General features: G+C 63.3%; 52 protein-coding genes and 3 tRNA genes (1 of these 55 only partly in view). 37 read left to right on the top strand and 18 right to left on the bottom strand.

Annotation, left to right across the window (positions count from 1 at the left end):
- A protein-coding gene (locus AWB75_RS10290; protein ID WP_235012054.1) for an ABC transporter ATP-binding protein crosses the window boundary here: on the bottom strand, positions 1-1,088 show its 5' portion. Its footprint begins 793 nt before the window's first position; the window shows 1,088 of its 1,881 coding nt (coding positions 1-1,088); its start codon is at positions 1,086-1,088; its stop codon lies off the left edge, out of view.
- A gap of 545 nt (positions 1,089-1,633) precedes the next feature.
- On the opposite strand from AWB75_RS10290, the gene AWB75_RS36975 reads away from it, so the two are divergent.
- The 4 genes from AWB75_RS36975 (at position 1,634) to AWB75_RS10275 (ending at position 4,564) form a co-directional block, all read left to right on the top strand.
- Positions 1,634-1,882 (top strand): hypothetical protein, encoded by a 249-nt coding sequence (locus AWB75_RS36975; protein WP_143746419.1) that lies wholly within the window; start codon positions 1,634-1,636, stop codon positions 1,880-1,882.
- 12 nt (positions 1,883-1,894) lie between these two features.
- Positions 1,895-2,959 (top strand): glycosyltransferase family 4 protein, encoded by a 1,065-nt coding sequence (locus AWB75_RS10285; RefSeq protein WP_061123978.1) that lies wholly within the window; start codon positions 1,895-1,897, stop codon positions 2,957-2,959.
- A 220-nt stretch (positions 2,960-3,179) separates the two neighbouring features.
- The gene (locus AWB75_RS10280; protein WP_061124064.1) at positions 3,180-4,010 is read left to right on the top strand and encodes a hypothetical protein; all 831 of its coding nucleotides are present in this window, start codon (positions 3,180-3,182) and stop codon (positions 4,008-4,010) included.
- An 80-nt stretch (positions 4,011-4,090) separates the two neighbouring features.
- The gene (locus tag AWB75_RS10275) at positions 4,091-4,564 is read left to right on the top strand and encodes a DUF2214 family protein (protein ID WP_061123977.1); all 474 of its coding nucleotides are present in this window, start codon (positions 4,091-4,093) and stop codon (positions 4,562-4,564) included.
- Positions 4,565-4,658: 94 nt separating this feature from the next.
- On the opposite strand, the gene AWB75_RS10270 is transcribed toward AWB75_RS10275, so the two are convergent.
- The 4 genes from AWB75_RS10270 to AWB75_RS10255 form a co-directional block, all read right to left on the bottom strand.
- Positions 4,659-4,733 (bottom strand) — tRNA-Val (locus tag AWB75_RS10270).
- A gap of 69 nt (positions 4,734-4,802) precedes the next feature.
- Entirely contained in the window at positions 4,803-5,558 is a 756-nt protein-coding gene (dnaQ, locus tag AWB75_RS10265) for a DNA polymerase III subunit epsilon (protein WP_061123976.1), read from the bottom strand.
- A gap of 18 nt (positions 5,559-5,576) precedes the next feature.
- The gene (gene rnhA, locus AWB75_RS10260; RefSeq protein ID WP_061123975.1) at positions 5,577-6,038 is read right to left on the bottom strand and encodes a ribonuclease HI; all 462 of its coding nucleotides are present in this window, start codon (positions 6,036-6,038) and stop codon (positions 5,577-5,579) included.
- Positions 6,038-6,871, bottom strand: coding sequence for a class I SAM-dependent methyltransferase (locus tag AWB75_RS10255; protein ID WP_061123974.1), 834 nt, complete (start codon positions 6,869-6,871; stop codon positions 6,038-6,040). The genes rnhA and AWB75_RS10255 overlap by 1 nt, the downstream gene beginning before the upstream one ends.
- Positions 6,872-6,910: 39 nt before the next feature.
- On the opposite strand from AWB75_RS10255, the gene gloB reads away from it, so the two are divergent.
- The 7 genes from gloB to AWB75_RS10215 all read left to right on the top strand — a co-directional run bounded on the left by gloB (position 6,911) and on the right by AWB75_RS10215 (position 16,777).
- Positions 6,911-7,747 carry a hydroxyacylglutathione hydrolase gene (gloB, locus tag AWB75_RS10250; protein WP_061123973.1) on the top strand — a complete coding sequence of 279 codons (837 nt, stop codon included), beginning with the start codon at positions 6,911-6,913 and terminating at the stop codon, positions 7,745-7,747.
- A gap of 159 nt (positions 7,748-7,906) precedes the next feature.
- Positions 7,907-9,541 (top strand): transglycosylase SLT domain-containing protein, encoded by a 1,635-nt coding sequence (locus AWB75_RS10245; protein WP_061123972.1) that lies wholly within the window; start codon positions 7,907-7,909, stop codon positions 9,539-9,541.
- Positions 9,542-9,655: 114 nt separating this feature from the next.
- Entirely contained in the window at positions 9,656-10,906 is a 1,251-nt protein-coding gene (locus AWB75_RS10240) for an MFS transporter (protein WP_061123971.1), read from the top strand.
- Positions 10,907-11,254: 348 nt separating this feature from the next.
- Positions 11,255-12,397: a glutamine-hydrolyzing carbamoyl-phosphate synthase small subunit gene (gene carA, locus AWB75_RS10230; RefSeq protein WP_061123969.1), complete on the top strand. Its 1,143-nt coding sequence runs from the start codon at positions 11,255-11,257 to the stop codon at positions 12,395-12,397.
- A gap of 21 nt (positions 12,398-12,418) precedes the next feature.
- Positions 12,419-15,673, top strand: coding sequence for a carbamoyl-phosphate synthase large subunit (gene carB, locus AWB75_RS10225; RefSeq protein WP_061123968.1), 3,255 nt, complete (start codon positions 12,419-12,421; stop codon positions 15,671-15,673).
- Positions 15,674-15,785: 112 nt separating this feature from the next.
- Positions 15,786-16,262, top strand: a complete 477-nt coding sequence (gene greA / locus AWB75_RS10220) for a transcription elongation factor GreA (protein ID WP_061123967.1) — start codon at positions 15,786-15,788, stop codon at positions 16,260-16,262.
- Positions 16,262-16,777: a DUF4149 domain-containing protein gene (locus AWB75_RS10215; protein WP_061123966.1), complete on the top strand. Its 516-nt coding sequence runs from the start codon at positions 16,262-16,264 to the stop codon at positions 16,775-16,777. The genes greA and AWB75_RS10215 overlap by 1 nt, the downstream gene beginning before the upstream one ends.
- Positions 16,778-16,835: 58 nt before the next feature.
- Here AWB75_RS10215 and AWB75_RS10210 read toward each other — a convergent pair whose 3' ends face one another.
- Positions 16,836-17,375 (bottom strand): YhbY family RNA-binding protein, encoded by a 540-nt coding sequence (locus tag AWB75_RS10210; RefSeq protein WP_061123965.1) that lies wholly within the window; start codon positions 17,373-17,375, stop codon positions 16,836-16,838.
- Between the two features lie 66 nt (positions 17,376-17,441).
- Between AWB75_RS10210 and AWB75_RS38435 the strand changes: the two genes are divergently transcribed.
- The 12 genes from AWB75_RS38435 (at position 17,442) to phoR (ending at position 29,991) form a co-directional block, all read left to right on the top strand.
- Positions 17,442-17,732 (top strand): hypothetical protein, encoded by a 291-nt coding sequence (locus AWB75_RS38435; protein WP_235012053.1) that lies wholly within the window; start codon positions 17,442-17,444, stop codon positions 17,730-17,732.
- The gene (locus tag AWB75_RS10200; RefSeq protein WP_061123963.1) at positions 17,672-18,334 is read left to right on the top strand and encodes an RlmE family RNA methyltransferase; all 663 of its coding nucleotides are present in this window, start codon (positions 17,672-17,674) and stop codon (positions 18,332-18,334) included. Before AWB75_RS38435 ends, AWB75_RS10200 begins: the two co-directional genes overlap by 61 nt.
- Positions 18,335-18,518: 184 nt before the next feature.
- On the top strand, positions 18,519-20,405 hold the full coding sequence (ftsH, locus tag AWB75_RS10195; RefSeq protein WP_061123962.1) for an ATP-dependent zinc metalloprotease FtsH: 1,887 nt from the start codon (positions 18,519-18,521) through the stop codon (positions 20,403-20,405).
- Between the two features lie 262 nt (positions 20,406-20,667).
- Positions 20,668-21,468: a dihydropteroate synthase gene (gene folP, locus AWB75_RS10190; protein ID WP_061123961.1), complete on the top strand. Its 801-nt coding sequence runs from the start codon at positions 20,668-20,670 to the stop codon at positions 21,466-21,468.
- A gap of 116 nt (positions 21,469-21,584) precedes the next feature.
- Positions 21,585-22,946 carry a phosphoglucosamine mutase gene (gene glmM / locus AWB75_RS10185; protein WP_061123960.1) on the top strand — a complete coding sequence of 454 codons (1,362 nt, stop codon included), beginning with the start codon at positions 21,585-21,587 and terminating at the stop codon, positions 22,944-22,946.
- Positions 22,947-23,170: 224 nt separating this feature from the next.
- Entirely contained in the window at positions 23,171-24,202 is a 1,032-nt protein-coding gene (gene pstS, locus AWB75_RS10175; RefSeq protein WP_061123959.1) for a phosphate ABC transporter substrate-binding protein PstS, read from the top strand.
- Between the two features lie 128 nt (positions 24,203-24,330).
- Positions 24,331-25,314: a phosphate ABC transporter permease PstC gene (gene pstC, locus AWB75_RS10170; RefSeq protein WP_061123958.1), complete on the top strand. Its 984-nt coding sequence runs from the start codon at positions 24,331-24,333 to the stop codon at positions 25,312-25,314.
- A complete protein-coding gene (gene pstA, locus AWB75_RS10165; protein ID WP_061123957.1) occupies positions 25,314-26,201 on the top strand; it encodes a phosphate ABC transporter permease PstA in 888 nt (295 codons plus the stop codon). The genes pstC and pstA overlap by 1 nt, the downstream gene beginning before the upstream one ends.
- A 15-nt stretch (positions 26,202-26,216) precedes the next feature.
- On the top strand, positions 26,217-27,095 hold the full coding sequence (pstB, locus tag AWB75_RS10160; protein ID WP_061123956.1) for a phosphate ABC transporter ATP-binding protein PstB: 879 nt from the start codon (positions 26,217-26,219) through the stop codon (positions 27,093-27,095).
- A gap of 49 nt (positions 27,096-27,144) precedes the next feature.
- Positions 27,145-27,849, top strand: coding sequence for a phosphate signaling complex protein PhoU (gene phoU, locus AWB75_RS10155; protein ID WP_061123955.1), 705 nt, complete (start codon positions 27,145-27,147; stop codon positions 27,847-27,849).
- A 62-nt stretch (positions 27,850-27,911) separates the two neighbouring features.
- Positions 27,912-28,613 (top strand): phosphate regulon transcriptional regulator PhoB, encoded by a 702-nt coding sequence (gene phoB, locus AWB75_RS10150; RefSeq protein WP_008342029.1) that lies wholly within the window; start codon positions 27,912-27,914, stop codon positions 28,611-28,613.
- A gap of 64 nt (positions 28,614-28,677) precedes the next feature.
- On the top strand, positions 28,678-29,991 hold the full coding sequence (gene phoR, locus AWB75_RS10145; RefSeq protein ID WP_061123954.1) for a phosphate regulon sensor histidine kinase PhoR: 1,314 nt from the start codon (positions 28,678-28,680) through the stop codon (positions 29,989-29,991).
- 85 nt (positions 29,992-30,076) lie between these two features.
- On the opposite strand, the gene ppk1 is transcribed toward phoR, so the two are convergent.
- Positions 30,077-32,140: a polyphosphate kinase 1 gene (gene ppk1, locus AWB75_RS10140; RefSeq protein ID WP_061123953.1), complete on the bottom strand. Its 2,064-nt coding sequence runs from the start codon at positions 32,138-32,140 to the stop codon at positions 30,077-30,079.
- Positions 32,141-32,410: 270 nt separating this feature from the next.
- On the opposite strand from ppk1, the gene ppx reads away from it, so the two are divergent.
- On the top strand, positions 32,411-33,922 hold the full coding sequence (gene ppx, locus AWB75_RS10135) for an exopolyphosphatase (RefSeq protein WP_061123952.1): 1,512 nt from the start codon (positions 32,411-32,413) through the stop codon (positions 33,920-33,922).
- A 48-nt stretch (positions 33,923-33,970) separates the two neighbouring features.
- On the opposite strand, the gene AWB75_RS10130 is transcribed toward ppx, so the two are convergent.
- A complete protein-coding gene (locus AWB75_RS10130) occupies positions 33,971-34,795 on the bottom strand; it encodes a GNAT family N-acetyltransferase (RefSeq protein WP_061123951.1) in 825 nt (274 codons plus the stop codon).
- Between the two features lie 140 nt (positions 34,796-34,935).
- A complete protein-coding gene (locus AWB75_RS10125; RefSeq protein WP_061123950.1) occupies positions 34,936-35,394 on the bottom strand; it encodes a SixA phosphatase family protein in 459 nt (152 codons plus the stop codon).
- Positions 35,395-35,501: 107 nt separating this feature from the next.
- Here AWB75_RS10125 and AWB75_RS10120 point away from each other — a divergent pair.
- The 3 genes from AWB75_RS10120 to AWB75_RS38075 all read left to right on the top strand — a co-directional run bounded on the left by AWB75_RS10120 (position 35,502) and on the right by AWB75_RS38075 (position 36,211).
- A tRNA-Pro gene (locus AWB75_RS10120) sits at positions 35,502-35,578 on the top strand.
- A 70-nt stretch (positions 35,579-35,648) separates the two neighbouring features.
- Positions 35,649-35,822 carry a hypothetical protein gene (locus AWB75_RS37675; protein WP_159462777.1) on the top strand — a complete coding sequence of 58 codons (174 nt, stop codon included), beginning with the start codon at positions 35,649-35,651 and terminating at the stop codon, positions 35,820-35,822.
- Positions 35,823-36,067: 245 nt separating this feature from the next.
- The gene (locus AWB75_RS38075) at positions 36,068-36,211 is read left to right on the top strand and encodes a hypothetical protein (RefSeq protein ID WP_200822958.1); all 144 of its coding nucleotides are present in this window, start codon (positions 36,068-36,070) and stop codon (positions 36,209-36,211) included.
- A gap of 29 nt (positions 36,212-36,240) precedes the next feature.
- Here the strand turns inward: AWB75_RS38075 and AWB75_RS10115 are convergent, their stop codons facing one another.
- The 3 genes from AWB75_RS10115 to AWB75_RS10105 all read right to left on the bottom strand — a co-directional run bounded on the left by AWB75_RS10115 (position 36,241) and on the right by AWB75_RS10105 (position 38,308).
- Complete coding sequence (locus AWB75_RS10115) at positions 36,241-36,561, bottom strand: hypothetical protein (RefSeq protein ID WP_061123949.1); 321 nt, start codon at positions 36,559-36,561, stop codon at positions 36,241-36,243.
- Positions 36,562-36,590: 29 nt separating this feature from the next.
- Positions 36,591-37,280, bottom strand: coding sequence for a peptidoglycan DD-metalloendopeptidase family protein (locus AWB75_RS10110; RefSeq protein ID WP_087086565.1), 690 nt, complete (start codon positions 37,278-37,280; stop codon positions 36,591-36,593).
- Positions 37,281-37,405: 125 nt separating this feature from the next.
- Positions 37,406-38,308 carry an aldose epimerase family protein gene (locus AWB75_RS10105; protein ID WP_061123947.1) on the bottom strand — a complete coding sequence of 301 codons (903 nt, stop codon included), beginning with the start codon at positions 38,306-38,308 and terminating at the stop codon, positions 37,406-37,408.
- A 568-nt stretch (positions 38,309-38,876) separates the two neighbouring features.
- Here AWB75_RS10105 and AWB75_RS10100 point away from each other — a divergent pair.
- From AWB75_RS10100 to AWB75_RS10090, 3 genes are all read left to right on the top strand, one after another.
- Complete coding sequence (locus AWB75_RS10100) at positions 38,877-39,707, top strand: undecaprenyl-diphosphate phosphatase (protein ID WP_061123946.1); 831 nt, start codon at positions 38,877-38,879, stop codon at positions 39,705-39,707.
- A 101-nt stretch (positions 39,708-39,808) separates the two neighbouring features.
- Positions 39,809-39,885, top strand: a tRNA-Arg gene (locus tag AWB75_RS10095).
- A 996-nt stretch (positions 39,886-40,881) separates the two neighbouring features.
- A complete protein-coding gene (locus AWB75_RS10090) occupies positions 40,882-41,337 on the top strand; it encodes a response regulator (RefSeq protein ID WP_143746418.1) in 456 nt (151 codons plus the stop codon).
- Here AWB75_RS10090 and AWB75_RS10085 read toward each other — a convergent pair.
- Positions 41,237-42,538 carry a cyanate transporter gene (locus AWB75_RS10085; RefSeq protein ID WP_061123944.1) on the bottom strand — a complete coding sequence of 434 codons (1,302 nt, stop codon included), beginning with the start codon at positions 42,536-42,538 and terminating at the stop codon, positions 41,237-41,239. The genes AWB75_RS10090 and AWB75_RS10085 overlap by 101 nt on opposite strands.
- The gene (locus tag AWB75_RS10080; protein WP_061124063.1) at positions 42,535-43,725 is read right to left on the bottom strand and encodes an amidohydrolase family protein; all 1,191 of its coding nucleotides are present in this window, start codon (positions 43,723-43,725) and stop codon (positions 42,535-42,537) included. The genes AWB75_RS10085 and AWB75_RS10080 overlap by 4 nt, the downstream gene beginning before the upstream one ends.
- 150 nt (positions 43,726-43,875) lie before the next feature.
- On the opposite strand from AWB75_RS10080, the gene AWB75_RS10075 reads away from it, so the two are divergent.
- Entirely contained in the window at positions 43,876-44,577 is a 702-nt protein-coding gene (locus AWB75_RS10075; protein WP_061124062.1) for a GntR family transcriptional regulator, read from the top strand.
- A 67-nt stretch (positions 44,578-44,644) separates the two neighbouring features.
- Here the strand turns inward: AWB75_RS10075 and AWB75_RS10070 are convergent, their stop codons facing one another.
- Positions 44,645-46,210, bottom strand: coding sequence for an acid phosphatase (locus AWB75_RS10070; protein WP_061123943.1), 1,566 nt, complete (start codon positions 46,208-46,210; stop codon positions 44,645-44,647).
- Between the two features lie 248 nt (positions 46,211-46,458).
- On the opposite strand from AWB75_RS10070, the gene AWB75_RS10065 reads away from it, so the two are divergent.
- The 3 genes from AWB75_RS10065 to AWB75_RS10055 all read left to right on the top strand — a co-directional run bounded on the left by AWB75_RS10065 (position 46,459) and on the right by AWB75_RS10055 (position 48,775).
- Positions 46,459-47,814 (top strand): cytochrome-c peroxidase, encoded by a 1,356-nt coding sequence (locus AWB75_RS10065; protein ID WP_061123942.1) that lies wholly within the window; start codon positions 46,459-46,461, stop codon positions 47,812-47,814.
- Between the two features lie 93 nt (positions 47,815-47,907).
- Positions 47,908-48,306 carry an RT0821/Lpp0805 family surface protein gene (locus AWB75_RS10060; protein ID WP_061123941.1) on the top strand — a complete coding sequence of 133 codons (399 nt, stop codon included), beginning with the start codon at positions 47,908-47,910 and terminating at the stop codon, positions 48,304-48,306.
- 19 nt (positions 48,307-48,325) lie between these two features.
- Entirely contained in the window at positions 48,326-48,775 is a 450-nt protein-coding gene (locus AWB75_RS10055) for an NUDIX hydrolase (RefSeq protein WP_061123940.1), read from the top strand.
- On the opposite strand, the gene AWB75_RS10050 is transcribed toward AWB75_RS10055, so the two are convergent.
- Together AWB75_RS10050 and AWB75_RS10045 are read right to left on the bottom strand one after the other, a co-directional pair.
- The gene (locus AWB75_RS10050) at positions 48,776-49,750 is read right to left on the bottom strand and encodes a transporter substrate-binding domain-containing protein (protein ID WP_087086564.1); all 975 of its coding nucleotides are present in this window, start codon (positions 49,748-49,750) and stop codon (positions 48,776-48,778) included.
- A 112-nt stretch (positions 49,751-49,862) separates the two neighbouring features.
- Positions 49,863-51,572: a glutamine--tRNA ligase/YqeY domain fusion protein gene (locus AWB75_RS10045; RefSeq protein ID WP_061123939.1), complete on the bottom strand. Its 1,710-nt coding sequence runs from the start codon at positions 51,570-51,572 to the stop codon at positions 49,863-49,865.
- Positions 51,573-51,950: 378 nt separating this feature from the next.
- On the opposite strand from AWB75_RS10045, the gene AWB75_RS10040 reads away from it, so the two are divergent.
- Complete coding sequence (locus AWB75_RS10040; protein WP_041730537.1) at positions 51,951-52,163, top strand: hypothetical protein; 213 nt, start codon at positions 51,951-51,953, stop codon at positions 52,161-52,163.
- Between the two features lie 4 nt (positions 52,164-52,167).
- Here AWB75_RS10040 and AWB75_RS10035 read toward each other — a convergent pair whose 3' ends face one another.
- A complete protein-coding gene (locus AWB75_RS10035) occupies positions 52,168-53,388 on the bottom strand; it encodes a CaiB/BaiF CoA transferase family protein (protein WP_061124060.1) in 1,221 nt (406 codons plus the stop codon).
- Between the two features lie 214 nt (positions 53,389-53,602).
- Here AWB75_RS10035 and alaS point away from each other — a divergent pair, with 214 nt between their 5' ends.
- A complete protein-coding gene (gene alaS, locus AWB75_RS10030) occupies positions 53,603-56,227 on the top strand; it encodes an alanine--tRNA ligase (RefSeq protein WP_061123938.1) in 2,625 nt (874 codons plus the stop codon).
- Positions 56,228-56,354: 127 nt separating this feature from the next.
- Positions 56,355-56,600, top strand: a complete 246-nt coding sequence (locus tag AWB75_RS10025) for a hypothetical protein (RefSeq protein ID WP_061123937.1) — start codon at positions 56,355-56,357, stop codon at positions 56,598-56,600.
- The last annotated feature ends 58 nt before the right edge of the window (positions 56,601-56,658 follow it).

Genomic DNA, 56,658 nt, shown 5'->3' with positions numbered 1-56,658 from the left:
GAGCGGTCCGGCATGCCGTGCGGCTCGAGCAGCGTCTGCACGGCTTCGGCGAGACGCGCGACGTGCTGCGTCACATCCACGAGCGCGACGGCGAGATCGCGCGTGCCATGCAGAATCGTGAAGCCGAGCGAACTGACGAGCACGATGTCGCCGGACGTCGCGCGGCCTTGCGACCACAGCCACAGCGCCCAGCCGAGCAGGCCGGCGGAAAGAATCGCCGTCACGACCGCGTGAAAGAGACGCAGCTTTTCGAGATACAGCAGGCTTTGCTGGCGCGCGACCATTTCGGCCTTCACGGTCGAGCCGAAGCGCTTTTGCTCGCGGAAGGTCATGCCGAACGCGCGCACGAGTGACATATTGCCGATCACGTCGACGAGTTCGCCATCCACCGACGCCGCCTTCGACGCGAAACTGTGATGCCGCGCCGAACCGCGTTTCGCGAGCCGGTAGAGGATCAGCGAGAGAACCAGCGACGAGAGCATCAAGCCGGCCGCCATCAACGGGTTCACGGTGACGATCATCACGATCGCGCCCAGCACCGCGATGCACGGCGGCAGGACGTTCCACGCCATCACGTTTTCGGAGGTGTAGATCGCGTTCGATGTCGCCGTGATGCGGCTCGCGAGCATGCCCGGCTGCTTTTCGGAGAAATACGTCGGCGAGTGGCCGGACAGGTAGGAGAACAGGTCTTTGCGCAAGTCGCCTGTGACGATCACGAACACGTGCGCGCCGACCCATCCGCCGACCCGCCACAGCAGGTTGTCGGCGGCGATCAGGCCGACCAGGATCATGAACGCGCCCCAGAGCGGGCCGGGATGCCCGCGGCCTTGTCCGAGCACGTCGATCAGATGTTTGATCGCGTATTGGGAGGCGAGGGCGCAGCCGACTGCCGCGAACACGCTGAAGAGCACGATGGCATGCGCCACCGGGTGCCGGCGGATGTAACGCAACAGGAACGCGAGCGGTCGGTGTGCGTAGCTCGAAAGCTTCGCGTTGTGCGCGTTACGCTGAGAGACGGTGAGTTGGTCCAATGGTCTTTTTTGGTCGTAGAGCGGTTGAGCGTATGTTGCGCCTTCGGGCACTGCCATGCGCGGTGCGGTCTGCGGCAACCGGCATGCGATGCGTCGCCCGATCCGGCGCGACTGACGTCAAGCGAGGCGACGCTGCGCCGTCTCCATCCCGAATTGTAGCCAGTATCGGGCGGGGGCAACGCGTCTTCGGGCATATGACGCTCGGTGCGTGTGGCCATCCGAACATCGTCCGCGCCAAACATGGGGCTGTCGCCCAGAGCCAACGGGCGCGCATTGTAAGCACACTGCGCGACTTTTGCGATGCAGCGCTCGCCGGGCCGACCGTTCAGCCAGACGCAAGGGTCGGAAAAGCATGTCCCGCGCCAGGCATCGGCGGCAGATGCTGCAGCGCCGCAAATGCGCCAGTCCGCCTCCGCACGTACGTGTCGCGACCCGCGCGTCGTCGAAGCCCGTGCTCAAATGTAGAACATCCCTAATAAACAGGGGTTTGCAAAGTGTTTCCCCCTTGTAACAAGGTAAATAAGTTGAAATGACTGCCTGCTGCGCTCTGTAAAAAGCTCCATAATTCGCTACGGGTTTGCCCTTAGGTCATCGACAGGTTTTTGCAAGTTCCAGTCAACCGCCAAAGCGAATGCGCGTTAATTGCTGGCGCGCGGCGGTTTTTGAGACGTGGAACCTTATTTGCTTCGTTGGAACGCCTGCGCGACAAACCGGTGATCAGCGACCCCGCTTTTTCACTCGAGCATCAGCTCCAGCGCCGCGGCAATCGCGCCGCGGAAAGCTTCGCCCGAGCCGAGCGATTCGCTTCCAACGTCAACACGACAGCAGCACTTAGCCTGACCTTTCATTAGGAGTTTCACGACATGCGAATCGCTCAAATCGCGCCCCTCCACGAGGCTGTTCCGCCGAAGCTGTACGGCGGCACGGAACGCGTGGTGTCTTATCTGACCGAGGCACTTGTGGATGCCGGACACGACGTCACGCTCTTCGCGAGCGGTGATTCGCAGACGTCCGCGAAGCTCGAAGCATTCTGGCCGCAGGCGCTGCGCCTCGACCCGACCATCCGCGACACGATGGCGCCGCACATGCTGCTGCTCGAAGAAGTCCGCCGCCGCGCCGATGAGTTCGACGTGCTGCATTTCCACATCGACTATTACCCGTTCTCGCTGTTCGCGCGCCAGCCGGTGCCGTTCCTGACGACCATGCACGGCCGTCTCGATCTGCCCGAACTGCAGCCGATCTTCAGCACGTTCAACGATGTGCCCGTCATTTCGATTTCGGACAACCAGCGTCAGCCGCTGTCGCAGGCTAACTGGCTGTCGACCGTCTATCACGGCCTGCCGGAAAACCTGCTCAAGCCGATCCCGAACGTGAAGCCCGGCTATCTCGCGTTCCTCGGCCGCATCTCGCCGGAAAAGCGCGTCGATCGCGCGATCCGCATCGCGCAGGCCGCGGGCATGAAGATCAAGATCGCCGCGAAGCTCGACAAGGCTGATCGCGCGTATTACGAAGAAGAGATCAAGCCACTCTTCGCGCTGCCGCACGTCGAGTACATCGGTGAAATCAGTGAAGCCGAGAAGACCGAGTTCCTCGGCAACGCGCACGCGCTGCTGTTCCCGATCGACTGGCCGGAGCCCTTCGGCCTTGTGATGATCGAAGCGATGGCCTGCGGTACGCCGGTGATCGCGTTCAACCGCGGCTCGGTGCCGGAAGTCATCGAGAACGGCGTGTCGGGCTTCGTCGTCGAAGACGAGCTGAGCGCGATCGCCGCGGTGAAGCGTCTCGACACGCTGTCGCGCGAAAAAGTGCGCGGCGCGTTCGAAAAGCGCTTCTCGTCGAAGGTGATGGCGGCCAACTACGTCAACGTGTACGAAGAGCTGCTGCGCCAGAAGCGCCGCACCGTGCTGCGCGAAGTCAACGCCAGCTAATCGAGTCTTGCCGCCGCCGGCGGCACCGGCTGCAAAACAACGCCCCGCGCGCCTCAAGGCCCGCGGGGCGTTGTCGTAACAGCACACACGGGCATGCCTTCGGAGCGCGGGACCGCGCTACGCTCGGGAAACCTCTGAAGACATCCGTAATCTCCCTATAATGACCGGGCTTCGCCTTGCGCGAGGCGGCATGCATCGTACGTGGACAGGAGTGTTTCTTTTGGCGAGACCCAAGCAATTCAGCGCGAGCCCGGCACCGGGCGCCGGCACCGTGTTCGCCCTGCGGGCCATCGGACTGGTGCTCGCGGCGCGTTGGGCGTTTTCGATGTCGCAGATGGGCTACCTGTCTTCGCTGCGCGCGATGACATCGTCGCCGTGGGCGTGCCTGAATCTCGTCCTGATCTTTCTTCTCATCGTGCTGCCGGGCGCAAGGGCGCGTGTGGAGCGTCCGCTGCATCCGTTGCCGCAATGGCTGCGGCAGGCGCTGCGCTTTCTCGCGCTCCTGGCCTTCGGCTTCGCGATGTTTTCCGTCGCCGCGTTCATCTGGAGTTCGGGCTGGCGCCGCTTTACGCAAGCGCTTGCCGAGACCAACGGCTGGCTCGTCGTCGGGCCGGCGCTCTATGCGGTCGTCGTGTGGATCTGCCGGCCGCGCGCGCTCTGGCGCACGAACATCGCGGCGCGCCGTTTCGCAATCGGCCGCTATGCAATTTCGCTCGATCCCGTCCTGCGCACGGCTGTCGTCTGGGCCGAAAGCCGCAAGCTCGGACAGTACGATGCACGTGAATTATCGGTGAAATGGCCCGCGCCGTCGCCGGATGCGTCCCCATCCACGAGGATGCTCACGCCCGTCACGGAGCCCGCGGCGCCATCGGTTCGCTCGGGCGGCGAGGCCTGGCGCGGCTTGCTCGCGCGGCGGCCCAAGGTCGAATTGCTGTGGGACTCGCCCGCCGCTGCCGGACACAATCGCACCACCGTATTCCGCGCGCCGCTCGCCAGCGAAGGCGATCGCAACGCGGCGCGCGCGCTCGACGCGACGCTGCGTCAGGTCTGACTTCACATACGTAAGCCGACTTCACATACGTAAGCCGATATTGCCGTACACGTCGTTCCTGTCTCATTCGGGAGGAAAGGATGCTGATACGTTGGTTGCTGGCCGCGCTTCATCTTCTTGCTTTTGGATTTGCGCTGGGATCCGTGCTGGCTCGGGCGCGCGCGTTGCGTCGCCTCGATCCCACGCAGTCCATTCAGGCGAACGAACTGCGCCTGCGCGACGTGTTCCGATCCGATTCGGTGTGGGGCATCACCGCGATCGTGCTGATCGTGACGGGCGTGATGCGCGCGTTCGGCGGATTCGAAAAAGGCGGCGGGTACTATCTGCACGAGCCGCTGTTTCATTTGAAGATGACGGCGCTCGTCGTGATCCTGCTGATCGAAGTCTCGCCGATGCTCGCGCTGATACGCTGGCGCATCGCGCTTGCGCAGGGCGGGGCGATCGACCTCACGCGCGCGCGGCGCTTCGCGTGGATGAGCGATCTCGAAGCGGCACTCGTGATGGTGATGGTGATTGCGGCGAGCGGGATGGCGCGGGGCGTGTGGGCTTCGTAGTCTTCGCCGACGACGCAAATGAAAAAGGGCTCAGGTCGTTAAACCTGAGCCCTTTTGATCTTCGGTGTCTTGGCTTTACCAGCACCAGGAATTCTGGTGGGTAGTACTGGGATCGAACCAGTGACCCCTGCCGTGTGAAGGCAGTGCTCTACCGCTGAGCTAACCACCCGAAGAGAGACGAGATTATGTCAGGCGTTTTGCGTTCCGTCTAGTGCTTCGTTAAGCAAATTCGAAAAAATCAAACGGTCAGAGCTTCTCGAGCGGGCACGGCTTCGCCTTCAGCCGGCGCGGGTTCGGTGCGCCACACGCTCGCGCCCTTGAGCGCCTTGTCGAGATCGGTCAGCACTGCTTCGTGCGCGGCGAGTTCGTCCGCGCTCGCGACGATCACCGGCAAGTCGAGATCGTCCAGCGCGATGCGCGACGTCGAAACCGAGCCCGACAACGACTCGTCGCCCAGCATGTCGATGACGAGGCTTTCCTGGCCGCGCGTCATCGCGAGATAGACCTCGGCGAGCAGCTCCGAGTCGAGCAGCGCGCCGTGCAGCGTGCGGTGCGCGTTGCTGATGCCGAACCGGTCGCACAGGGCGTCGAGCGAATTGCGCTTGCCGGGGAACATCTGCTTGGCCTGCGCGAGCGAATCGATCACGCCGGCGCACGTCTGCGCCACCTTCGGCAATCCGAGCTGCGCGAATTCCATGTCGAGAAAGCCGACGTCGAACGGCGCGTTATGGATGATCAGTTCGGCATCCGCGATGAAGTCGCGCAGTTGAGCGGCGATCTCCGCAAACTTTGGCTTGTCGGAGAGGAATTCGGTCGTGAGGCCGTGCACCGCGAGCGCGCCGGGATCGCTGTCGCGTTCCGGATTCACGTAGAGATGCAGATTGTTGCCGGTCAGCCGGCGATTCACCAGCTCGACGCAGCCGATTTCGATGATCCGGTCGCCCGTCCTCGCATTCAGGCCGGTGGTTTCGGTGTCCAGTATCAGTTGGCGCATAAATGGCGTGTTCGTTGATTAGTTGTCGGCGAGCGAGGTCACGCCGCGATTGGCGAGCGCATCGGCGCGTTCGTTTTCGGGATGCCCGGCGTGGCCCTTGACCCAGCGCCATTCGATCTCATGTTGCGCGACGAGACCGTCGAGCCGCTTCCATAGGTCGGCGTTCTTGACGGGCGTTTTCGCGGCCGTCATCCAGTTCTTTTTCTTCCACCCGTGGATCCATTCGCTGATGCCTTTCTGCACGTATTGCGAATCGGTGTGGATGACCGCGTGGCACGGCCGTTTCAACGCTTCGAGCGCGGAAATGACCGCCATCAGTTCCATGCGGTTGTTGGTGGTCGCGGCTTCGCCGCCGAACAGCTCCTTCTCCAGCGAGCCGAAACGGAGCAGGGCGCCCCAGCCGCCGGGACCGGGATTGCCTTTGCAGGCGCCGTCCGTGTAGATGTCGATTACCTTGTTCGATGCGGATTCTTGAGTCATCAATGCTCGTTGCGAGTCTCGTTGCGCGTGTGCGGAGCGGCGACCGGCGCGAGGCCAGGCGCGAGCGCGGGTTTTTTCAGCTTGCGCGGACCGATGAGGCGCATGCCGCGCACGCGCTTCACCGCCGTGATCATGTACGCCGCGCCGAAGATGGGCCACCAGCGGTCGCCGGCGGCCTCCATGAACTGGTAGCGTTGCAGCCACTTGTCCGCGACGAGCGGCGGACGATAGCAGCCGAAGCGCCCGCGTTCAAGATCGAATCCGAGCAGCTTGATCCAGTCCTTGATACGCGTGAAGGCGATCATTTCGTGCGCTGACGGCACGAACGGCCGTCCCGCCACTTTGCCAAGCGATTGTCGCGCGCCCCAAAGGCTCAACGAGTTGAATCCGAGAATGATCAATTGCCCTTCGGGGACCAGCACGCGCTCGGCTTCGCGCAGCAGCCGGTGCGGATCGGGCGAGAATTCGAGCGTGTGCGGCAGCACAAGCAGGTCGACGCTCTGCGCCTCGAACGGCAGGTCGAGCAGATCGCACCACACGGTGCTGCGGCCATCCGGCGCGCTCGCGGCGGGCAGCGCGCTCACGCCGGGCGTGGTCGCGCGCGGCGGCGCATAGGGCGCGCTCGATGCGCTTTCGCCGTCGAGCACGAGCGCACGTCCGGTCATGCGATTTTCGCGCAGCGCGTCGAGCTGCGGCATGCCGAGCTGCAGCGCGTGATAGCCGAAGATGTCGGACACCACGTGATCGAGCTGCGCCTGCTCCCAGTCGAGCACGTAGCGTCCGGGCGCCGAGCTCGTCCAGGTGGGCCAGTCTATAATCGATCGGTCAGACATGGTCGGGTTGCCGCATAGAAGGTCGCTATGGATTCGCTAATGAAGAATTCGCCTGCTCAGGATGCACTGGTTCGAAATGCGCTCGAATACGTGCCGGTTCCGGCGTTCGAGGATAACTACATCTGGCTCGTGTCGGACTCGCGCGATGCGGTCGTGGTCGACCCCGGCGATGCCGCGCCCGTCGAGGCGTATCTCGCCAGACGCGGTTGGCGGCTGACCGCTATTTTACTCACGCACCATCATCAGGACCACGTCGGTGGCGTAAAAGCGCTCCTCGCTAGCCGAACGGCAGAGGGTGGAATCCCCGTGTACGGCCCGGCCGGCGAGCGGATCGAGCATCTGACCGCGCGCGTCACGGGCGGCGACACCGTGCGTATCGAACATCCGGCGCTCGAGCTGTCCGTGATCGACGTGCCCGGCCACACGGCGGGCCATATCGCCTATTTCCAGGCGGGCGATCCGAAAGGCACGCCACATCTCTTTTGCGGCGACACGCTCTTCGCAAGCGGATGCGGCCGCCTGTTCGAAGGCACGGCGCAGCAGATGCTGAGCTCGCTCGACGCGCTCGCCGCGCTGCCCGAGAGCACGCAGGTTCACTGCGCGCATGAGTACACGCTCTCGAACATTCGTTTCGCGCGCGCATGCGAGCCGGACAACGCTGCGCTGCTGCGCTGGAGCGACGACGCACAGGCGCTGCGCGCCGCGGGCAAGCCCACTTTGCCGACGACCATCGGACACGAAAAGGCGGTGAATCCATTTCTGCGCGCGGACGTTCCTTCAATTCAAGCGACACTTTCGTCACAGTTCGGCGCGCCAGTTTCCGACCGGCTTGAAGCGTTTCGAATGATGCGAGGCTGGAAGGATAAGTTCCGTTAACGGAAAACTTTGGGTGTAACCTCATCCGAAACGTTGGAATCGGCGTTAGATGCAGGATTTTGCAGGGGTTTTGCGCGCATTCTTATTGACGTCTTAAGTGCTGTTCCGTACTATCGGCTGCAAATTTCCAAGCATATTTTTTGGAAGCCGAGACGTTCCATGCGACTAGCACTTAGTGCGCTGTCCGTCCTGATGCTTGCCGCGTGCGCGAGCCAGGGACCGACAGTGTCCGATCCAATTTCAGCCTCAGCCACTTCCAACGCCTCGCAGCAACAAGTCGCCGACACCATTCGCCGCACCGCAGCAGCCAAGGAAACCATCAACGTCGACAAGACCCCCGTGACTTCGCTTGTGGGTTCGTCCGACTTGTGGAATCGCATTCGCAGTGGCTTCCAGATTCCCGATCTGCAAAGCGACCTCGTCGATATGCAGGTCAACTGGTACGCGCAGCGCCCGGACTACGTCGAGCGCATGACCACGCGTTCGCAGAAGTACCTCTATCACATCGTCGAGGAGCTGGAGCAGCGCCACATGCCGACGGAGCTGGCGCTTCTGCCGTTCATCGAGTCGGCGTACAGCCCGCAGGCGCTGTCGGTCGCAAAGGCGGCTGGCATGTGGCAATTCATGCCAGGCACCGGGCGCGACTACAACCTCAAGCAGAACATGTGGCAGGACGAGCGCCGCGACGTGCTCGCGTCGACGAGCGCCGCGCTCGACTACCTCTCGCGCCTGCACGACATGTTCGGCGACTGGCATCTCGCGCTCGCCGCATATAACTGGGGCGAGGGCAACGTGCAGCGCGCGATCGCGCGCAACGAAGCGGCGGGACTGCCGACCGACTACGAAAGCCTGCGCATGCCCAACGAGACGCGCAATTACGTGCCGAAGCTGCAAGCGGTCAAGAACATCGTGGGCAACCCGCAAATGTACGGGCTCACGCTGCCGGACATTCCGAACCATCCGTATTTCGTGACGGTCACGACCGCGCGCGACATCGACGTGACGATGGCCGCGAAGCTCGCCGGCATGAGCGTGGAGGAATTCCGCTCGCTCAATCCGTCGTTCTCGAAGCCGGTGATTCTCGGCGCGACCAATCCGCAGATCCTGCTGCCCTTCGACAACGCCACATCGTTCCAGCGCAATCTCTCGTCATACTCGGGCGCGCTGTCGTCGTGGACCACGTACACCGTGACCGAGCGCTCGCGCCCGGCGGCAATCGCCGAAAAGATCGGTGTGGACGCGGACACGCTCATGTCCGTCAATCGCATTCCGGCGGGCATGCGCCTGAAGCCTGGCTCGACCATCGTCGTGCCGCGCACGGATGACGACGACGAAGACATCAGCGCCGACGTCGCCCAGAACGCGATGCTCGCGATCGAGCGCGACGTGCCCGACACGCGCAGACTCGTGATTCGCGTGCGCCGCAAGCAGGCTGTCACGACGCTGGCAGACCGTTACAACGTGTCGCCGGCGCAGGTGCGCGCCTGGAACCGCACGCGTGGCGACATGATCATGCCGGGTCAGGTGGTGGTCCTTCACGTGCCGTATGGCCGTGCGGTGCCGGCCGAGCCGGGTCCGGCGCGCGTCGAGACGGTCGCGGCGTCGAGCCGTTCTCCGGGCGGCGTGTCGAAGATCGGCACGCGCGTGCCGGACACGAAACCGTCGCACGGGAAGGCGTCCGGACATTCCTCGGGGAAAGTGACGAAAGTATCGGCATCGACGGCGTCGCATGCGGCCAAGCCTGCCGCTACGGCCAAGACCGAGAAGACCGCGAAGACCAGCAAGAAGAAATAGGCGTACGCGTTTCGCCTGGGTACTAATCCACGCCGTCACCAAGGTGACGGCGTTTTCTTTGCAGCGTCCCGCTAAACTGGCGTTCCAGAAGAATCGAAGAAGCGTCCGTTTCGCATGCCGTCCACCGTCCGTCTCCGCGTCTTTTTCCTTTTCGCCGCCGGCTACTTCGTCTCGTACGTGTTCCGCGGCGTCAATCTCGGCTTCGCGCCGCTCATCACGCACGACCTCGGCTTGTCCGCCGCGGATCTCGGTCTGCTGACTTCGCTGTACTTCATCGGCTTTGCGCTAGCGCAGATTCCTGTCGGCGTGCTGCTCGATCATTTCGGTCCGCGACGCGTCACCGCGGGTATGCTGCTCTTCGCGGCGGCGGGCATCTGGGTCTTCGGTGCGTCTCGCGGCCTCGCGGGACTCATGATCGGGCGGCTGCTGATCGGCGTCGGCGTGTCGGTGTGCCTGAGCGCGGCGTTCAAAGCATCGGCGCAGCACTTCGCGCTCGCGCGCCTGCCGCTCGTCAACGGTTTCACGATGGCAGTCGGCGGTCTGGGCGGCGTCGCCGTCGGATCGCCGCTCGCGTCGCTTCTGCACGTCGCAAGCTGGCGGCAGGTGTGCGCCGGACTCGGCGTGTTCACGCTCGCCGTCGCTGCCGCAATCGTCGTGCTCGCGCCGCGCAAGGCGGAGGCCGATCCGCATCAGCGCGCTGACATCGCGACGCAGTTCAAAGGCACCTGGCTCATCCTGCGCAGCGGCGTGTTCTGGAAGATCGCGTCGTTCTCCGTGGTCACGCAAGGCGTTTTCTTCGCGATGCAATCGCTATGGATTCGCCCCTATTTGCTCGATGTGATGAACCTCACACCGGCGCACGCCGCGGCGCTCGTGTCGGTACTCGGCTTCGCGATGATGTTCGGCTGCATCGCCTTCGGCGCGGCTGCGCGCGGGATGGAGCGGCGCGGCGTGTCGGTCTACGCCTTCTGCGGCACCGGCATGGCGCTGTTCGTTGCCACGCAATTGCTGATGGTGCTGCGCGTTCCGTTGCCGCCTTCGGCGCTGATCGCGGCGTATGGCGTCTTCGGCGGCACAGGAATTTTGAGCTACGCGGTTGCCGCGGAGTATTTCCCGTCGCACATGATCGGCCGCGCGCACACCACGCTCACGCTCGTGATCTTTTTGTTGATCTTCGGCTTCCAGGTCGGCGTCGGCGCGATGCTGTCGCTCTGGCCGGCAGAGGCCGGGCGCTATCCGGCGTCGGCGCATCTGACGGTCTGGATCACGCTCGTTGCGCTGCAAGCCGCGAGCGCGGTCTGGTACGTGTTCCCGAGCCGGATTTTGCAAAAAGTCAACCGCGAAGCGGAGCGCGCCGCGCCCTGACTGGAAGGACGCGGCGCGATGGCGCTCTGCAAGCGGACGTTTCTCAAATCTGGCGAATGCGACGTTTTCACGCTATAATTCAAAGGTTTGAGCACATCAACCCGCACCCTAGCGCCTACCTCCCATTCACCGTCGTTCGCTGCGCATCAACTGCGCGCCGCACGCCGCCCATCGCCTGCTTGAAGACTCCGTTGCCGCCCAGAGCGTGCCGGTTCGAGCCGCGATGCGCGCTTCGCGACGCCGCCGTCAGCCATGCGCCAAGGAAACCCGCGTTCTTCGAGCGGCGGGAGGCCAAGCCGAAATTTCGGACAGACAGGTCGGTAACAGGGTGTTCCCAAGGAGCTTCCCGTGTTGCCGTCATTTTCCCCCGCACTGCTCGCACTTGCCGACGGCACGGTCTTTCGTGGTCAGTCGATCGGCGCGCCCGGCTCGACGATCGGCGAAGTGGTATTCAACACCGCCATCACCGGCTATCAGGAAATCCTGACCGATCCGAGCTACGCCCGCCAGATCGTCACGCTGACCTATCCGCATATCGGCAACTACGGCGTGAACGCCGAAGATGTCGAAGCCACCCAAGTCCATGCCGCCGGTCTCATCATTCGCGACCTGCCGGTGCTTGCCTCCAACTTCCGTTCCGAGCAGACGCTTGCCGACTATCTGAAGGCGCAAGGCATTGCCGCGATCGCGGGCATCGACACGCGCAAGCTCACGCGCATTCTTCGTGAGAAGGGCGCGCAGAACGGCTGCATTCTCGCCGGTTCCGACGACGAAGCGAAGGCCCTCGAACTCGCGCGCTCGTTCCCCGGCCTCGCGGGCATGGACCTCGCGAAAGTCATATCGACGGAAAAGCCCTACGAGTGGACGCAGACCGAATGGCGTCTGGGCAGCGGCTATGGCAAGCAGGAAGCGCCGAAGTACCGCGTCGTCGCGTTCGATTACGGCGTCAAGTTCAACATTCTGCGCATGCTGGCCGAGCGCGGCTGTCACGTCACGGTGCTGCCGGCGGAAGCTTCGGCCGCCGACGCGCTCGCGCTCAATCCGGACGGTATCTTCCTGTCGAACGGTCCCGGCGATCCGGAACCGTGCGACTACGCAATTCGCGCGACGCGTGAGTTCATCGAGCGCGGCATTCCGACCTTCGGCATCTGTCTCGGCCATCAGATCATGGGCCTCGCCGTCGGCGCCAAGACGATGAAGATGAAGACCGGCCATCACGGCGCGAACCATCCGGTGAAGGACATGGAAGACGGGCGTGCCGTCATCACGTCGCAGAACCACGGTTTCGCCGTCGATGCATCGACGCTGCCCGCCAACGCGAAAGTCACGCACGTCTCGCTTTTCGACGGCACGCTGCAAGGCTTCGCGCTCACGGATAAACCCGCGTTCTGCTTCCAGGGTCACCCGGAAGCGTCGCCTGGCCCGCACGACATCGCGTATCTGTTCGACCGCTTCATCAAGCTGATGGAGTCGGCGAAAGTCGCCGCTTAAAGAACACCACAGAGCACAGTTATGCCGAAGCGCACAGACATCAAGAGCATCCTCATCATCGGCGCGGGCCCGATCATCATCGGCCAGGCGTGCGAGTTCGACTATTCGGGCGCGCAAGCCTGTAAAGCGCTGCGCGAGGAAGGCTACAAGGTCATCCTCGTCAACAGCAATCCGGCGACGATCATGACCGACCCGAACACGGCCGACGTCACGTATATCGAGCCGATCTCGTGGGAAGTGGTCGAACGCATCATCGCGAAGGAGCGCCCGGACGCGATCCTGCCGACGATGGGCGGACAGACCGCGCTCAATTGCGCGCTCGATCTCTTCCATCACGGTGTGCTGGAGAAGTACAAGGTCGAGCTGATCGGCGCATCGCCGGAAGCGATCGACAAGGCGGAAGACCGCCAGAAGTTCAAGGACGCGATGACGAAGATCGGCCTCGGTTCGGCCAAGTCGGGCATCGCGCATTCGATGGAAGAAGCGCTCGCCGTTCAGGCGCAGATCGCGGAAGCAACGGGCAGCGGCGGTTATCCGACCGTCATTCGCCCGTCGTTCACGCTGGGCGGCTCGGGCGGTGGCATCGCGTACAACAAGGAAGAGTTCGAAGAGATTTGCCGTCGCGGTCTCGATCTTTCGCCGACACGCGAACTGCTGATCGAGGAATCGCTGCTCGGCTGGAAAGAGTACGAGATGGAAGTCGTCCGCGACAAGAAGGACAACTGCATCATCGTCTGCTCGATCGAAAACCTCGACCCGATGGGCGTGCACACCGGCGATTCGATCACCGTCGCGCCGGCGCAGACGCTCACCGACAAAGAGTATCAAGTGCTGCGTAACGCGTCGCTCGCGGTGCTGCGCGAGATCGGCGTCGATACCGGCGGCTCGAACGTGCAGTTCGCGATCAACCCGAACGACGGCCGCATGGTCGTCATCGAGATGAATCCGCGTGTGTCGCGCTCGTCGGCATTGGCATCGAAGGCGACGGGTTTCCCGATCGCGAAGGTCGCCGCGAAGCTCGCATGCGGCTATACGCTCGACGAACTGAAGAACGAAATTACCGGCGGTCAGACGCCGGCGTCGTTCGAACCGACGATCGACTACGTCGTGACGAAGGTGCCGCGCTTCGCGTTCGAAAAATTCCGCGAGGCCGATTCGCGCCTAACGACGCAGATGAAGTCCGTCGGCGAAGTGATGGCGATGGGCCGCACGTTCCAGGAATCGTTCCAGAAGGCGCTGCGCGGTCTGGAAGTGGGCGTCGACGGTCTCGATGAAAAGACCACGAGCCGCGACGAAGTCATCCGCGAAATTGGCGAGCCGGGTCCGGATCGCATCTGGTATCTCGGCGATGCGTTCCGTCTCGGTTTGACGATGGACGAGATCTTCGAAGAGACATCGATCGATCCGTGGTTTCTCGCGCAGATCGAGCAGATCATCCTGAAGGAAAAGGCGCTCGAAGGCCGCACGCTCGCGAGCCTGACGCGCGACGAACTGCTGTATCTGAAGAAGAGCGGTTTTTCGGATCGCCGTCTCGCGAAGCTGACCGGCTCGAATCAAGCCGATGTGCGCAAGAAGCGCCACGAGCTGAAGGTGCGCCCGGTGTACAAGCGCGTCGACACGTGCGCGGCCGAGTTCGCGACGAAGACCGCGTACATGTACTCGACGTACGAAGAAGAGTGCGAAGCGAATCCTACGACCAAAAAGAAAATCATGGTGCTCGGCGGCGGGCCGAACCGGATCGGACAGGGCATCGAGTTCGACTATTGCTGCGTGCACGCCGCGCTCGCGATGCGCGAGGACGGCTATGAAACCATCATGGTCAACTGCAACCCGGAAACCGTGTCGACCGACTACGACACGTCGGACCGGCTGTACTTCGAATCGCTGACGCTGGAAGACGTGCTCGAAATCGTCGATCTGGAAAAGCCGGTCGGCGTGATCGTGCAGTACGGCGGCCAGACGCCGCTCAAGCTCGCGCTCGACCTGGAGGCGAACGGCGTGCCGATCATCGGCACGTCGCCGGACATGATCGACGCCGCCGAAGACCGCGAGCGTTTTCAGAAGCTGCTGAAGGATCTGGATCTGCGTCAGCCGCCGAACCGCACCGCGCGCGCCGAAGACGAAGCGCTGAAGCTCGCGGAAGAAATCGGCTATCCGCTGGTCGTGCGTCCGTCGTACGTGCTGGGCGGCCGCGCGATGGAAATCGTCCACGAACCGCGCGACCTCGAACGCTACATGCGCGAGGCCGTGAAGGTGTCGAACGATTCGCCGGTGCTGCTCGACCGTTTCCTGAACGACGCGATCGAATGCGATGTGGACTGCATCTCCGATGGCGACGATGTCTTCATCGGCGGCGTGATGGAGCACATCGAGCAGGCGGGCGTGCACTCGGGCGACTCGGCGTGCTCGCTGCCGCCGTACTCGCTGTCGCAGGCAACCGTCGACGAGCTGAAGCGACAAACTGCCGCAATGGCGAAGGCGCTGAACGTCGTCGGTCTGATGAACGTGCAGTTCGCGATCCAGCAAGTCCCGCAGAATGACGGCTCGAAGAACGACATCATCTACGTGCTGGAAGTGAATCCGCGCGCATCGCGCACGGTGCCGTATGTGTCGAAGGCGACGAGCCTGCCGCTCGCGAAGATCGCGGCGCGTGCGATGGTCGGTCAAAAGCTGAAGCAACAAGGCATCACGAAGGAAGTGATTCCGCCGTACTTCAGCGTGAAGGAAGCGGTGTTCCCGTTCGTCAAATTCCCGGCGGTCGATCCGGTGCTCGGGCCGGAAATGCGCTCGACCGGCGAAGTGATGGGCGTGGGCCGCACGTTCGGCGAAGCGCTCTTCAAGTCGCAACTGGCGGCGGGCTCGCGCTTGCCGGAATCGGGCACGGTGCTCCTGACCGTAATGGACGCCGACAAGCCGAAGGCCGTCGAAGTCGCGCAGATGCTGCACGAGCTCGGCTATCCGATCGTCGCGACGAAGGGCACGGCAGCGGCGATCGCGGCGGCGGGTGTGCCTGTGAAGGTCGTCAACAAGGTGAAAGACGGCCGGCCGCACATCGTCGACATGATCAAGAACGGCGAAATCGCGCTGGTCTTCACGACCGTCGACGAAACGCGCGCGGCAATCGCCGATTCGCGCTCGATCCGCATGAGCGCGCAGGCCAACAAGGTCACGTACTATACGACGATGTCCGGCGCGCGCGCGGCGGTCGAAGGGCTGCGGTATCTCCGGGATTTGGAAGTCTATGATTTACAAGGCTTGCATGCTCGCCTAAACTAAGGCTTCGATTACTGGTTCAAGCAACACGAGCCGCGGTTAAGCGGCGTCTCCTTTACCGGGAGATGCGCTTAACCGCGGTAATTTTTTTGACGAAATTGTTTGTGAGTGGTTTATGAGCACGATTCCTTTGACGAAGCGCGGCGCGGAGTTGCTGCGCGACGAATTGCAACGCCTGAAGGCCGTGGAGCGTCCGGCGGTCATCACTGCGATCGCGGAGGCGCGCGCCCAAGGCGATTTGTCCGAAAACGCGGAATACGATGCCGCGAAAGAAAAGCAGGGTTTCATCGAGGGCCGCATCGCGGAAATCGAGTCGAAGCTGGCCGCTGCCCAAGTGATCGACCCGACGCAGGTTGAGGCCGAAGGCCGCGTCGTGTTCGGCGCAACGGTGGAACTCGAAGATCTGGAGTCGGGCAATACGGTGACGTATCAGATCGTCGGCGATGACGAAGCGAACATCGACCACGGTCTTATTTCGGTGAGTTCGCCGATCGCGCGTGCGCTCATCGCGAAGTCGGAAGGCGACGTGGCGTCGGTGCAGGCACCGAGCGGCGCACGCGAATACGAAATTATCGCGGTTCGCTACGTCTGATGGAGCACCGGCTCTTTCGCACTGTCAGCATGGTCTGGGTCGGCAGCTTGCTGACCCTCGGCCTCATTGGCGCGCCGGTTCTCTTTTCGATGCTCGACCGCACCACGGCGGGCTCGGTGGCGGCACAGTTCTTCCGGATCGAGGCGATCATCGGCGTGATCAGCGCGCTCGTGCTGATCCTCATCGGCAATCGCTTCGTGAAAAGCGGCATCGTCGATTACAAACGCGTGCGCTGGATCGTCGCGGCGATGCTCGTCTGCGTGCTGATCGGATATTTTGCGCTTCAGCCGTTCATGAACTCGCTGCGCATGGCGGCGCAGGAGGCGGGCACCGATCTCGCGAGCTCGCCGTATGCGAGGGAGTTCGGCATTCTGCACGGCATATCGACCGCGATCTATCTGATCGAATGTCTGTTCGGCATTGCGCTGGTGTGGCGCCTGCCGGGCGCGGCGCCAACCAAGATCGTGCCGAAGAGCAAATCGGCCAAGGTGGCGGCGAAACGGGCGCGAAGCTGATTTCTTGCTTGTAGTTGGACGGCGCGCGAGTTCCATTGAGAACGCACGCGCCGTTGGCTTATTTCACGGCCTGGTGCTGGCGCTTTGCGCTCGACTGACGCTTCTTTGCGCGCTTCACGTTCCCGCCAGCCGTCACACGCTCGTTGCCGAGCACTTTCAGCGTCTGCTTCTTGGGCTTCTTGAAGGCGGGCGCATCGCGCGTGATCTTTACCGCCTTGACGGTGCGCGGCGCGCGGCCCTTGGCCGGACGGTCATCGGCGGCTTCGCCCGCGCTCGGCGGCATGGTGCTGCGGGTGCGCGTGGTGCGGCTCTTCGGCGCGGCGCCCTCGGGTCTCCAGATCACCAGCAGCTTGCCGATATGCTGGATGGGCGCCGCGTTCAGGCGATCGCAGATTTCGTCATAGATTTCGACGCGCGCCTCGCGTTCGTCGCCGAACACGCGGACTTTGATGAGTTGATGCGCTTCCAGGTGGACGTTGATCTCTTTCAGCACGGCATCGGTCAGACCCTCCGCGCCGACGAGCACGACGGGCTTGAGCGCATGGGCCTGGGAGCGCAAATCGGAACGCTCGGCGGGGGAGAGATTAATAGCTGGCATGAGAAATTCGGGACTCGACTAAAATGTGGGCGGCATGAAATGAGCGCGGCGTGCTCGCGAGGCGGTTTGAACACGCTCGAACGCGAAACGCACGGTTCGCGCCAGATTCATGGCGCATGGGTCGACCGCGCCGCCGCCCATCAGAAACAGAACTGGCCGGATGCCGGGTTTCGACGCGCGCAAGCGCCCGATGACCGGTCCGGCCGACAAGACGCGTATTATCCGCTAAAAGCATCACGCGATGCAGCAAAATACGCACCGGGCGCGCCAGGAGCGCGTCAATTGAGCTTAGTTGAATGGCAAAGAACCGTTTCAATCAATCGTGGTTGCACGACCACATCAACGATCCCTACGTGAAGATGGCGCAGCGCGAAGGCTACCGCGCGCGCGCCGCTTACAAGCTGAAGGAGATCGACGAGCAGGACAAGCTTATCAAGCCGGGGCAGGTGATCGTCGATCTCGGCTCGACGCCCGGCAGCTGGAGCCAGTACGTGCGCAACAAACTTGCGCGGGGCGCGAAGCGCAACACGGAGCGGGAGGGCGGCATCGACGGCACGATCATCGCGCTGGACATTCTGCCGATGGAACCAATCGCGGACGTCGACTTCATCCTGGGCGACTTCCGCGAGGACGACGTGCTCGCGCAGCTCGACGAAATTGTCGGCGAGCGGCAGGTGGACCTTGTAATTTCGGACATGGCCCCCAACCTCTCAGGCGTAGCGAGTGCGGATGCCGCGCGTATCGAGCATCTTTGCGATCTGGCGCTGGAGTTCGCGCAGAACCATCTGAAACCGGAGGGAGCGCTGCTGGTCAAATGTTTTCACGGAAGCGGTTATAGCCAGATCGTGGAGAAGTTCAAGCACCAGTTCAAAGTGGTAGCGCCGCGCAAGCCCAAGGCGTCTCGCGACAAATCGTCGGAGACTTTCATCCTCGGGCGGGGACTCAAGCGGCCGAACTGAATGCCCGCTTAAGCGATTCGGCGAGAATCGGCGATATTTTCGCGGATTATGCCGAAAAAGACCCGTCCGCTGCTATTTGTGCGGTAGGTAAACCTTATGGCAGGGGTTAGCGGTCTGGATTAGAATGCTTTGGTGGCGTCGCAAGGTTTATGTAGGCGCCCGTCTATGAGTGAGGAGTGGTGCTTTGAACAACAATATGTTCTCTAAAGCGGCAGTGTGGCTCGTGATCGCACTGGTGCTGTTTACGGTGTTCAAGCAGTTCGACAAGCCCCGCGTCCAGGAAGGTGTGTCGTATTCGCAGTTCATGGACGACGCGAAGAACGGCAAGGTTAAGAATGTCACCGTTCAGGGCCGCAATCTCACGGTCACTCCGAACGACGGCCAGAAATACCAGATCGTGTCGCCCGGCGACATCTGGATGGTCGGCGATCTGATGAAATACGGCGTTCAGGTCAGCGGCAAAGCTGACGATGAACCGAATGCGCTCGTCTCCGCGCTGTACTACCTCGGACCGACGATCCTGATCATCGGCTTCTGGTTCTACATGATGAGGCAGATGCAGGGGGGCGGCAAAGGCGGGGCGTTCTCGTTCGGGAAGTCGCGCGCGCGGCTGATCGACGAAAACAACAACGCAATCAATTTCACCGACGTCGCGGGCTGCGACGAAGCCAAGGAAGAAGTGTCGGAACTGGTCGACTTCCTGCGTGATCCGCAGAAGTTCCAGAAGCTGGGCGGACGCATTCCGCGCGGCGTGCTGCTGGTCGGCCCTCCGGGTACCGGCAAGACGCTGCTGGCGCGCGCCATCGCCGGTGAGGCGAAAGTGCCGTTCTTCAGCATTTCGGGTTCGGATTTCGTGGAAATGTTCGTCGGCGTGGGCGCGGCGCGTGTCCGCGACATGTTCGAGCAGGCGAAGAAGCACGCTCCGTGTATCGTGTTCATCGACGAAATCGACGCGGTCGGCCGTCATCGCGGCGCCGGCATGGGCGGCGGCAACGACGAGCGCGAGCAGACGCTGAACCAGATGCTCGTCGAGATGGACGGCTTCGAGGCGAATTCCGGCGTCATCGTGATTGCGGCAACGAACCGTTCGGACGTGCTCGACAAGGCGCTGCTGCGTCCGGGCCGTTTCGACCGTCAGGTGTATGTCGGTCTGCCAGACATCCGCGGCCGCGAGCACATCATGAAGGTGCACCTGCGCAAGGTGCCGATCGCGAACGACGTGGACGCATCGGTCATCGCGCGCGGCACGCCGGGCTTCTCCGGCGCGGATCTCGCGAACCTCGTCAACGAGGCAGCGCTGTTCGCGGCACGTCGCGGCAAGCGCATCGTCGAGATGCAGGATTTCGAGGACGCGAAGGACAAGATTTTCATGGGTCCGGAGCGCAAGTCGGCGGTGATGCGCGAGGAAGAGCGTCGCAACACGGCGTACCACGAATCAGGCCACGCGGTGGTGGCGAAGCTGCTCCCGCATGCCGATCCGGTGCACAAGGTCACGATCATGCCGCGCGGCTGGGCGCTGGGCGTCACGTGGCAGTTGCCGGAGCATGACCGCGTGAACCTCTATCGCGACAAAATGCTCGAGGAAATTGCGATCCTGTTCGGCGGCCGCGCAGCCGAGGAAGTGTTCCTGAACTCCATGTCGACCGGTGCTTCGAACGACTTCGAGCGCGCGACCAAGATGGCGCGCGACATGGTGACCCGCTACGGCATGTCCGATGTGCTCGGCACGATGGTCTACGTCGATACCGAAGAAAACGGCATGTTCGGCAAGATGGGCGCGAAGTCGGTGTCGGAAGCGACGCAGCAGAAGGTCGACGCCGAAATCCGCCGCATACTCGACGAGCAGTACGCGCTCGCCCGCAAGCTGCTGGAAGACAGCCGCGACAAGGTCGAGGCGATGACCAAGGCGCTGCTCGAATGGGAAACCATCGATGCGGACCAGATCAGCGACATCATGGCGGATCGTCCGCCGCGTCCGCCGAAGAACATGCCGCCTCCGTCGGGCGATACGCCTCCGGGCGGCAGCAGCGGCACCGAGGTCAAGCCGGGCAACGCGCCCGCTACGGCCTGAGTTGCCTGCGTCCGTTCATGGGCCGGTGTGCAAAGCACGCCGGCCCATTTTCCATTTACGGCCCGCGTTTTAATGAGATGCTGAAGGTCGCGCTCGCCAGCGCCGGATTTGCTTCGAACCCGACCCGCATCAGACATTTCTCCGCCGCTCCGCGAATTCCTTCCTGCGTACGACTCGTTTGATCACTCCGACCTCACCCCCGTCTTCAGCAGCGCCGCTCCATTGCGGGCGCTTCACGCTGACCTTCGAACGCCCGCTCGTCATGGGCATTCTCAACGTCACGCCTGATTCGTTCTCGGACGGCGGGCGCTTCATTTCGCGCGACGCCGCTCTTGTACGTGCCGAGCAGATGATCGCCGACGGCGCCGACATGGTCGATATCGGCGGCGAATCCACGCGTCCCGGCGCACCGCCCGTCCCGCTCGAAGAAGAACTCGCGCGCGTCGTGCCGATCGTCGAGGCTTTGCGTAACGTCCAGGTGCCGCTTTCCGTCGATACGTACAAGCCGGCGGTGATGCACGCTGTCCTCGATGCCGGCGCGGACATGATCAACGACATCTGGGGCTTTCGTCGGGAAGGCGCGCTCGATGCCGTGAAGGACCGCAACTGCGGCCTGTGTGTGATGCACATGCTCGGCGAGCCGCGCACGATGCAACTGCATGAGCCGATGTACGCGAATGTCGTCGCCGACATACGCGCGTTCTTCGCGGAGCGCGTCGCCGCGGTCACGCAGGCCGGTATCTCCGCCGCGCGCGTCAGTCTCGACCCGGGCTATGGTTTTGGAAAGACGGTCGAGCATAATTACCAATTGCTCGCGCATCTCGCCGCGACCCAGCCCGCGGGGGCGAATTTCCCGTTGCTCGCGGGGATGTCGCGCAAATCCATGCTCGGCGCCATCACCGGACGCAATGCTGGGGAGCGGCTCGCGGCGAGCGTCGCCGCCGCCGTCTGCGCGGCGGAACGTGGCGCGGCGATCCTCCGCGTGCATGATGTCGCCGAAACGGTCGATGCGCTGAAGGTCTGGCAAGCCACAAAACAAGCAGACGTTAATAGGCATCATTGAGCCTTGGCGCCATTAGGGATGCTCCCGGTGCAGGCGCGCGCGCCAATATAAATGATCAACACTATGCCGCGGGTCGATACCCGCAGCCGTATGTCCCGCGAGGAGGGCAAGCGATAATGGCACGTCAATATTTTGGAACGGATGGCATCCGTGGGCGCGTGGGCGTCGCGCCGATCACGCCAGACTTCGTACTCAGGCTCGGATACGCCGCGGGCAAGGTGCTCGCGGGCGCGGATCGCGCGCTGCAGAAAAAGGGCAACCGCCCGACGGTGCTCATCGGCAAGGACACGCGGGTGTCGGGCTACATGCTGGAAGCGGCGCTGGAGTCGGGTTTCTCGGCGGCGGGCGTCGACGTGATGCTGGCCGGCCCGATGCCGACGCCGGGCGTCGCCTACTTGACGCGCGCGCTGCGCCTGTCGGCGGGCGTGGTGATCAGCGCGTCGCACAATCCGTACAACGACAACGGCATCAAATTCTTCTCGGCCGACGGCAACAAGCTGCCCGACGAAGTCGAGCTCGAAATCGAGCGCCAGCTCGAGCAGCCGATGGAATGCGCCCCGTCCGAACGCCTTGGCAAGGCGCGGCGCCTGGACGATGCGGGCGGCCGCTACATCGAGTTCTGCAAGAGCACGTTTCCCGCGAACTTCGACCTGCGCGGGCTGAAGCTCGTGATCGACTGCGCGCACGGCGCCGCGTACGACGTCGCGCCGCATGTGTTTCATGAGCTAGGCGCGGAAGTCGTGTCGATCGGCGTGTCGCCGAACGGCTTCAACATCAACGACGGCGTCGGCGCGACCGCGCCCGATGCGCTCGTGCGCGCCGTGCTCGAACACGAGGCAGACATCGGCATTGCGCTGGACGGCGACGCGGACCGCCTGCAGATCGTCGATTCGACGGGCCGCCTCTATAACGGCGACGAGCTGCTCTACGTGCTGGTGAAGGATCGTATTGCGACCGACGGCAAGGTGGATGGCGCGGTCGGCACGCTGATGACCAACATGGCCGTCGAAGTGGCGTTGAAAGAGGTGGGCGTGCGGTTCGTGCGCGCGGCAGTCGGCGATCGCTACGTGCTCGAAAAGCTGCGCGAAAATGGCTGGCAACTGGGCGCGGAGGGCTCCGGCCACATCCTGTCGCTCGACCGTCATTCGACCGGCGACGGCATCGTCTCGGCGCTTCTGGTGCTTGCGGCGATCCAGCGCAGCGGCAAGTCGCTCGCCGAACTGCTCGAAGGCGTGAGCCTTTTCCCGCAGAAGCTGATCAATGTGCGCATGAACGCGGGCGCCGACTGGAAAGCCAGCGACGCGATTCGCCGCGCCGTAGAGCAAGCCGAGCGTTCCCTCCAATCGCACGGCCGGGTCTTGATTCGCGCGTCGGGAACTGAACCGGTCCTGCGCGTGATGGTGGAAGCGTCGGCGCAACAGGATGCGGTTCGGTACGCAGAAACGATTGCGCAGGTCGTAAAGGATGCGACTTCGTAGGCGTTTACCGAATTTCATCAGTACTGCGCGAAAAGCGGGCTTCGGCCCGCTTTTTTTATTGGCATCGAGCGATTGACAGATCGGGCGGCTTCAAACTTTCAGCACGCAAGAAAACTGACATGTTTGCTTCACGATTAGTCATATTACTGTCACGGACACCTCCTATATTTCGCGGTGTCGTCTCACACTCACGCGACGCACGCTCACAACCCTGGAGGTTAAGAATGAAATTGATGCAAACCGCGCTGGCCGGCCTGATTGGTGCAGTGTTCGCCATCTCCGCGCAAGCAGCCGATATCACCGGCGCGGGGAGTACCTTCGCAGCCCCGATCTACACCAAGTGGGCTGATGCCTACCAGAAAAGCGGCGGCGGCAAGGTCAACTACCAAGGCATCGGCTCGTCGGGCGGTATCAAGCAGATCATCGCGAAGACCGTGGATTTCGCGGGCTCCGACGCTCCGCTGAAAGACGACGAACTCTCGAAGGACGGCCTGTTCCAGTTCCCGACGGTGGTCGGCGGCGTGGTGCCGGTCATCAACGTGCCGGGTGTGAAGGCGGGTGAAGTGACGCTGTCGGGCCAGGTGCTCGGCGACATTTACCTCGGCAAGATCAAGAAGTGGAACGACCCGGCGATCGCCGCGCTGAATCCGAAGGTCAAGCTGCCGGACACGGACATCGCCGTGGTGCGCCGCGCTGACGGCTCGGGCACGAGCTTCATCTGGACGAACTACCTGTCGAAGGTGAACACGGAGTGGAAGTCGAAGGTCGGCGAAGGCTCGACCGTGAACTGGCCGACGGGCACGGGCGGCAAGGGCAACGACGGCGTCGCGGCATTCGTGCAGCGTCTGCCGGGCGCGATCGGCTACGTGGAGTGGGCGTACGCGAAGCAGAACAAGATGACCTACGTCGGCATGAAGAACTCGGCTGGCACGGTCGTCGAGCCGAAGACCGACACATTCAAGGCCGCCGCAGCGGGCGCGGACTGGTCGAAGTCGTTCTATCAGATCCTGACGAACGAGCCGGGCCAGAACGCATGGCCGATCGTCGGCGCGACCTTCGTCCTGCTGCACGCGACGCAAGAAAAGCCGCAGCAAGGCACGGAAACGCTGAAGTTCTTCGACTGGGCGTTCAAGAACGGCAACCAGGCTGCGAACGATCTCGACTACATCTCGCTGCCGGATTCGGTCGTTGCCGAAATCAAGACGCAATGGAAGGCGAAGGTGAAGGACGCAGCGGGCAAGTCGGTTGCTGAATAAGCGCAAAGAGCAGTCGTTTGAAACTGTCCTAAGCTTTTGATTCGAAAGACAGCAACGCAGCAAAAGAAAGCCGCGCGGCGAGCCAGGGGCCGCCGCGCGGTCTGACACGTAGCGAACCCAAGGCTCCCATGTCGGACATCAATCTCTCGTCGGCGGTGCCGGCAGCGCATACCCAGCGCGCGCCAAGCCGTATCGGCGACATCATTTTCGGCGGCGTGACGCGGCTGGCGGCCGTCATCACGCTGCTTCTGCTTGGCGGCATCATCGTTTCGCTGCTCGTCGCGTCGATGCCCACCATCCAGAAATTCGGGCTCTCGTTCCTGTGGCGCGCGGAGTGGGATCCACCCAGCGAAAGCTTCGGCGCGCTCGTGCCGATCTACGGCACCATCGCGACCTCGATCATCGCGCTCATCATCGCGGTGCCGGTGAGCTTCGGCATCGCGCTCTTTCTGACGGAGCTGTCGCCCGCCTGGCTGCGCCGTCCGCTCGGCGTTGCGATCGAGCTGCTCGCGGCGATTCCGTCGATCGTGTACGGCATGTGGGGCCTGCTCGTGTTCGCGCCGATCTTCGCCGAATACTTCGAGAAGCCGCTCGGCAAGCTGCTCGGCAACGTGCCCGTCATCGGCATGTTTTTCCAGGGCCCGCCGATCGGCATCGGCATCCTGTGCGCCGGCGTGATTCTCGCGATCATGATCATTCCGTACATCGCGTCCGTGATGCGCGACGTGTTCGAAGTCACGCCCGTGCTGCTGAAGGAATCGGCGTACGGCATCGGCTGCACGACGTGGGAAGTGATATGGAAGATCGTGCTGCCCTATACGCGCGCCGGTGTGATCGGCGGCGTCATGCTCGGCCTCGGTCGCGCGCTCGGCGAAACGATGGCGGTCACCTTCGTCATCGGCAACACGAACCTGCTGGACAACGTCTCGCTGTTCTCGCCCGGCAACAGCATCACGTCGGCGCTCGCGAACGAATTTGCGGAAGCGAGTCCGGGCCTGCATACGTCGGCGCTGATGGAACTCGGTCTCATTCTCTTCGTGATCACGTTCTTCGTGCTCGCGATTTCGAAGATCATGCTGATTCGCATGGAACGCGGGGAGGGCAGTAAATAATGAGCCGTCCCGCTGCCTTCAATCAGGATCCGGATCGCGTGCAGGCCACGCGCCGGAAGCTGCAAAGCCGCCGCCGCGGCACCAATGCAATCGCGCTCACGCTTTCGCTCGCCGCGATGGCCTTCGGCCTTCTCTGGCTCGTATGGATTCTCTACACGACGCTGAAGCTCGGCATCGGCGGTCTGTCGGTCGATCTGTTCACGCAGTCGACGCCGCCGCCGAACACAGATGGCGGCGGTCTCGCCAACGCGATCGTCGGCTCTTTGATGCTCGTCGTGCTCGCGACGTTCGTCGGCACGCCGCTCGGCATTCTCGCGGGCGTGTATCTCGCCGAATACGGCCAGAAGCGCTGGCTCGCCAATATCACGCGCTTCATCAACGACATTCTGCTGTCGGCGCCTTCGATCGTCGTCGGTCTGTTCGTGTATGCGCTGGTCGTCTCGAAGATGGGCCGCTTTTCGGGCTGGGCCGGCGTGATCGCGCTGGCGCTGCTGCAGATTCCGATCGTGATCCGTACGACCGAAAACATGCTGAAGCTCGTGCCGAATGCGCTGCGTGAAGCCGCGTTCGCGCTCGGCACGCCGAAGTGGAAGATGGTGATGTCGATCACGCTGAAGGCGTCGATCGGGGGCATCGTGACGGGTGTGTTGCTGGCGGTCGCACGGATCGCCGGCGAAACCGCGCCGCTTCTGTTCACGGCGCTGTCGAATCAATTTTTCTCGTGGAACCTCGATCAGCCGGTGGCAAATCTTCCGGTGACGATCTACAAGTTCGCGATGAGTCCGTTCCCGCAGTGGCAATCGCTCGCGTGGGCCGGTGTGTTCCTGATTACGCTCGGCGTGCTGGGTCTGAATATCCTGGCGCGCGCGATCTTCTCGAAGAAATAAGGGCTGAGTGATTCCATGAATACGGTCGATAGTGGTGTCAAGCACCTGAATTCGAAGACTGCCGATGACAAGCCGGTCGAACGCGGCCCGGTTCCGGGAAGCGTGCGCCCGACGCACAGCTCGCAGCCGGCGGATTCCATCAAGCCGAAGATCGAGGTGAAGAACCTCAACTTCTTCTACAACAAGTATCACGCGCTGAAGAACATCAACCTGCGCATTCCGGAGAAGAAGGTCACGGCCTTCATCGGTCCTTCGGGTTGTGGCAAGTCGACGCTTCTGCGCACCTTCAACAAGATGTACGCGCTTTATCCGGAGCAGCGCGGGGAAGGCGAAATCCTGATGGATGGCGTCAACCTGCTCGACACCACGAAGGACATTTCGCTGCTGCGCGCGCGCGTCGGCATGGTGTTCCAGAAGCCGACGCCGTTCCCGATGTCGATCTACGACAACATCGCGTTCGGCGTGAAGATGTTCGAGCAGCTGTCGCGCTCGGAAATGGACGACCGCGTCGAATGGGCGCTCACGAAAGCCGCGCTCTGGACGGAAGTGAAGGACAAGCTGCAGCAGAGCGGCTACGGTCTGTCGGGCGGCCAGCAGCAGCGTCTGTGCATTGCGCGCGGCATCGCGATCCGTCCGGAAGTGCTGTTGCTCGACGAGCCGTGCTCGGCGCTCGACCCCATTTCGACGGGCCGCATCGAAGAGTTGATCGCCGAATTGAAGAGCGATTACACCGTCGTGATCGTCACGCATAACATGCAGCAGGCGGCGCGCTGTTCGGACTACACTGCCTATATGTACCTCGGTGAATTGATTGAGTTCGGCGATACCGAAAAGATCTTCATCAAGCCGGCCCGCAAGGAAACGGAAGACTACATTACGGGCCGCTTCGGCTGATTCGGCTGATTTGTCAGCCAGGTGAAACAGAAAGGCTTAAGGAGCAAATATGTCCGATAAACATCTTTCGAGCCAGTTCGACGCCGACCTCAACGCGGTGTCGTCGAAAGTGCTGGAAATGGGCGGTCTGGTCGAGTCGCAGATCATCTCCGCGATGCAGGCGTTGAACGAGTTCGACATCGACACCGCAGATCAGGTGATCGCGGCCGAAGTGCGGTTGAACACGATGGAAGTCGAGATCGACGAGGAGTGCAGCAACATCATCGCGCGCCGTCAGCCGGCCGCCCGTGATCTGCGTCTGCTCATGGCGATCTCGAAGACGATCACGAACCTCGAACGCGCCGGCGACGAAGCGGAGAAGATCGCGAAGCGCGTGAAGCGCATCAACGAAGACGGCGCGGGCCGCACGGTAAACATCGCCGAGATCAAGCTTTCGGGCGAGATGGCGGTGTCGATCCTGCGCCGCGCGCTCGATGCGTTCGCGCGTCTCGACACGGTCGCCGCAGCGCAGATCGTGCGCGACGACAAGGCCATCGACGATGAATTCCGCGCCTTCGTGCGCAAGCTCGTGACGTACATGATGGAAGATCCGCGCACCATTTCGGCGGGCCTCGACTATCTGTTCATCGCGAAGGCGGTGGAGCGCATCGGCGATCACGCGAAGAATATCGCCGAATTCATCATCTACATCGTGAAGGGCACGGACGTGCGTCACATCTCGCGCGACCAGCTCGAGCGCGAGGCGCTGAGTTGATTTCAACTGATTTCGGCCGAGCGCAATCGTTTTAACTTCAAGCAAAAGGTCAAGAGGTGCCGATGCCCAGCAGTATCCTCGTCGTCGAAGACGAACCCGCGATCTCCGAACTGATTTCGGTGAATCTTCAGCATGCGGGACATTGCCCCATTCGCGCGTATAACGCCGAGCAGGCGCAAAACCTGATCAGCGACGTGTTGCCCGATCTCGTGCTGCTCGACTGGATGTTGCCGGGCAAGTCGGGCATCGCGTTCGCGCGCGAGCTGCGCAACAACGAGCGCACGAAGCATATCCCGATCATCATGCTGACGGCGCGCGGCGACGAGCAGGACAAGGTGCTCGGCCTCGAGATCGGCGCGGACGATTACGTCACGAAGCCTTTTTCGCCGAAGGAACTGATGGCGCGCATCAAGGCGGTTCTGCGCCGCCGCGCGCCGCAACTGACGGAAGACGTGGTCGCGATCAACGGCCTGCGCCTCGACCCGGCGACGCATCGCGTGGCGGCGAGTCATTCGGGCAATGACATCAAGCTCGATCTCGGTCCGACCGAATTCCGTCTGCTGCATTTTTTCATGACGCATCCGGAGCGCGTGCATAGCCGCACGCAATTGCTGGATCAGGTGTGGGGCGATCACGTGTTCGTCGAGGAGCGCACGGTCGATGTGCATATCAAGCGCCTGCGCGCCGCGCTCAAGCCGGCGGGTTGCGATGCTATGATCGAAACGGTGCGCGGCAGTGGATATCGGCTTGCAAAGAGCGCCTGAGTTCTGTTTTCAACGTTATCCGCTTTAATTTGCCGCATCAACGTCACTCAGACTCACCGACAACATGAACATCATCTGGACGCGCGCCATCGTGTCCCTTGCGCTGCTCGCCGCGCTGTGCGCGGCGATCGGCGCATTCGCGGGCGTGCGCGTGGCGCTCGCTTTCGCGGTGCTCATGCTCGTCGTGCAGGGCTTCTTCGTCACGTATCACATGCAGCGCCTGTGGCGTCTGCTCGAAGCGCCGGTCTACGGCGAGGTGCCGAGCGCGCTCGGCATCTGGGGCGAAATCTATTACCGTCTGCACAAGCTCGCGAAGCGCTGGCACGCGCAGGTGCGTCAGGTCGAGCAGCAGCATGCGCGCTTCATTCAGGCGATCCAGGCCTCGCCAAACGGCGTCGCGATGCTCGACGATCACGATCAGATCGAGTGGTGCAACGACATCGCGGAGAAGCATTTCGGGCTGGACGCGAAGCGCGACTTGCGTCAGCACATCACGCATCTCGTCCGCAACCCGGATTTCGTCCGTTACCTGAACGCGCACCACTATGAAGAGATGCTCGTGATGCGCGGCATGGGCGTGCATCGCAAGTACACGGTGTCGGTGCAGGTGTTTCCGTACGGCGAGAATCGCAAGCTCGTTCTTACGCAGGACATCACCGAGCTGGAGCGCACGGATTCGATGCGTCGCGATTTCGTCGCCAATGTCTCGCATGAGTTGAAGACGCCGCTCACGGTGCTTTCCGGCTTTCTCGAAACGATGCGTGAGTTGCCGCTCGATGAAATCGACCGCATGCGATATCTCGACATGATGGAGCAGCAGGCGTCGCGCATGCAGAACATCGTGCGCGATCTGCTCGTGCTTGCGAATCTCGAGGGCGATATGCGTCCTCCGGGCGATGAGCTGCTCGACATGCGCGCGGTGATGCGTCATCTCGAAGACGATGCCAATAGTCTTTCTAGCGGGCGGCATCGGATTTCATTTCATAGCGACGATGCGTTGACCGTCGCGGGCGCGGAGACGGAGGTGATGAGCGCGCTTGGCAATCTCGTCACGAATGCGGTGCGTTATACGCCGGACGGCGGGGCGATCGAAGTTTCATGGCAGCGCATGAAGGATCGTGCGGTGTTCACGGTGCGGGATAGTGGGCTGGGGATTCCTGCGGAGCATATTCCGCGGTTGACGGAGCGGTTTTATCGCGTCGATCGGAGTCGGTCGAGGGATACCGGTGGAACGGGGTTGGGTTTGGCCATCGTCAAGCATGTGTTGCAGCGGCATAGTGCCGAGCTTGATGTCAAGAGTGAAGTTGGGAGGGGGAGCACGTTCATCGTGAGATTTCCCGCTTCGCGGACGGCTTTGAGGAAATCGTTGGCTGCTTGAATCGGTTTTTGCTTTTTGTTCTTTCGCTTTCGGTTTCGGTTGATCCCAACGAAAGAAAAAACAAAAGCTCAGCTAGAGAAAAAAATCAAGAACAAAACTTCGCCAACAACCCCAACTGCGCATTGCGAATAGCCTTCCCCGGCCGCCGCTTCCGATAATGCCCATCGCTCTGCATGACCCAGGCCGACTGATTATCCCCAAGACAAACCGACAACCCTTCGGCAATAACGCGCCGCTTTAAGCGCCGATCGCGAATCGGAAACGCCACCTCCACACGGCGGAAGAAGTTCCGATCCATCCAGTCGGCGCTAGAAAGAAACACATCCTCCTTGCCATTCGCATAGAAATAGAAAATCCGATGATGCTCGAGGAACCGCCCGACGATCGACCGAACTGTGATGTTCTCCGAAAGATCTTCGACACCAGGCTTCAGCGAGCACACCCCCCGCACGATCAAATCGATCTTCACGCCCGCATGCGAAGCCTCATAAAGCGCCGCGATGACAGTAGGCTCCAGCAAGGCATTCATCTTCGCGACGATCCGCGCCCGCCGTCCCGCACGTGCATGCTCGGCTTCGGCACGTATGGCATCGATCAGCTTCGCGTGCAGCGTGAACGGCGATTGCCATAGCTGATTCAAAGGAATCTCGCCCCCGATTCCAGTGAGCTGCTGAAAGACGTGATGCACGTCCTCGCACATTTCCTGATCCGCGGTCAGCAAGCCGAAGTCGGTATAAAGGCGCGCCGTACGTGGATGATAGTTGCCCGTGCCCAGATGCGCATAACGCTTCAGCACGAGCTTGCCGCCCTGCGATACGCGCCGAACGATCAGCATCATCTTCGCGTGACACTTATGGCCGACGACGCCATACACCACATGCGCGCCCACCGCTTCTAGCTGCGACGCCCAGTTGATGTTCGTTTCCTCATCGAAGCGCGCGAGCAGCTCCACCACGACCGTCACTTCCTTGCCGTTGCGCGCGGCCTGCATGAGCGCGTCCATCAGCGGCGAATCGGTGCCCGTGCGATAGATCGTCTGCTTGATCGCGACGACCTGCGGGTCCTTTGCCGCCTGAAGCAGCAGTTCCAGCACCGGCTGAAAACTCTCGTACGGATGATGCAACAGGATATCGCCCTGATCGATCGCATCGAAAAGGTTCGACGTATTCGCGATCGCCTTCGGCACCGACGGAATATGTGGCACGAACTTGAGGTCCGGCCGATCAACCATCTCGGGCAACTGCATCAGGCGCACGAGATTCACTGGCCCGTCCACGCGATACACATCGCGCTCGCTCAGCTGGCCCTCATCGAGGAGACGGCGCACGAGATGCGGCGGCGTTTCCGCCGACACTTCGAGACGCACCGCATTGCCCAGATGACGCGCAGGCAATTCGCCCTGCAGCGCGACGCGCAGATTGGTGATCTCGTCTTCATCGACGAAAAGCTCACTGTTGCGTGTGATGCGGAACTGGTTGCAACTGCGCATGATGAGATTCGGGAACAGTTCGTTCACGAAGTGCTGCATGAAGGAACTCAGCAGCACGAAGCCATGCGGATAACCCGACAGCGCTTCGGGCATGCGCACAAGGCGCGGCAGCGCGCGCGGCGCCTGCACGATGCCCATCATCGCCTGGCGGCCGAAGGCGTCGGTGCCTTCGAGCTCGACGACGAAGTTCAGACTCTTGTTCAGCACGCGCGGAAAGGGATGCGCGGGATCGAGCCCGATCGGCGTGAGCACCGGCAAAAGCTCGTTATAGAAATAGTCGCGCGCCCACGCGGTCTGCTGCCCGGTCCAGTCTTCCGCGCCGTGAAAGTAGATGCCTTCCATTTCGAGCGCGGGCAGCACGATGTCGTGCAGCATCGAATATTGCTGGCGCACGAGGCGCTGCGCCCGCTCGGAGACGAGGTCGTAGACGTGTTGCAGCGACATGCCGTCCGGCGACAACGAACCGGGATTGTCGCGCATCTGCTCCTGCAGACCCGCCATACGGACTTCGAAGAATTCGTCGAGGTTGCTGCTCGTGATGCAGATGAATCGCAGGCGTTCCAACAAAGGAACCGTCGTATCGGCGGCTTGCGCGAGAACGCGCTCGTTGAAACCCAGTATGCCCAGTTCGCGATTGAATAACGGATAGCGTATGGACATCGGCGGGCGGGAAGGCGTCTCGAGCAGATGGGCAAGAAAACTCTCGGATGATCTCACAGTATGATGTGCTTTTTATGACAAAACGATTTTCACAAATTCTACTCACTATGAGGATAGCGTCGCTAGCGCGAACGCGCGATTCCTCCTGTGAGCGGCCTGCTCACGAGTTCGAACGGGCGCGCGCCGCATCGGCATAGAATAGAATTCGTGCGCTGCAACAGCGCCGCTGTGACAGTGCCATTCCCACTTCACGATTTCCGGATCTCTCCGATGGTCACACATCCCCATCTTCTTGCCGCGGTCGACCTCGGATCGAACAGCTTCCGACTGATCGTCGGCCGGGTCGAGGAAACGCCCGCCGGCAGCCAGATCTATCAGGTCGACGCGCTGCGCGAGCCCGTGCGGCTCGGCGGCGGACTGTCGAAGGACAAGATGCTCGACCGCGCATCGCAGGTGCGCGGCTGGGATGCGCTCAAGCGCTTCGGCGAACGTCTGCGCGATTTTCATCCCGATCAGGTGCGCGCCGTCGCCACGAATACGCTGCGGGTCGCGAAGAACGCGCACGACTTTCTCGTCGAGGCGGAAGCCGCGCTCGGCTTTCCGATCGAAGTCATCGCGGGGCGCGAGGAAGCGCGCCTCATCTACGCGGGCGCCGCGCATTCGGTGCCGGCGAGCGCGGGCAAGCGGCTCGTCGTGGATATCGGCGGCGGCTCGACGGAGTTCATCATCGGCTCCCATTACACGCCCATTCACATGGAGAGCCTCTATATCGGCTGCGTGAGCCACAGCCTCCAGTTTTTCCCGGCGGGCAATGTCGACGAATACACGATGCGTCAGGCCGAGCTCGCCGCCAAGCGTGAAATCCAGATCATCTCGCGCGAATACAAGCAGACGGGCTGGGATCAGGCGATCGGCTCATCGGGCACGGCGCGCGCGCTCGCGGAACTGATCGAGGCGAACGGCTTCAACGATCCCGATGTCACGCATGGCATTTCGCGCGTCGGTCTCGAGCGGCTCAAGCGCGCGCTCATCAAGGCCGAGAACGTGAACCGCCTGAAGCTCGTCGCGCTCAAGCCCGATCGCGTGCCGGTGCTCGCGGGCGGCTTGTCGATCATGCTCGGCGTGTTCGAGGAACTGGGCGTCGAATACGCCGATACCACCGACGCCGCCTTGCGTCTCGGCGTGCTGTACGACCTGCTCGGGCGCTCGCAGCATCAGGACATGCGCACGGTGACGGTCGAAGGCTTCAAGCGCCGCTATGGCGTGGACTCCGCGCAAGCCGAGCGCATCGGCGAACTGGCGATCAGCTTCTACGATCAGCTCGGCGAGCCCGATGAAGACCTGCGCGAAGAAAACCGCATGTTTCTCGCCTGGGCGGCGTCATTGCACGAGATCGGCTTGTCGATCGCGCATAGCGCCTATCACAAACACTCCGCATATATCGCGAGCAACGCCGACATGCCCGGCTTCTCGCGCACCGATCAGGCACGGCTCGCGGCGCTCGTGCTCGGGCACGCGGGCAAGCTCGGCAAGATCGCGCAGGCACGCGACATCGACTGGACGCTGCTTTTTTGCCTGCGGCTCGCGGCGCTCCTGTCGCGCCGGCGCACGGATGTCGGGCTGCCGGGCATCGAGGTCAAAAGGGCGGGCAGCGGCTTCGACGTGCATCTGCCGAGCGAGTGGGTGACGAACAATCCGCTCACCGATTACAGCCTCGTTCAGGAAGCGATGGAATGGGAGAAGATCGGGCGGCCGTATCGCGTGGTTTATACGGACGATTGACGCCGCAAGAGAAAAGGCCCCTTGGGGCCTTTTTCGCATCCGAGAGAATCATCGGCCCTGCATATCGCCGATGAAGTGACGCGCGTAGCGCGCGTTGATCTCCGAGAGACGGAAGAGCGTGAGGAAGTCGGCGGTGTTGAAGTCCGGGTCCCACGCGGGCGCGCCGCAAATCTTCGCACCCAGGCGCAGATAGCCCTTCACGAGCGGCGGCGGGCTCACGTTCGCGCCGGTGCCCAGTTCCTCGACCGGCAGCGGCGTGTGCGCAAAGGCGCGGTATTCGGGCGCCGTCAGCGCATCGGCGGGAAGCGACGTGTAGAGATTCGCGGCATAGTGCCCGCCGTCGATCATGCCGACGCTTGCGCAGCCGAGCATCGTTTCGTAGCCGTTTTGCATCATGTACGCGGCGAGGCCGCCCCACAGCGACATGATCACTGCGCCGTTGCGATAGTCCGGATGCACGCACGAACGGCCCACTTCGACGAGCTTTGGCCGCAGATGCGTGAGGCGCGACACGTCGAACTCGCTCTCCGCGTAGAGGCGGCCGATGCGCGCGGCCTGATGCGGCGGCAGCACGCGATACGTGCCGACCACCTGCAGCGTATCGAGATCGCGCACGAGCAGGTGATCGCAGTAGGCGTCGAAGGCATCGACATCGAGGCCGGCGGGACCGGAAAGGCGCGCGCCCATTTCTTCGGAGAAAACGCGAAAGCGCAGGCGCTGGGCGTCGCGCAGGGCGTCGTCGTCGCGAGCCCACGCGACTTGCAGGCGCTCGCGGCCCGTATGCGTTTCGGACGTGCGCGGAAGGTGGCGGCGCGAATCGAGCGAGAGCGATGACGCTCCGGGTTGCAGGAAAGGCGTCGGCAAATCTTGCATTGGCGTTCCTCGACAGGACAAGTCTGTGGCTTCAAGTCCTCGCCAATGTAGTAATGCGCGATGACGCTCGCATGGCATCGCAATGACGTTTCGATGAAACGACACGCGCCTGACGGCGAGCTTGCGACACCCGGCCGGCGCTAGAGCAGGTCCGGATTGACCACGGCGCGCAGCACGACCTGGCCGTCGCCGCCGCGCGTGCGCCCCTGAAACCACCAGATGCCCGATTTTTTGATCGGCCATTCCGCTTCGTGGCCGGTCATCAGCAGCGCGGCGACGTGGCCGAGCGTCGGCTGATGCCCGATCACGACGACCGTTTCCGCGATGCCATCGGGCCAGCCCGCCGCCTCGAGCACGGACTGGGCACCGTTGCCCGGCGCGAGCTCGTCGGCGACGCGATAGCGGTCACCGAAGGCCTCGGCGGTCTGGATCGTGCGCGTCGCGGGGCTGGCGAGCAACACGGCGTCGTCGCCGATGCGCGCTTTCAGCCATTTGGCGATGCCTTGGGCCTGCTTGCGGCCACGCGGCGTGAGCTGCCGCGCGAGATCGCTCGACGCCTGGTCTTCGGCTTCGGCGTGGCGCCACAGAATGAGGTTCATCGAGGTCGTCTCCTGGTGATGAGGTTCACTTGGCTTCACGCAGAAAGATATATGCCTGAGGCCGGCATTGCGGACGCGCAGCAGGCACGTTACAATCCGTGGCTCGACGGAGCGTAGCGCAGCCTGGTAGCGCATCTGATTTGGGATCAGAGGGTCGAAGGTTCGAATCCTTTCGCTCCGACCACGATACACGAAGGGGTTACAAGTTACGGCTTGTAACCCCTTTGTCTTTTCGACGCCCGTCCGGGAGTTTCATGCCGCGTATCGTTTCCGCCTTCCTCTGCACCGTATTCATCGCGCTCGGCGTGACGGCCTGCGCCGAGCCTGCTCATCCAAAGCATGCACCGCAAGATCCGCCGGACTACAAAGGCGTGCCGACTGACATGACGCCGCCCTCGATGCTCGCGCCATCTGCCAAGCCGCAATAGCCTTCCAGGAAAAGCGAAGCCCCGATGCGGGCACATCGGGGCTTCTGACCCGCACCACCGTTCGCGCGGAGATCAGGCACGGGCTGATGCCAGTCTGAGGGAATCCGCCGCGTGTGGTTGTATGCGGTTGTTTCGAGGCGTAACGCGCAAAGCGCGACCCGCCGCACGTTTCCGAAGAGTTCGTTTGGGCGGAACATTGTCAGGGCAGGTATTATCAGGCGGACTTGTTTCAATTTGTGTCTGCCATGAACCTGCTCTGGGTATTTGCCGCCTTCGCGCCGCTCGCCTTGGCATCGCTCGTTGCGTTCGCCGCACATATCGATCCGCTGTCGGGACACTGGCGCACGCCGCGCCCGAAAGACCGCAAGGACGAAACCGCCGACGCCTGACGGCGCTCATCGAATGGGTCCGGCAGGCGTCACTGCTTGCAGCGGATCACCATCGAACGAGTCTTGATGTTCGCCCCGAAAATTCCGCCGACGGAGCCGCCCGCCGTCGCGCCGTTGTCGGCATCTTTCGAAACCACGTCATAGCCATACGCGCCGCACGTTTCGCCTGCCTGCTTGTAGCAGGCGGCCCAACTGGTGCTTGCATCCGCGCCGCTGCAGTTGATCGCAAAGCCCGTCTCGCCCGAAGGCAGATAGGTCATCGTCGGGCCGCTCGCGCAACCGGCGAGCGCGCCGGTCAGCGCCAGAGTCGCGCCGAGCGCGGCGGTGTTCATCCTCTTCGTCAATCTCATCGATCTTCCTCGTAACGTCCGCCCGCTGCTTAGCGGGGCGGCAGGTAGCGCGCCGGGTCCGTCGAGCGGCCCATGTAGCGCACCTCGAAATGCAGCATCGTGCGATTGCTGTCGGTATCGCCCATTTCGGCGATTTGCTGTCCTTGCTGCACGGTCTGGCCTTCCTTCACCAGGAGCGCGCGATTGTGGGCGTAGGCGGTCAGATAGTCGTCGTCGTGCTTGACGATCAGCATATTGCCGTAGCCGCGCAAGCCATTGCCCGCGTAGACGACATTGCCGGTCGCCGCGGCGACGACGGGCGTGCCCGCCGCGTTGGCGATATCGATGCCCTTCGAGTTCTTGCCGTCGAAGGCGCGAATGACGCTGCCCTGCGCCGGCCACACGAGCGTGACGCCCGGTCCGGCCTTGTTCTGCGACAGCGCCTGCGCGCTGGAATCGCTCTTCGCGCTCGCGGCGCCCGAAGCCGATGAATCGGCCGCGGTCGCGCTGCCCGCCGGCGGCGCGATGCGCAGCACCTGGCCGACCTCGATGGCATCGGGATTCGTGAGCCCGTTCCAGCGTTTGAGGTTGGCCACCGTCGTGCGGTTCTCACGCGCGATCTTCGACACCGTATCGCCGCGCTCCACGCGATAAAACCCCGGCGCGACCGGCCCCGTTCCGCAAGCGGCCAACACTGCGATGAGCGATGCGCAGACGAGCCGTCTCATTCGTTTTTGCAAACCTGACCTCGCAAAGCAACGCCGCGAGCCGTGTGCATAACGGCCGCGCGGCGAATCGAAAGGCAGGATTTTACCGTCTCGGGTTTCCCCGGACAGAATGGCGCCGTGCGCGGGCGCCGCGCGCCTTATGCGTCGGTGGTGACGACGAGCCTGAGCGACGCCGTCTCGGTCCTGCCCGGCGCGAGCCAGCGCAGCCCGCGGCCGTTGTGGATGGCGTCCGGCAGGCCGATCCACGGCTCGACGCAATAGAAGTCCGACGTGTCCGATTCGGTCCAGGTCGTGACGGCGTACCACGGCACCGAATCCGGCTGATGCAGCTCGAAGCTGACCGTGCGCTTCAGACCCGGCATCTTGAGCCGCATCGGCTCGTCGGACGGATGCGTGAGGCAGTGAAAGGTATCGACGATGCCCGGATCGGTCAGCGAATAACGCGGCTGGCCGGGTTCCGCCTCGGTGATCGAGCCGTCCGGCAATTGCCGGCGCCGCTCGGTGCGCGGCAATTCGACGCTGCTCTCGCCGCGTTGAGCGTGCGGCAGATGAAAGTAAAAATGATGCCCGGCGTAGTAGGGCAGCGCGACCTCGCCGGGATTCGATGTCGTGAGTTCGACTTCGAGCGTGTTGCCGTCGATGATGCGGTAAGCCGCTTCGAAGCGGAACGCGAACGGATAGCCGTCGCGGGTGGCGTCGCTGTCGACGAGCGTCATGCGCAGGCCGTGGCCGTCGGCGTCGCGCGTGCTGGAGAACGGCAGGTTGCGCGCGAAGCCGTGCGTCGGCAGCGCATGCACGACGCCTTCGGGATCGCGCCATTTACCGATTTCTCCGTCGACGAAATGCCGCCCGAGAAACGGAAACAGTAGCGGATTGCCGCCGCGGATTTTCGCGGGATTCGACCAGTCGGGCGCGTCGGGCCAATGGATGACAGACTCGCCGCCGACGCGCCAGGTCATGAGCCGTCCGCCCGCGCGCGGCGCGAGCAGAAGGGCGGCGCCGTCGCGCTCGATTTCGATGACGTCAGTTTCCGGTGACATGATGGCCGTGCGCTCCGTTGATTGGCTGGACGCCGCGCGTGCGATGTCGCGCGGCTTGAACCGTAGATTCTGCCTTGGAATTTCCTACGGAAAAACCCTTTGCGGGAAATTGCGACTGAGCAAAGCGCACGCAATATGTTGTTATGTGGACCCTGTGTTGGGAATCAGACGGACAAGGAGCAATCATGGATCTGGCGATGGCAATGGGCGTCGCGATGTTCGGCCTTTTCGGCGCGAGCACGGCAATCTTCCTCTTTAAGCTGAAGGTCTGAGCGGCGATCGCGGTCCTGCTGCGCTCTGCGGCGTTCCAAAGCGCTCTTGCTTTCGGATTGCTTATATCTTGCTTGCTTTATTAATTCGTTTTGCCGACGATTGACTGTCGGCGCAATTTGTGTGCGGTTAGCGCTTGGCGCTCGATTTCGCCACCGGCATAATCGGTCCCGTTTGCGCGCCGTATCGACTCATCCCTCCTTTTCCACCTTCCCGGTCGGCCTCTTTCGGCTTCGCGTGACGCGAGGGATGGAACTGCACGGCGCGTCCTTCATCCTCCTCAAAAAAGGACCGACGCGTGACTCTGTGGTTTCTCGTTTTCTTGAGCGTGCTCCAGGGCGTGACCGAGCTCTTTCCGGTCAGCAGTCTCGGGCACACGCTGCTCATTCCCGGCCTGATCGGCATGCATATCGACAAGCACGCGCCGCAATTGCTGCCGTTTCTCGTCGCGCTGCATCTCGGCACGGCCATCGCGCTGCTCTGGTATTTCCGCAAACGCTGGATCGCGCTGATCCGCGGCTTTTTCGCGTCGCTCGGCGGCCGCCGCAACGACGACGGCCACATGATGTGGGCGCTGATCATCGGCACGATTCCGACGGGCATCGTCGGGCTGCTGCTGGAAAAGCGGCTCGAGGTGATTTTCCACGATTTGCGGATCGTCGCGGCGGCGTTGATCGTCAATGGCGTGCTTTTGTGGCTGGGCGATCGCCTGCAGCGAAGCCGTGCGACGCGGGCGCCTGAAAAGCTCACGTTCAGGCAGGCGTTTCTGGTCGGACTCGCGCAGATCGGCGCGCTGATTCCGGGCTTTTCGCGCAGCGGTCTGACGATGATCGCGGGCGTCGGCGCTGGGCTCACCGCGGAGGCTGCGGCGGAGTTTTCGTTTCTGCTTGGCACGCCGATCATTTTCGCGGCGGGCGTGCTCGAGCTGCCGAAGCTGTTTCACGCGCCGGGACAACTGGCCGATTCGGTGCTCGGCGGCGTGCTGACGGGCATCGCGGCTTATCTGAGCGTGCGCTTCCTGATGCGCTATTTCGAAGGGCACGGCAAGCTCGCGTCGTTCGGCGTGTATTGCGTGATCGCGGGCGTCTTCTTCCTCGGCTGGTTCATGATGCACCCACAACCGGTGTGATGAACCGAGGACAAGCGGCGCGGCGAATGAGGTAAAATCGCGGTCTCTTCTGATCCGCGGCGGTTTTTTCGCTTCTCAGCGTCGGCCGCGCGTTCCGTTCTCCGCCCTTAGCTCAGCTGGATAGAGCAACGGCCTTCTAAGCCGTAGGTCACACGTTCGAGTCGTGTAGGGCGGGCCAGTAAAATCAGATACTTAGCCCAGTCCCTGCGATTGGGCTTTTTGATTTATACGGTTCGTGTAGGCACTGTGTAGGCAAATCGAATCGATGTGGGAGGGTGGTTCGATGCTGTTCGTTTCAGGCATCTGCGATCTACAATTTTCGACGCTCTCGTAGAATCCGCATCGCGGGGCTGTACCTTTCTGTGAAGTCCGGCGCGTGGTTGCGCTGGAGACAGGCTTGGCAGCCTGTAGACGCTCTTTACCCGTGACCGCCTACGCAATGTAGGCGGCGCGCAATGCTGTAGCCCCGCGTGCCTTCTGACCACAGGCGGCGCGGCGCTTCTGTTCGCCTATGGGCGGGCCGTGGTGGGGAACCCGGAAGGGTTGCCGGTAATGGTAATAGCGTCCCGGTCTGCCAACCCTGCCACAGTGCCCGCCCGCCCCTTCGCTCGAAGGGTGCGGCTCCGAGCTTCATTCAGGAGCAAGCATGGGCGGACCGAAACGTTCTCACGGCCACTGGCGCGGTGAAGATCGAGCATCGGCTAGGTCAGATAGCCGTGAAGGTCAGAAGGGCGCAAGAGACGATAGCTCAATACAAGGCCTCACTTTGCAACGAACAGGCAGCGCGGTTTAACGCTCTTGAACTCTGCTTGTCCGGGGCGCTCGCAAGCGCGAATCTGTCCGTTCATTTATTCCGCTCTGTCCGTCCGCTCTTGTGCCCGATAGATGCAGCCGAAGAGCGCCTGATCGAAGAACTCATCGATAGCGGTGTCGCGCCGAAAATCAGCAGCCACCCGCGACGAAGCTGAACATCACAAGTCAGCCAGCTCCGATCAATCGCTGGCCCGCTTCCTGCCAATCCTCTCCGTCGTGCGCGCATCGAAATCCCCGCAACCCCGCGCCCCACAACGCATCGGAAAAACCAACCGTCTCGTACAACGCAAAACATCGCCCACTCGCAGTGCGCGCGTGCATCAACGTGGCGCGCGCGGCTCCACAAAGTGACAGGAATGCCTTGAACAACCGAGCATACGAAACCAGCCCCGCGCAATGCTCGCTATGGACGCGCAAGCAGTCGCGCCTGCCGCCTGAATCGCGTCGCGTGCTGCTCGCGTTGTCGGAGCGCGTGCTCGGCGCATCGCTCGTGTCGCTCTTCGAACTCAAAGGCTTTCCGGCGCAACTCGCAATCGATCCATCATCGGTGAGAGAGAACGTCGAGCAATGGCGGCCGCATGTGCTTTTCCTCGACACGCGCATCGGCGGCTGCGGCAACTATGCGCTCGCGCGTGCGCTTCGCGAAGCCGATGACGACGCGCATCGCCTCGTCATCGCGATGAGCGGCTTTCTGCCCGAAGAGCCGATCGCGCGTCTCAAGGAAGCGGGCTACGACGGACATTGTCGCCGTCCGTGCCCCGTGTGGCGGATGACCGATCTGCTCGACGAATACTTCGCATGTCACGCGGTGCGCTGACCTCGCGACGATCGGTCATCGAACGTGCGTAACTGCGCGGGCCGAACACGAGATTGAGCGCGATCATCGCGATGAGACTGGCGGCGAGCATCATCCACGACATCGAGAAGCCGCCGCTCACGTCGCGCACGATGCCCGCGACGACCGGCGCCAGCGCCGCGATGACGAAGCCCACGCCCTGCACGAACGCGACGAGCCGCGCGGCGAGCGCGGGATCGTCGGCGTGATCGAGCGTCAGCACGAGCGTGAGCGCGAACACGCCGCCCAATCCGCCGCCGAGCAGCGCGACGACCGCGATCGGCGCCGACAGAGGCGCGACGAGCAGCAGACCGAAGCCCGCCAGTTGCGCGACGAGGCCGAGTGCAAGCCACGGACGCCGGTCCCGGCCGCGACCGAAGCGCGCAGCCGCCATCGGCAGCAGCAGCGCGGACGACGCTTGGAACACCGTGAGCATCGCGAGCAGCGCGCCGCTTTCGGTCACGCCGCGGCCGAGTTGCTGGTAATACGCGGGCATCCACGCGACGAGACTCGTATAGCCGCCGTTGACGAGCCCGAAGAAAATCCCGAGCGTCCACGCGCGGCGATTGAGAAAGAGCGACGGCGCGCTCGCGGCACGGCCCGTCGACGCGGCGCGCGGCAAGGCATCGGCGCGCATGAGAAGCAGCCACACGGCGAGCGCGATCATCGCGGGCAACGCCCAGAAAGCAAGCCCCGCCTGCCACGACATGCGCGACGCGACCGAGGGCGTGATGCTCGCGCCCAGCCCGCCGCCCGCCATGATCGATGCGGAATAGAGGCCCATCGCGAACGGCAGGCGCGCGGCGAAGCGCGTCTTCATCACGCCCGGCAGCAGCGCCTGAATGACCGCGACGCCCGTGCCCGCGACCGCCGCGCTGACAATCAGCGCCGCCGCATTCCCGGCGACGAGCCGCCCGGCGCAGGCCGCGGCGATCGCGACGAGCCCGAGCGCCACGCCGCGCGCATTGCCGATCGCGCGCGACAGGGCGCTGGCGCCGAACGCGCACACGCCCATCGCGACGACGGGCAGGCCGGTCAGCATCGACGCGCCGCGAAACGACAGCCCCGTCGCGTTCAGGATCACGCCCATCAGCGGACTGATCGACGTAAGCAAGGGCCGCAGATTCAGCCCGATCGCGACGATCACCGCGAGCCAGGCGAGGTTCGATGCGCGCGGATTCATCGCGTGAACTCCGGCGGTATAGGCGTGCCGTTGGCCATCACGAAGCTGCGCGGCGGGCGCACCGCCACGGCCTGCGCAACAGTTTCCGCATCGACGAGCACGAGATCCGCGCGCATGCCCGGCGCTAAACCGTAATCCGCGAAGCCGCACGCGCGGGCCGCTTCGATCGACACGCAATCGAACGCGGCGGCGAGATCGTCGTCGCGGCGCAGGTCGTAGCGCATCGCGATCAGCATCGCGCGTTCGAGCATGTCGGGCGAGCCGAAGGGCGTCCACGCATCGCGGATGCCGTCGTTGCCGCCGAAGAGCGTGACGCCCGCCGCGCGCGTCTCCCGGAACGGCGGCACGGGAACCGAAGCCGGCGCGGTCGTGAGCAGCGCGACGTCCGCCCGCGCGATGCGTTCGAGCAACGCGCCGCGCCGCGCGTCGGGCAGCGCGCCGAGGCAGAACGCGTGGCTCACGACGACGCGGCCCTGATAGCCATGCGCCTCGATGCGATCGAGCAGCAGATCGAACGTGAACGCGCCGAGATCGCCGGGCTCGTGCAGATGCATGTCGATGGACTTGCCGTGCTTCGTCGCGAGCGCGAACGTGATGTCGAGCGATGCGGCCGGATCGCCGTCGATCGAAGAAGGATCGAGCGCGCCGAGCACGTCCGCGCCATTCGCGAGCGCCGCGTCAAGCAACGCGCGCGTGCCAGGGCGCTTGAGCACGCCCGATTGCGGAAACGCGACGATCTGCATGTCGAGGACATCGGCGAGCGCGGCGCGCGTATCGCAGACGCCTTCGAGATGACGCAAACCCGCATCCGTGTCGATATCGACGTGCGTGCGCAGGCGTGTCGTGCCTTCGCGCAGAAAAGCGAGCGCAAGCGCGCGCGAGGCCGCCGCGGCGTCGTGGCCGCTTTCCGCACGCCAGCGCCGCTCGTTCTCGATCCGGTCGATGAGACGCGGTCCCACCGCATTGCGAAACCACGGCATGCCCCACGTGGTCTTGTCCAGATGCGTATGGCCTTCGACGAAGCCGGGCAGGAGCAGCGCGCAAGCGCCGTCGATCACGGTGTCGGCGGGCGCGGGCTGGCGCTCTCCGTGAGGGGCGATCGCATCGATGACGGCGCCGGTGACGCGCACGTCCATCGGCGCACCGCCGAACGGTCGTGCGTTGACGATCCAGGTCGATGGCTTCATACGATGGAATCCTCCCGTGGTTTCGTGCATTTGGTTGACCATTCTAGCAGCGTTTGGTCAACCAAAAATACGTCGAAAGTGATAACCCGAATTCGCATCCGCATGCGGGCACTCGTTACAATGCGGATCAACTCAGGCACGACAGGCATCATGGCATCACGCGCGGACACATCATCGAACGAAATCACCGTTGACGAGCGCGTCTACGGCGCGATCACGTCCGCGCTGTTGCACGGCAAGCTCGCGCCCGGCGCGCAGCTCGTCGAGCGCGAGCTCGCCGCCGCGTTCGACTGCACACGCGGCACGATCCGCAAGGTGCTGGCGCGGCTCGGCGCCGAAGGCAAGCTGACGCTGGAAGCAAATCGCGGCGCGTTCGTGCCGTCGCCGACGCCCGAAGATATCCGCGAGGTCTATCGCGCGCGTCAGGTGGTGGAGGCGGGCATCGTTGCCGCGCTGTGCGGCGCGCTGACGACGCAGGCGAAGCGCGCGCTGCGTGCCCACGTCAAGGCCGAGCAGCGCGCGGTGAAGGCGGGCAGCGTCGAAGAATGCGTGCGCCTCGCGGGGCACTTCCATCTGCTGCTCGCGGAACTGGCCGGCGCGCCGGAAGTGCATGCGTTTCTCGCGAAGCTCGTCGCGAAGACCGAGCTGTATAAGGCGCTTTTCGATCCGACGAAACTGTCGAACTGCGCATCGGACGAACATGGCCGCCTCGTCGATGCGCTCGAAGCAGGCGATCTCGCTACCGCGCTGACAGCGATGCGCACGCATCTGGACGAGCTGCAGACGCGCGTGCTCGCGCAGGCGAGCGGGGCGCGCACGAACGATCTGGCGTCGCTGTTCGCGGGTGCTTGAATATCGAATGAAAAACGGGCCGCGGTGTGAAAACCGCGGCCCGTTTCCGTTGCAACGCGAGCGATGCTTACTGCGAGAAGTCGAGCGCGTTGGTCAGATCGCCCATCTTCTGCGCGCCGTTGGCGGCGAGCGCGGCGTCACTCGACGTGAGACCCGGCAGCGACGGCAGGTTGAAGCGCTTCGTGATGAAGCGCAGGATCGACGTCGTGTCGTATTGCGTGTGATCGACGAACCCCTTCTTCGCATACGGCGAGACGATGAGCGCCGGAATGCGCGTGCCCGGACCCCAGCGATCGCCCTTCGGCGGCGCCACGTGATCCCAGAAGCCGCCGTTCTCGTCATACGTCACGACGACGACCATGTTCTTCCACTGCGGGCTGTTCTGCAGACGGGAGATCAGGTCGGCGATGTGCTGGTCGCCCTGCGCGACGTCCGTGTAACCGGCGTGCTCGTTCAGGTTGCCCTGCGGCTTGTAGAACGAGACTTGCGGCAGCGTGCCCGCGTCGATCGCCTTGATGAACTCCGAGCCGTTCGTGCCGCCGTCGAGCAAGTGCTGCGAGCGGTTGGCCGTGCCCGGCGCCAGATCGGCGAAGTAGTTGAACGGCTGATGGTGTGTCTGGAAATCAGGCACCACGTTGACCGCGCCGTTGATGACCGACCGGTCCGCCAGCGCCGCGCCCCACGAGCCGCCGTACCATGCCCAGCTCACGCCGGCATTGTTCAGCAGATCGCCGATATGCTGCTGCGTCTGCGGCGGCAGCGTGGTCGCCTGGCTCGGATCGGCGAGGTTCGGATCGCCGCCCGTCGCCGGCTTGTTGCCGCTCGGCTGATACGGTGGCTGCATCGTGTTGACCGCGAAGAAGTCGGGCGTCAGGTTGCCCGAGTTCACGAAGAGGCCCTGCGTGTTGCCGGTGAGCGCCGACCCCGCGGCCTTTGCGAGTTTGAGCGAGACGCCGTCCGCATTGACCGCCGAGACCGAGCTGGCTGCCGGGCTCTTGTCTGCGTTCGGGTAGATAGGCGTGCACGCGCAGATGAGCCATTGGTGGTTCAGGAACGAGCCGCCGAACGCGCCCATGAAGAAGTTGTCCGCGAGCGTGTATTGCTGCGCGATCTTGTAGAGCGGCAGCTTGTCCGGCGGCGTGTCGTAGTGGCCCATCACGAGACCGCCCGAGTCGCCCCATGCGGCGAACTTGTCGTTCTTGCCGCCGTCGATCTGCATCTGGTTCTCGTAGAAGCGGTGATACAGATCGCGCGTCGTGACGTTGAGCTGCGTGTTGAAGCCGTTCGCGGCGTCGATCGCGAACGGCGTGTTCGGCAGGTTCGCCGTCATCGCTTCGGTGATCGCGGGCGTCACGCCCGTCGCCGTCAGGCCGCCCCAGATTTTCGGCAGCGTGGCCAGCACGCTGCCGTCGCGGTCGAGCTGCTGGGAGTTGGCCGCGGTCACGTTCTGCAGACCGTTCGCGCCGGGGAAATGCCCGTACAGGTTATCGAAGCTGCGGTTCTCGGCGTAGATCACGACGACGTTCTTCACAGAAGAGATGTCGTTGGTCTGATTGTCGTCGCCACCGCATGCGTAGAGGCCGAATGCGACGGTCGCCGCGAGCGGCACCGCGCAAACGAGTTTCGTGTTCATTGAGATTCTCTCTTGTGTTGGGGACCGGCGCATGACGCGGGCTTGGTCGTCGGGGAGCCTTTGCCCGCCGGCGTGCGCAGTGTCGCAACGCAAATTGACGCAGCCGTGTAATAACGCTTTCGTTTGCGTAATGTTTGCTTGATAAATTTCGCGTAACCGTTTGCGTCATGAAGGCGTCCGGGCTTGTCACATGAAAGACATGCACGCGACATACGCTTCGGCATCTTTTGATCCGATGCCCCACGTCCATGTCTCCGATGCGTCTGCCGTTCGTTCTCTGCACTCTCGCGCTCGCCGCGCTATCCGCCGCGATGAGCGGCTGCGGCTCCCATGCGGCGGACACGAACGCGAGCGGGGCGACGCAGGCGCCCGCGACGAACGCCGTCGCGAACGCGGCGCCGCAAGCCCAGACGCGCGCCGAAGTCTTCGCGCACGTGAAGCAGATGACGACGCTCGGCGAGAAGCTCTTTTTCGATCCGTCGCTGTCGGGATCGGGCAAGCTCGCCTGTGCGTCGTGTCATAGTCCGAGCCACGCGTTCGGGCCGCCCAACGCGCTGTCCGTGCAACTCGGCGGCAACGACATGCATCAGCCTGGATTTCGCGCGGTGCCGTCGCTCGAGTATTTGCAGTCGGTGCCCGCGTTCACGCGGCATTTCCACGATTCCGACGACGAAGGCGATGAAAGCGTCGATGCGGGGCCGACCGGCGGCCTGACGTGGGATGGCCGCGTCGATCACGGCTCGGATCAGGCGCGCATTCCGCTGCTGTCGAGCTTCGAGATGGGCAGCACGCCGGCGAAGGTCGCGGCGGCGGTGAAGGCGTCGCCGTATGCGGACGACTTCCGCAAGGCGTTCGGCGCCAACGTCTTCGACAGCGACGACAAGACGTTCGCCGCGGTGTTGCAATCGCTCGAAGCGTTCGAGCAGACGCCCGCAACGTTCTATCCGTACACGAGCAAGTTCGACGCGTTCCTCGCCGGCCGCGCGAAGCTCAACGACGCCGAGATGCACGGCCTGCAGCTCTTCAACGACGAGAACAAGGGCAACTGCGCGTCGTGCCACATCAGCCAGCGCGCGAAAGACGGCTCGCCGCCGCAGTTCAGCGATTTCGGCCTGATCGCGATCGGCGTGCCGCGCAATCGCGCGCTGCCGGTCAACCAAAACCCGAAGTTCCACGACCTCGGCGCGTGCGGCCCGGAGCGCACGGACCTGAAAGGGCAGGACGAGTACTGCGGCATCTTCCGCACGCCGTCGCTGCGCAACGTCGCGACGCGCAAGACCTTCTTCCACAACGGCATCTATCACAAGCTGGACGACGTGGTGCGCTTCTATGTCGAACGCGACACGAACCCGGAGAAGTTCTATCCGGTATCGAAGAACGGCGCCGTCGATAAATTCGACGATCTGCCGAAGCAATACTGGGCGAACATCAACACCGGGCCGCCGTTCGACCGCAAGAAGGGCGACAAGCCCGCGCTCGACGAGGCCGAGATCAAGGATGTCGTCGCGTTCCTCGACACGCTCACGGATGGCTACGATCCGGCGAAGGACAAGGACTCGCAAAAGGGCATCGGCATCGGTCAGATGAAGTCCGCGTCCAACTAAGACGGCCTCGCGCAGGCGGCGGCCGCGGGCGGGGCCAGATGCCCCGCCTCATGCTATCCTCGCGGCCATATTGTCCGCAACGAGGAGAACCCAATGCGAATCCACCTTCGGGCGCTCGCCCGCGCCTCCTTCCTGACGATCGCCGCCGCCGCGCTCGCCGCCGTGAGCGCGCAGGCCGGGGCCGCCAATCTGGGCTTTCTGAACAACACGCCGATCACCTACATGAAGCAGCGCGACCTCCAGGCGCTCAACGACGCCGCACAGATCGCGCTCAACACGAAGCAGGACGGCGAATCACTCGACTGGAACAACAAGGGCACCGGCAACACGGTTCCGATCAACGGCACCGTGACGCCGCAGAACAGCTTCGAATCGGACGGGCTGAAATGCCGCAAGATCACGCTCATCGCGGAAGCGAAAGGGCAGACGCAGACCTGGACGCCCATCGCGTGCAAGCAGAGCGACGGCAAGTGGAAACTCAAGAAGCAGTGATGAACGGGGAGCGCACTCGATGACCGGCCGCACCGTATCGTGCGGCGTGGTCATGCTGAACATGCAAGGCGACGTGCTGCTCTGCCACGCGACCGAAACCACGCACTGGGACGTGCCCAAGGGCGCCGCCGATCCCGGCGAGAGCCCGCGCGAGGCGGCGTTGCGCGAGCTCGTCGAGGAAACGGGCATCGTGCTGGACGGCGCGCGGCTGAAGGATCTCGGGCGCTTCGTCTACCGTCGCGACAAGGACCTTCATCTGTTCGCGGTGCGTGTGAGCGAAGACGAAGTGCGGCTCGAGAACTGCGTGTGCGAGTCGTATTTCCCGCGCTACGGCGACGGCACGATGATTCCCGAGATGGACGCGTACCGCTGGGTCAGCCCGGCCGAAGTCGACCAGTTTGCGAGCCGCAGCCTCGCGCGGCTTTTCCAGACGACGTTGTCACTCGCCGAACTGCACGAGACGCTCTGATCAGTCGACCGTGCGGTCGTTGGGATGGGCGAAGAGCGTCTTCATCTCTGCCGACATCGGAAATTGCAGATTCATGCCGTCCGGCGGGATCGGCCGCATGAACCATCTCTCGTAGAGCTTCGTGGCTTCGCCGGAGCGCTGCATGTTGGCGATCACGTCGTCGACGATGCGCTTGAACACCGGATCGCCCTTGCGCATCATGCAGCCGTACGCCTCGTTCGCGAGCGATGCGCCCGTCACGGTGTACTCTCCGCGCGCGGCGCCTTCCTGCGCGATCTTGCCGTAGAGCAGCGGATCGTCCATCACGAACGCCACGGCGCGATCCGTCCTGAGTGCGGCAAACCCTTCCGCATGATCGCGCGCGCTGATGATGCGCAGATTCAGCTTCCTGTCGATATCCATCTGCCGCAACATGCGCTCGTCCGACGTGCCCGCCGTGGTCGAGACGGTCTTGTTCGCGAGATCGGCGTAATCGCGAATGCCCGACTTTTTCTTCACGGCCATGCGGATGCCGTACTGAAAGAAGCTGTTCGAGAACGCGACGAGCGGATCGCGGTCGGCCACGTGCGCGGTCGAGCCACATTCGAGATCGACCTGATTGTTCACCACATAAGAGATGCGGTTCGCCGACGTGACCTGCACGTTCTTCACGGCGAGATTCGGCATGTTGAGACGCTTCTTGATCTCGTCGACGACTTTCAGCGCGATGTCGTACGAATAGCCCACCGGCTGCTGCTTGACCATGTACGAAAACGGCACCGACGACTCGCGCGTGCCCAGCACGATCGCGCCGTTTTCGGCGATCTTGCGCAGCGTCGCGGAAGGCTGCATCTGATCGACGGCGGCCTGCGCGCGGGCGATCTCGGCGGCGGTGGCCGCGTGCGCGCCCACGGACGCGAGCGCCCAGACCAGCGCAAGAGCGGCGCTTCGTTGCGCCCGGGCGCGGTGCGGCGCGAAGGAGTGCGGCAGCTTCATGATGTCCTCGTGAGAAGCGGCTTGCGACGGGTGCCGTTCAGATTGCCGTTCAGATTGCCGTGAAGCGCAGAGGCGCCGCGTGGCCGCGCGGCGCCTGGGCTTAACGTCGATGTCAGGCCGGCTTGCCCCAGCTGTCGCGCAGGCTGACGATGCGGTTGAACACGGGCTTGCCCGGCTGCGAATCCACGCGGTCCGCGACGAAATAGCCGTGCCGCTCGAACTGGAAGCGGTCTTCGGCGTTTGCTTCGCGTGCGGAAGGTTCGAGATAGGCGTTCACGACGCGCTTCGAATCCGGATTCAGCGCATCGAGGAACTCCGCGCCGCCCGCGCCCGGCTGCGGTTCCTTGAAGAGACGATCGTAGAGACGCACTTCGGCTGCATAGGCGGTCGCCGCGCTGACCCAGTGGATCGTGCCCTTCACCTTGTAGTTGTTCGCGCCTTCGGTGCCCGATTTGCTGTCGGGGAAGTAGTTGCAGTGCACGGCGGTCACGTTGCCGTTCCCGTCCTTGTCCGCGCCCGTGCATTCCACGACGAAGCCGTACTTCAGGCGCACCTTGTTGCCGGGGAAAAGACGGAAATAGCCTTTCGGCGGCGTCTCCTGGAAGTCCTCGCGCTCGATCCACAATTCGCGCGAGAACGGGAACGCGCGCACGCCGCGATCCGGATGATGCGGATGCACCGGCGCGCTGCATTCTTCGCGCTGTCCTTCCGGATAGTTGTCGATGATGAGCTTGAGCGGATCGAGCACGGCGATCGCGCGCGGCGCCTTTTCGTCGAGATCGTCGCGCAGTGCGCCTTCGAGCACGCTCATGTCGATCCACGAATCGACCTTCGTCACGCCGACGCGCTCGACCATCAAACGAATGGCTTCCGGCGTGAAGCCGCGCCGCCGCACGCCGACGATGGTCGGCATGCGCGGATCGTCCCAGCCGTCGACGTGATTTTCCTGCACGAGTTGCAAGAGCTTGCGCTTGCTCGTGATCGCATACGTGAGGTTCAGGCGGGAGAATTCGATTTGCTGCGGGAGCGGGCGCTCGAATACGCCGTCGTCCGCGAGTTGCGCGAGGAACCAGTCGTAGAGCGGCCGATGATCCTCGAACTCGAGCGTGCAGAGCGAATGCGTGATGTTCTCGATCGCGTCCGACACGCAATGCGCGTAGTCGTACATCGGGTAGATGCACCATGTGTCGCCGGTGCGGTAGTGATGCGCGAAGCGGATGCGATAGATCACCGGGTCGCGCATGTTGAAGTTCGGCGAGGCCATGTCGATCTTCGCGCGCAGGACGTGCTCGCCTTCCTTGAACTCGCCCGCTTTCATGCGGCGGAAGAGGTCGAGGTTCTCTTCGGGCGTGCGCTTGCGATACGGCGAGTCGATGCCGGCTTCGATGGCCGAGCCGCGCGTCGCGCGCATTTCTTCGGCGGTCTGACTGTCGACATACGCCTGGCCCTTCTTGATGAGCATCTCGGCGTATTCGTACAGCTTGTCGTAGTAGTCGCTCGCGAAGTACCGGTGTTCGGTGCCGTTCTTGTTCCATTCGAAGCCGAGCCACTTCACGGCGTCGATGATCGAATCGACGTATTCGACGCTTTCCTTCTCGGGGTTCGTGTCGTCGAAGCGCAGATGGCAGACGCCGCCGTAATCCGCGGCGAGGCCGAAATTCACGCAGATGCTCTTCGCATGGCCGATGTGCAGATAGCCGTTCGGCTCGGGCGGAAAGCGCGTCTCGACCCGCTGCGACCATTTGCCGGAGCGGTTGTCGTCTTCGATGATGTTGCGGATGAAATTGGATGGCGCCGGGGCGTCGTTGCGGTCGGTGTTCATGCGGAAAAGGTGCCAACGGATGCGCTTGACGCGCGTGATGGGTTCGGGAAGCGCTCTTTCAAAACCGGATAGTTCGGGAACGCGTACGAATGCCTTGAATATGAGGTCGATTCTACCTTACGCAACCGCTCTGGACAGGGCGTGGCGGCGACGCATCGTTTCGCCTCGCGATTCGCGCGCGTGCGCGGTTTCGTGAGTTCCGTTACAGGGTTTGCTGCATCGGACTCGGATCGTAACCGCCGTAACGGGACGTAAATCGCGTTGAAAGGCGCATGTGCGCAATTTTATGATCGGCTCGCCTGTCCGGATCGGGCCGTATCCGCTGCCTCGTCCGGCTCGCAAAGCACTGCACATCACAACGAGAAGAAGGAAGCCATCATGAAGAAGATCGCCATCACGACGCTCAAATTCGCCGCCGCGGCCGCACTCGTGTCGAGCCTCGCTGCCTGTGCGAACGTCTCGCGCCAGCAGGCGCACGCCGGCGTCGGTGCGGCTGCCGGCGGCGCGCTCGGTTATCTCGTCACCGGCGGACCGATCGGCACCGTCGCGGGCGCGGCGGCGGGCGGGCTGATCGGCGCGGGCGTTCGCTGAGGTTTCAGACGACCTTGCTTTCACGCAGACGCGCGATCTTCGCGTCGTCGTAGCCGAGTACGTCGGCGAGCACGCTCGACGTGTGCTCGCCGAGCAACGGCGGATGCGAGCGCGCCTCGGGCGGCGTCGCACTCATCTTGATCGGGCTCGCGACGAGCTTCACCGTTCCGGCCGTCGGATGCGGCAAGTCGATCTGCATCTTGCGCGCGAGCACTTGCGGATCTTCGAAGACTTCACCGAGATCGTTGATCGGACCGCACGGCACGCCCGCGGCTTCGAGTTCCGCGATCCATTCGTGCTTGCCCTTCAGCCGCACCATGTCCGCGAGAATCGGCACGAGGATGTCGCGGTTGCGCACGCGCGACGGGTTCGCCGCGAAGCGCGCATCGTCGGCCAGTTCCGGGCGTCCGCCGGCTTCGACGAACTTGCGGAACTGCCCGTCGTTGCCCACCGCGACGATGATCCAGCCATCGCTCGTCTGGAAGGTCTGATACGGCACGATGTTCGCATGCGCGTTGCCCCAGCGCACGGGCGGCTTGCCGCTCGCGAGGTAATTCGTGTTCATGTTGGCGAGCATGGCGACCTGCACGTCGAGCAGCGCCATGTCGATGTATTGCCCTTCGCCCGTGCGGTCGCGGTGCGCGAGCGCGGTGAGCACGCCGATCGTCGCGTACATGCCGGTCATCAGATCGGCGATCGCCACGCCCGCTTTCTGCGGGCCGCCGCCCGGCTGGCCGTCGCGCTCGCCGGTGATGCTCATGAACCCGCCGATGCCCTGCACGATGAAGTCGTAACCCGCTCGCGACGCGTACGGCCCGGTCTGGCCGAAGCCCGTCACCGAGCAATAGACGATATCCGGCTTCACCGCCTTCAGCGATTCGTAGTCGAGCCTGTACTTTTTCAGTTGCCCGGCCTTGTAGTTTTCGAGGACGACATCGCTTTGCGCGGCGAGCTCGCGCACGATCTGCTGGCCTTCCGGCGTGGCGATATCCACCGTCACCGAGCGCTTGTTGCGATTGGCCGCGAGATAGTACGCGGCCTCGTGCGTGTCTTCGCCTTGCGGCGTTTTCAGGTAGGGCGGACCCCAGTGGCGCGTGTCGTCGCCGGTTTCGGGCCGCTCGATCTTGATGACGTCCGCGCCGAAATCGGCGAGCGTCTGCGCGCACATCGGTCCCGCCAGCACGCGGGTCAGGTCCAGCACGCGGATATGGCTCAAGGCTCCCATTCGATCTGTCTCACTTTCGTTGTGTCTCTCGATTCGCGACTGTCGCACAGAACCGCCGCGTGCGCGATAGCGGGACGCCTTCGCGAGCGCGCCCGCCGCCCGGTCGTTTGCGGCGAATCCCGTATAATCGTCCATCACCCTTGTTCCGCCGGCAACGCTCGAAAAGAGCCGCCCGCGGGCGCCATCAAAGAACCGCAGACACGCCCCGTACGCTATGAAAGCCGCCGAAATACGCGAGAAATTCCTGAAGTTTTTCGAATCGAAGGGCCATACGATCGTGCGTTCGTCGAGCCTCGTGCCCGGCAACGACCCGACGCTGCTTTTCACCAACTCGGGCATGGTCCAGTTCAAGGACGTGTTCCTGGGCAGCGAATCGCGTCCGTACTCGCGCGCGACCACTGCGCAGCGCAGCGTGCGCGCGGGCGGCAAGCACAACGATCTGGAGAACGTCGGCTACACCGCGCGGCATCACACGTTCTTCGAGATGCTCGGCAACTTCTCGTTCGGCGATTACTTCAAGCGCGACGCGATCCACTATTGCTGGGAACTGCTGACCAAGGTCTACAGCCTGCCCGCCGAAAAACTTACCGTCACGGTCTACAAGGAAGACGACGAAGCCTTCGATATCTGGGCGAAGGAAATCGGCGTGCCGGTCGAGCGCATCATCCGCATCGGCGACAACAAGGGCGCGCGCTACGCATCGGACAACTTCTGGCAGATGGCCGACACCGGCCCGTGCGGCCCGTGCTCGGAAGTGTTCTACGACCACGGCCCGGAAATCTGGGGCGGCCCCCCGGGATCGCCTGAAGAAGACGGCGACCGCTTCATCGAGATCTGGAATCTCGTGTTCATGCAGTTCAACCGCGACGCGCAAGGCAACATGACGCCGCTGCCCAAGCAGTGCGTCGACACGGGCATGGGCCTCGAGCGCCTCGCCGCCGTGCTGCAGCACGTGCACAGCAACTACGAGATCGATCTCTTCCAGACGCTCATCAAGGCCGCCGCGCGCGAAACCAACACGCCGGATCTGGAAAACAACTCGCTGAAGGTCATCGCCGACCACATTCGCGCGTGCTCGTTCCTGATCGTCGATGGCGTCATTCCCGGCAACGAAGGCCGCGGCTACGTGCTGCGCCGTATCGTGCGCCGCGCGATCCGTCACGGCTACAAGCTCGGCAAGAAGGGCGCGTTTTTCCACAAGCTCGTGGCGGACCTTGTCGCGGAAATGGGCGCGGCGTATCCGGAACTCGCGGACGCGCGGCAGCGCGTGACCGACGTTCTGCGTCAGGAAGAAGAGCGCTTCTTCGAGACCATCGAGCACGGCATGTCGATTCTCGAAGGCGAGCTCGCCGATCTCGACAAGAAGGGCGTGAAGCAACTGGACGGCGAACTCGCGTTCAAGCTGCACGACACGTACGGCTTCCCGCTCGATCTGACCGCCGACGTGTGCCGCGAGCGCGGCGTGACCGTCGACGAACCCGCGTTCGACGACGCGATGGCGCGTCAGCGCGATCAGGCGCGCGCGGCGGGCAAGTTCAAGATTGCGGCGGGCCTCGAATACTCGGGCGCGAAGTCCACGTTCCACGGCTACGAGAAGGAAATTTTCGACGACGCGAAGATTCTCGCGCTGTATGTCGAAGGCGCTTCGGTGAATGAAGCGAAGGACGGCCAGCAAGCGGTCGTCGTGCTCGATCACACGCCGTTCTACGCCGAATCCGGCGGCCAGGTCGGCGATCAGGGCGTGCTCGCGAACGCGAGCGTGCGCTTTGCCGTCGCCGATACGCTGAAGGTGCAAGCGGACGTCGTCGGTCATCACGGCACGGTCGAGCAGGGCACGCTCAAGGTCGGCGACGTCGTGAAGGCCGAAATCGACGGCATCCGCCGCGCCCGCACCGCGCGCAACCACTCGGCGACGCACTTGATGCACAAGGCGCTGCGCGAAGTGCTCGGCGGCCACGTGCAGCAGAAAGGCTCGCTCGTCGACGCCGACAAGACCCGCTTCGACTTTGCTCACAACGCGCCGATGACGGACGACGATATCCGCCGCGTCGAGCAGATCGTGAACAACGAGATCATCGCGAACGCGCCGGGCGTCGTGCGCGTGATGTCGTACGACGAAGCCGTGAAGGGCGGCGCGATGGCGCTTTTCGGCGAGAAATACGGCGACACCGTGCGCGTGCTCGATCTCGGCTTCTCGCGCGAACTCTGCGGCGGCACGCACGTGCAGCGCACCGGCGACATCGGCTTCTTCAAGATCGTGATGGAAGGCGGCGTGGCGGCGGGCATTCGCCGTGTCGAGGCCATCACCGGCGACAACGCCGTGCGCTACGTGCAGGAACTGGATCAACGCATCAACGCGGCGGCGGGCGTGCTGAAGGCGCAGCCGGCGGAGCTCACGCAGCGCATCACGCAAGTGCAGGATCACGTGAAGTCGCTGGAGAAGGAACTCGCGACGCTCAAATCGAAGCTCGCATCGAGCCAGGGCGATGAGCTCGTGTCGCAAGCCGTCGATGTGTCCGGCGTGCACGTGCTCGCCGCGACGCTCGAAGGCGCGGACGTGAAGACGCTGCGCGAGACCGTCGACAAGCTGAAGGACAAGCTCAAGAGCGCGGCGATCGTGCTTGCATCGGTGGATGGCGGCAAGGTGAGTCTGATCGCGGGCGTGACGCCGGATGCGTCGAAGAAGGTGAAGGCGGGCGAGCTCGTCAACTTTGTCGCGCAGCAGGTGGGTGGCAAGGGCGGCGGCCGTCCCGACATGGCGCAGGCAGGCGGCACCGATCCGGCGAATCTGCCGGCCGCGCTCGCGGGCGTTCAAGGTTGGGTGCAGCAGCAGCTTTGAGCGGTTCTGTCGTTGCACTGGAAGCGGCTCGATCTGTTGAGGATCGGGCCGTTTTTCTTTACACGCTGTCAGGCATGGCGCGTGCGTCTCTCCACGTGACGTTCAATCGACACAAGGGAGACGACCTATGAATCACAAACTCGCATCGATCATTCTGGCTTCGGCGATGCTCGTCGCAACAGGCGCGGCGCAGGCGGAGGGCTGTCTGAAGGGCGCGGCTGTCGGCGGCGTGGCGGGGCATGTCGCGGGCAAGCACGGCACGGCGGGGGCGGTCGGCGGCTGCGCGATCGGCCATCACGAGGCGGCAAAGAAGGACAAGAAGGCGCAGGAAGCGCAACAGGCCAACGCCGCGAGCGCGCCGAACACCAAGTAGCGGCACGCGGACCGGAGCGCCGAGCCGCTAAAATGGCCGGATTGCCGGCGCGCGCGAT

Origin of the sequence: Caballeronia catudaia (genome assembly GCF_001544755.2) — a bacterium.
Classification (GTDB): domain Bacteria; phylum Pseudomonadota; class Gammaproteobacteria; order Burkholderiales; family Burkholderiaceae; genus Caballeronia; species Caballeronia catudaia.
Note: the sequence above shows the minus strand (reverse complement) of the source record. Positions and strands in the feature narration are given on the sequence as shown.

Coding starts and splice junctions, on each gene's coding strand:
- AWB75_RS10075 (WP_061124062.1), top strand. CDS start 43,876: ATGGCATCACGCGCGGACACATCATCGAACGAAATCACCGTTGACGAG.
- AWB75_RS10035 (WP_061124060.1), bottom strand. CDS start 53,388: ATGGGAGCCTTGAGCCATATCCGCGTGCTGGACCTGACCCGCGTGCTG.
- ppk1 (WP_061123953.1), bottom strand. CDS start 32,140: ATGTCCATACGCTATCCGTTATTCAATCGCGAACTGGGCATACTGGGT.
- AWB75_RS10105 (WP_061123947.1), bottom strand. CDS start 38,308: ATGTCACCGGAAACTGACGTCATCGAAATCGAGCGCGACGGCGCCGCC.
- AWB75_RS10050 (WP_087086564.1), bottom strand. CDS start 49,750: ATGAAGCTGCCGCACTCCTTCGCGCCGCACCGCGCCCGGGCGCAACGA.
- AWB75_RS10065 (WP_061123942.1), top strand. CDS start 46,459: ATGTCTCCGATGCGTCTGCCGTTCGTTCTCTGCACTCTCGCGCTCGCC.
- dnaQ (WP_061123976.1), bottom strand. CDS start 5,558: ATGCGCCAACTGATACTGGACACCGAAACCACCGGCCTGAATGCGAGG.
- AWB75_RS10085 (WP_061123944.1), bottom strand. CDS start 42,538: ATGAATCCGCGCGCATCGAACCTCGCCTGGCTCGCGGTGATCGTCGCG.
- folP (WP_061123961.1), top strand. CDS start 20,668: ATGGGCATTCTCAACGTCACGCCTGATTCGTTCTCGGACGGCGGGCGC.
- AWB75_RS10080 (WP_061124063.1), bottom strand. CDS start 43,725: ATGAAGCCATCGACCTGGATCGTCAACGCACGACCGTTCGGCGGTGCG.
- phoR (WP_061123954.1), top strand. CDS start 28,678: ATGAACATCATCTGGACGCGCGCCATCGTGTCCCTTGCGCTGCTCGCC.
- rnhA (WP_061123975.1), bottom strand. CDS start 6,038: ATGACTCAAGAATCCGCATCGAACAAGGTAATCGACATCTACACGGAC.
- glmM (WP_061123960.1), top strand. CDS start 21,585: ATGGCACGTCAATATTTTGGAACGGATGGCATCCGTGGGCGCGTGGGC.
- ppx (WP_061123952.1), top strand. CDS start 32,411: ATGGTCACACATCCCCATCTTCTTGCCGCGGTCGACCTCGGATCGAAC.
- AWB75_RS10040 (WP_041730537.1), top strand. CDS start 51,951: ATGAAGAAGATCGCCATCACGACGCTCAAATTCGCCGCCGCGGCCGCA.
- AWB75_RS37675 (WP_159462777.1), top strand. CDS start 35,649: ATGCCGCGTATCGTTTCCGCCTTCCTCTGCACCGTATTCATCGCGCTC.
- AWB75_RS10275 (WP_061123977.1), top strand. CDS start 4,091: ATGCTGATACGTTGGTTGCTGGCCGCGCTTCATCTTCTTGCTTTTGGA.
- pstC (WP_061123958.1), top strand. CDS start 24,331: ATGTCGGACATCAATCTCTCGTCGGCGGTGCCGGCAGCGCATACCCAG.
- AWB75_RS10045 (WP_061123939.1), bottom strand. CDS start 51,572: ATGAACACCGACCGCAACGACGCCCCGGCGCCATCCAATTTCATCCGC.
- greA (WP_061123967.1), top strand. CDS start 15,786: ATGAGCACGATTCCTTTGACGAAGCGCGGCGCGGAGTTGCTGCGCGAC.
- AWB75_RS10130 (WP_061123951.1), bottom strand. CDS start 34,795: ATGCAAGATTTGCCGACGCCTTTCCTGCAACCCGGAGCGTCATCGCTC.
- AWB75_RS10025 (WP_061123937.1), top strand. CDS start 56,355: ATGAATCACAAACTCGCATCGATCATTCTGGCTTCGGCGATGCTCGTC.
- AWB75_RS10125 (WP_061123950.1), bottom strand. CDS start 35,394: ATGAACCTCATTCTGTGGCGCCACGCCGAAGCCGAAGACCAGGCGTCG.
- AWB75_RS10055 (WP_061123940.1), top strand. CDS start 48,326: ATGACCGGCCGCACCGTATCGTGCGGCGTGGTCATGCTGAACATGCAA.
- pstB (WP_061123956.1), top strand. CDS start 26,217: ATGAATACGGTCGATAGTGGTGTCAAGCACCTGAATTCGAAGACTGCC.
- AWB75_RS10115 (WP_061123949.1), bottom strand. CDS start 36,561: ATGAGATTGACGAAGAGGATGAACACCGCCGCGCTCGGCGCGACTCTG.
- phoB (WP_008342029.1), top strand. CDS start 27,912: ATGCCCAGCAGTATCCTCGTCGTCGAAGACGAACCCGCGATCTCCGAA.
- pstS (WP_061123959.1), top strand. CDS start 23,171: ATGAAATTGATGCAAACCGCGCTGGCCGGCCTGATTGGTGCAGTGTTC.
- AWB75_RS10200 (WP_061123963.1), top strand. CDS start 17,672: ATGGCAAAGAACCGTTTCAATCAATCGTGGTTGCACGACCACATCAAC.
- AWB75_RS10215 (WP_061123966.1), top strand. CDS start 16,262: ATGGAGCACCGGCTCTTTCGCACTGTCAGCATGGTCTGGGTCGGCAGC.
- AWB75_RS10240 (WP_061123971.1), top strand. CDS start 9,656: ATGCCGTCCACCGTCCGTCTCCGCGTCTTTTTCCTTTTCGCCGCCGGC.
- phoU (WP_061123955.1), top strand. CDS start 27,145: ATGTCCGATAAACATCTTTCGAGCCAGTTCGACGCCGACCTCAACGCG.
- AWB75_RS10285 (WP_061123978.1), top strand. CDS start 1,895: ATGCGAATCGCTCAAATCGCGCCCCTCCACGAGGCTGTTCCGCCGAAG.
- AWB75_RS10255 (WP_061123974.1), bottom strand. CDS start 6,871: ATGTCTGACCGATCGATTATAGACTGGCCCACCTGGACGAGCTCGGCG.
- AWB75_RS10245 (WP_061123972.1), top strand. CDS start 7,907: ATGCGACTAGCACTTAGTGCGCTGTCCGTCCTGATGCTTGCCGCGTGC.
- AWB75_RS10070 (WP_061123943.1), bottom strand. CDS start 46,210: ATGAACACGAAACTCGTTTGCGCGGTGCCGCTCGCGGCGACCGTCGCA.
- AWB75_RS38075 (WP_200822958.1), top strand. CDS start 36,068: ATGAACCTGCTCTGGGTATTTGCCGCCTTCGCGCCGCTCGCCTTGGCA.
- alaS (WP_061123938.1), top strand. CDS start 53,603: ATGAAAGCCGCCGAAATACGCGAGAAATTCCTGAAGTTTTTCGAATCG.
- pstA (WP_061123957.1), top strand. CDS start 25,314: ATGAGCCGTCCCGCTGCCTTCAATCAGGATCCGGATCGCGTGCAGGCC.
- carB (WP_061123968.1), top strand. CDS start 12,419: ATGCCGAAGCGCACAGACATCAAGAGCATCCTCATCATCGGCGCGGGC.
- AWB75_RS10060 (WP_061123941.1), top strand. CDS start 47,908: ATGCGAATCCACCTTCGGGCGCTCGCCCGCGCCTCCTTCCTGACGATC.
- AWB75_RS10210 (WP_061123965.1), bottom strand. CDS start 17,375: ATGCCAGCTATTAATCTCTCCCCCGCCGAGCGTTCCGATTTGCGCTCC.
- gloB (WP_061123973.1), top strand. CDS start 6,911: ATGAAGAATTCGCCTGCTCAGGATGCACTGGTTCGAAATGCGCTCGAA.